44 protein-coding genes are annotated in these 49,489 nt (G+C 67.1%); 13 read left to right on the plus strand and 31 right to left on the minus strand.

Annotation, left to right across the window (positions count from 1 at the left end):
• The 8 genes from Q0996_RS18710 to Q0996_RS18745 all read right to left on the minus strand — a co-directional run.
• Positions 1-694, minus strand: a 694-nt coding sequence (locus tag Q0996_RS18710; protein ID WP_299623244.1) for an FAD:protein FMN transferase, incomplete at its 3' end; no start/stop codon positions are given.
• Positions 691-1,203 (minus strand): nitrous oxide reductase accessory protein NosL, encoded by a 513-nt coding sequence (locus Q0996_RS18715; RefSeq protein ID WP_299623247.1) that lies wholly within the window; start codon positions 1,201-1,203, stop codon positions 691-693. The genes Q0996_RS18710 and Q0996_RS18715, both read right to left, overlap by 4 nt.
• Positions 1,200-2,024, minus strand: a complete 825-nt coding sequence (locus Q0996_RS18720) for an ABC transporter permease (RefSeq protein WP_299623250.1) — start codon at positions 2,022-2,024, stop codon at positions 1,200-1,202. The genes Q0996_RS18715 and Q0996_RS18720 overlap by 4 nt, the downstream gene beginning before the upstream one ends.
• Complete coding sequence (locus Q0996_RS18725; RefSeq protein ID WP_299623253.1) at positions 2,021-2,938, minus strand: ABC transporter ATP-binding protein; 918 nt, start codon at positions 2,936-2,938, stop codon at positions 2,021-2,023. Before Q0996_RS18725 ends, Q0996_RS18720 begins: the two co-directional genes overlap by 4 nt.
• Entirely contained in the window at positions 2,928-4,193 is a 1,266-nt protein-coding gene (locus tag Q0996_RS18730; protein ID WP_299623256.1) for a nitrous oxide reductase family maturation protein NosD, read from the minus strand. Before Q0996_RS18730 ends, Q0996_RS18725 begins: the two co-directional genes overlap by 11 nt.
• 4 nt (positions 4,194-4,197) lie before the next feature.
• Positions 4,198-6,117 carry a TAT-dependent nitrous-oxide reductase gene (gene nosZ / locus Q0996_RS18735; RefSeq protein WP_299623259.1) on the minus strand — a complete coding sequence of 640 codons (1,920 nt, stop codon included), beginning with the start codon at positions 6,115-6,117 and terminating at the stop codon, positions 4,198-4,200.
• Entirely contained in the window at positions 6,110-8,290 is a 2,181-nt protein-coding gene (locus Q0996_RS18740) for a NosR/NirI family protein (protein WP_299623262.1), read from the minus strand. Before Q0996_RS18740 ends, nosZ begins: the two co-directional genes overlap by 8 nt.
• Before the next feature lie 91 nt (positions 8,291-8,381).
• On the minus strand, positions 8,382-10,451 hold the full coding sequence (locus tag Q0996_RS18745) for a NosR/NirI family protein (RefSeq protein ID WP_299623264.1): 2,070 nt from the start codon (positions 10,449-10,451) through the stop codon (positions 8,382-8,384).
• Positions 10,452-10,581: 130 nt separating this feature from the next.
• On the opposite strand from Q0996_RS18745, the gene Q0996_RS18750 reads away from it, so the two are divergent.
• From Q0996_RS18750 to Q0996_RS18795, 10 genes are all read left to right on the plus strand, one after another.
• Positions 10,582-12,336 carry a nitrite reductase gene (locus Q0996_RS18750; protein ID WP_299623267.1) on the plus strand — a complete coding sequence of 585 codons (1,755 nt, stop codon included), beginning with the start codon at positions 10,582-10,584 and terminating at the stop codon, positions 12,334-12,336.
• Positions 12,337-12,408: 72 nt separating this feature from the next.
• Positions 12,409-13,200, plus strand: coding sequence for a uroporphyrinogen-III C-methyltransferase (gene cobA, locus Q0996_RS18755; protein ID WP_299623270.1), 792 nt, complete (start codon positions 12,409-12,411; stop codon positions 13,198-13,200).
• Positions 13,193-13,519, plus strand: coding sequence for a cytochrome c (locus Q0996_RS18760; RefSeq protein WP_299623272.1), 327 nt, complete (start codon positions 13,193-13,195; stop codon positions 13,517-13,519). Before cobA ends, Q0996_RS18760 begins: the two co-directional genes overlap by 8 nt.
• On the plus strand, positions 13,516-14,682 hold the full coding sequence (locus tag Q0996_RS18765; RefSeq protein WP_299623274.1) for a cytochrome D1 domain-containing protein: 1,167 nt from the start codon (positions 13,516-13,518) through the stop codon (positions 14,680-14,682). The genes Q0996_RS18760 and Q0996_RS18765 overlap by 4 nt, the downstream gene beginning before the upstream one ends.
• Before the next feature lie 3 nt (positions 14,683-14,685).
• Positions 14,686-15,678: an AsnC family transcriptional regulator gene (locus Q0996_RS18770; RefSeq protein ID WP_299623277.1), complete on the plus strand. Its 993-nt coding sequence runs from the start codon at positions 14,686-14,688 to the stop codon at positions 15,676-15,678.
• A complete protein-coding gene (locus Q0996_RS18775) occupies positions 15,675-16,139 on the plus strand; it encodes an Lrp/AsnC family transcriptional regulator (RefSeq protein ID WP_299623279.1) in 465 nt (154 codons plus the stop codon). Before Q0996_RS18770 ends, Q0996_RS18775 begins: the two co-directional genes overlap by 4 nt.
• A complete protein-coding gene (locus Q0996_RS18780; RefSeq protein ID WP_299623282.1) occupies positions 16,136-16,615 on the plus strand; it encodes an AsnC family transcriptional regulator in 480 nt (159 codons plus the stop codon). The genes Q0996_RS18775 and Q0996_RS18780 overlap by 4 nt, the downstream gene beginning before the upstream one ends.
• 11 nt (positions 16,616-16,626) lie before the next feature.
• Entirely contained in the window at positions 16,627-17,835 is a 1,209-nt protein-coding gene (gene nirJ / locus Q0996_RS18785) for a heme d1 biosynthesis radical SAM protein NirJ (RefSeq protein WP_299623285.1), read from the plus strand.
• Entirely contained in the window at positions 17,810-19,387 is a 1,578-nt protein-coding gene (locus Q0996_RS18790; RefSeq protein WP_299623288.1) for a nitrite reductase, read from the plus strand. The genes nirJ and Q0996_RS18790 overlap by 26 nt, the downstream gene beginning before the upstream one ends.
• A 10-nt stretch (positions 19,388-19,397) precedes the next feature.
• Entirely contained in the window at positions 19,398-20,171 is a 774-nt protein-coding gene (locus tag Q0996_RS18795; protein WP_299623290.1) for a sirohydrochlorin chelatase, read from the plus strand.
• 30 nt (positions 20,172-20,201) lie between these two features.
• On the opposite strand, the gene Q0996_RS18800 is transcribed toward Q0996_RS18795, so the two are convergent.
• Genes Q0996_RS18800 through Q0996_RS18815 form a run of 4 tightly spaced genes read right to left on the minus strand, consistent with a single transcriptional unit; the run spans position 20,202 to position 23,757 of the window.
• Positions 20,202-21,461, minus strand: a complete 1,260-nt coding sequence (locus tag Q0996_RS18800) for a TRAP transporter large permease (RefSeq protein WP_299623292.1) — start codon at positions 21,459-21,461, stop codon at positions 20,202-20,204.
• A 13-nt stretch (positions 21,462-21,474) separates the two neighbouring features.
• Positions 21,475-22,008 carry a TRAP transporter small permease gene (locus Q0996_RS18805; RefSeq protein ID WP_299623295.1) on the minus strand — a complete coding sequence of 178 codons (534 nt, stop codon included), beginning with the start codon at positions 22,006-22,008 and terminating at the stop codon, positions 21,475-21,477.
• 15 nt (positions 22,009-22,023) lie between these two features.
• Positions 22,024-22,998 carry a TRAP transporter substrate-binding protein gene (locus tag Q0996_RS18810; protein WP_299623298.1) on the minus strand — a complete coding sequence of 325 codons (975 nt, stop codon included), beginning with the start codon at positions 22,996-22,998 and terminating at the stop codon, positions 22,024-22,026.
• Between the two features lie 27 nt (positions 22,999-23,025).
• The gene (locus Q0996_RS18815; protein ID WP_299623301.1) at positions 23,026-23,757 is read right to left on the minus strand and encodes a GntR family transcriptional regulator; all 732 of its coding nucleotides are present in this window, start codon (positions 23,755-23,757) and stop codon (positions 23,026-23,028) included.
• 73 nt (positions 23,758-23,830) lie between these two features.
• Here Q0996_RS18815 and Q0996_RS18820 point away from each other — a divergent pair, with 73 nt between their 5' ends.
• A complete protein-coding gene (locus Q0996_RS18820; RefSeq protein ID WP_299623302.1) occupies positions 23,831-24,649 on the plus strand; it encodes an amidohydrolase in 819 nt (272 codons plus the stop codon).
• A gap of 5 nt (positions 24,650-24,654) precedes the next feature.
• On the opposite strand, the gene Q0996_RS18825 is transcribed toward Q0996_RS18820, so the two are convergent.
• From Q0996_RS18825 to Q0996_RS18850, 6 genes are all read right to left on the minus strand, one after another.
• On the minus strand, positions 24,655-25,650 hold the full coding sequence (locus Q0996_RS18825; protein WP_299623305.1) for an ABC transporter ATP-binding protein: 996 nt from the start codon (positions 25,648-25,650) through the stop codon (positions 24,655-24,657).
• Complete coding sequence (locus Q0996_RS18830; RefSeq protein WP_299623307.1) at positions 25,643-26,626, minus strand: ABC transporter ATP-binding protein; 984 nt, start codon at positions 26,624-26,626, stop codon at positions 25,643-25,645. The genes Q0996_RS18825 and Q0996_RS18830 overlap by 8 nt, the downstream gene beginning before the upstream one ends.
• Positions 26,623-27,516, minus strand: coding sequence for an ABC transporter permease (locus tag Q0996_RS18835; protein ID WP_299623310.1), 894 nt, complete (start codon positions 27,514-27,516; stop codon positions 26,623-26,625). The genes Q0996_RS18830 and Q0996_RS18835 overlap by 4 nt, the downstream gene beginning before the upstream one ends.
• Entirely contained in the window at positions 27,513-28,484 is a 972-nt protein-coding gene (locus tag Q0996_RS18840; RefSeq protein ID WP_299623313.1) for an ABC transporter permease, read from the minus strand. The genes Q0996_RS18835 and Q0996_RS18840 overlap by 4 nt, the downstream gene beginning before the upstream one ends.
• 57 nt (positions 28,485-28,541) lie before the next feature.
• Positions 28,542-30,107: an ABC transporter substrate-binding protein gene (locus Q0996_RS18845; protein ID WP_299623316.1), complete on the minus strand. Its 1,566-nt coding sequence runs from the start codon at positions 30,105-30,107 to the stop codon at positions 28,542-28,544.
• A 225-nt stretch (positions 30,108-30,332) separates the two neighbouring features.
• Positions 30,333-31,721, minus strand: a complete 1,389-nt coding sequence (locus Q0996_RS18850; RefSeq protein WP_299623318.1) for an MmgE/PrpD family protein — start codon at positions 31,719-31,721, stop codon at positions 30,333-30,335.
• Positions 31,722-31,867: 146 nt separating this feature from the next.
• Between Q0996_RS18850 and Q0996_RS18855 the strand changes: the two genes are divergently transcribed.
• On the plus strand, positions 31,868-32,764 hold the full coding sequence (locus Q0996_RS18855; RefSeq protein ID WP_299623321.1) for a LysR family transcriptional regulator: 897 nt from the start codon (positions 31,868-31,870) through the stop codon (positions 32,762-32,764).
• A gap of 13 nt (positions 32,765-32,777) precedes the next feature.
• Here Q0996_RS18855 and Q0996_RS18860 read toward each other — a convergent pair whose 3' ends face one another.
• From Q0996_RS18860 to ppc, 9 genes are all read right to left on the minus strand, one after another.
• On the minus strand, positions 32,778-35,027 hold the full coding sequence (locus tag Q0996_RS18860) for a molybdopterin-dependent oxidoreductase (RefSeq protein ID WP_299623324.1): 2,250 nt from the start codon (positions 35,025-35,027) through the stop codon (positions 32,778-32,780).
• Between the two features lie 18 nt (positions 35,028-35,045).
• Entirely contained in the window at positions 35,046-35,252 is a 207-nt protein-coding gene (locus Q0996_RS18865) for a 4-oxalocrotonate tautomerase family protein (protein ID WP_299623326.1), read from the minus strand.
• A 10-nt stretch (positions 35,253-35,262) separates the two neighbouring features.
• A complete protein-coding gene (locus Q0996_RS18870; protein ID WP_299623329.1) occupies positions 35,263-36,027 on the minus strand; it encodes an SDR family NAD(P)-dependent oxidoreductase in 765 nt (254 codons plus the stop codon).
• 4 nt (positions 36,028-36,031) lie between these two features.
• Positions 36,032-36,973, minus strand: a complete 942-nt coding sequence (locus tag Q0996_RS18875; protein WP_299623330.1) for a dihydrodipicolinate synthase family protein — start codon at positions 36,971-36,973, stop codon at positions 36,032-36,034.
• 15 nt (positions 36,974-36,988) lie between these two features.
• Positions 36,989-38,278, minus strand: a complete 1,290-nt coding sequence (locus Q0996_RS18880) for a TRAP transporter large permease (protein ID WP_299623333.1) — start codon at positions 38,276-38,278, stop codon at positions 36,989-36,991.
• Positions 38,275-38,739: a TRAP transporter small permease gene (locus Q0996_RS18885; protein ID WP_299623336.1), complete on the minus strand. Its 465-nt coding sequence runs from the start codon at positions 38,737-38,739 to the stop codon at positions 38,275-38,277. The genes Q0996_RS18880 and Q0996_RS18885 overlap by 4 nt, the downstream gene beginning before the upstream one ends.
• Before the next feature lie 68 nt (positions 38,740-38,807).
• A complete protein-coding gene (locus tag Q0996_RS18890) occupies positions 38,808-39,797 on the minus strand; it encodes a TRAP transporter substrate-binding protein (protein WP_299623339.1) in 990 nt (329 codons plus the stop codon).
• Between the two features lie 123 nt (positions 39,798-39,920).
• On the minus strand, positions 39,921-40,826 hold the full coding sequence (locus Q0996_RS18895) for a LysR substrate-binding domain-containing protein (protein ID WP_299623341.1): 906 nt from the start codon (positions 40,824-40,826) through the stop codon (positions 39,921-39,923).
• A 42-nt stretch (positions 40,827-40,868) separates the two neighbouring features.
• Positions 40,869-43,646, minus strand: coding sequence for a phosphoenolpyruvate carboxylase (gene ppc, locus Q0996_RS18900; RefSeq protein ID WP_299623344.1), 2,778 nt, complete (start codon positions 43,644-43,646; stop codon positions 40,869-40,871).
• 346 nt (positions 43,647-43,992) lie between these two features.
• On the opposite strand from ppc, the gene Q0996_RS18905 reads away from it, so the two are divergent.
• A complete protein-coding gene (locus tag Q0996_RS18905) occupies positions 43,993-45,186 on the plus strand; it encodes an FAD-binding oxidoreductase (protein WP_299623347.1) in 1,194 nt (397 codons plus the stop codon).
• A 10-nt stretch (positions 45,187-45,196) separates the two neighbouring features.
• Here Q0996_RS18905 and Q0996_RS18910 read toward each other — a convergent pair whose 3' ends face one another.
• From Q0996_RS18910 to Q0996_RS18925, 4 genes are all read right to left on the minus strand, one after another.
• Positions 45,197-46,834 (minus strand): GMC family oxidoreductase, encoded by a 1,638-nt coding sequence (locus tag Q0996_RS18910; protein ID WP_299623349.1) that lies wholly within the window; start codon positions 46,832-46,834, stop codon positions 45,197-45,199.
• Positions 46,835-46,843: 9 nt separating this feature from the next.
• Positions 46,844-47,704 (minus strand): ABC transporter permease, encoded by an 861-nt coding sequence (locus tag Q0996_RS18915; RefSeq protein WP_299623351.1) that lies wholly within the window; start codon positions 47,702-47,704, stop codon positions 46,844-46,846.
• A gap of 12 nt (positions 47,705-47,716) precedes the next feature.
• Entirely contained in the window at positions 47,717-48,586 is an 870-nt protein-coding gene (locus Q0996_RS18920; RefSeq protein WP_299623353.1) for an ABC transporter permease, read from the minus strand.
• Positions 48,583-49,489, minus strand: a 907-nt coding sequence (locus tag Q0996_RS18925) for an ABC transporter ATP-binding protein (RefSeq protein WP_299623355.1), incomplete at its 5' end; no start/stop codon positions are given. The genes Q0996_RS18920 and Q0996_RS18925, both read right to left, overlap by 4 nt.

Here is a 49,489-nt window from a genome sequence, read left to right on the forward strand (position 1 = left end):
CCCGCACCACCTCGCCGTCCGGCAGCGCGATGCCGGCGCGCCAGGCCGTGCCGTCCGGGCGGCGGCCCAGGGCGGCGATCTCGCCCATGTCGATCAGCACATCGGTGAGGCCACGCGCGCGCAGGAGCGTCGCGACCCGGTCGGCAATATAGCCCTGGGCGATCCCGTTGAAGGTGAGGGCCATGCCCGGCCGGTCGAAGGAGAGGGACCGGGAGTCGTAACGAAGGTAGCGCCAGCCGCTGCGCCTTTGGGCTTCGGCAATCTCGTCACGGCGCGGCCGCAATCCCTCCGCGGCGCGGCGGGCATGGAGTTGCCAGAGCGGCTGGACCGTCGGATCGAAGGCGCCGCTCGTGGCGCGGTGAAGGACGCCCGACAGCGCGATGAGTTCAAGGAATTCGGGCGGCGGAGCCGCCAGTTTTCCGGACTCGTTCAGCCGACTGAGCGCCGAGTCGGTGCGGTGCAGGCTGAAGATGTTTTCCAGCCGGAAGATCTCCGCTTCGACGGCGGTGAAGACCTCCCGGGCAGCGGTGTCTTCCAGGCCGACCAGCGTCATGGAGGCATTGGCGCCCAGGGCGATGCCGCGCCAGCGCGCCACCGGGGGCTTGGCACTGGCCCCGTATGGCAGGGCCATGGCGGCGGCGGAGACGGTCAGGAAGCGGCGGCGAGTCAGGCGGTGTGTCAGGCGGCGGGTCATTGCAGGCGCCCCCCCGGCAGATCGATCTCGACGGCGCCCAGCACCGCCTCCATGGGGATCTCGTCGAGGGCCATGACGCTGCCGCCATGGCGCGCCGCGAAGGCTTCCGCGGCTGATGTGTCGCCGAAGGGGGCGACTTCCGGTGCGCCCATCCCGCCGACCACATCAGCACCGACGACGAAGGTGGCCGCAGCGGCATCGACCCAGTTGTCCGCCCCGGGCTCCTCCCAGCTCGGCGCCTCGGCCATGTCGCTGACATAGACGGCGGTGATCGGCGCCTCACGCTCCGGGCTGCGCAGGTAGGCCAGGGCATCGCGCACCTGGGCGAAGAAGATCGGCTCGGCAAAGCCCTCGAGGTGGATTTGGGCCTTGGGGCCGCCGTGGTCGGCGATCCACATCTGGCAGAAGTGGCTGAGGGCGGTGTCGCTGAGCGGGACCGGATCGGGGACGACCGCCACTTCGTCGTTGCAGGCGGCCAGCAGGAGCAAGGCAAGCAGAGCGCGTTTCATGGCTCGACCCTCCCAAAAGCAAAGCGGGCAAGGCCCAGGGCCAGCAGCGGCCAGAGAAGCAGCGCCGCCGGTGCCGCCCAGGCGGGCAGGGCGTTGGCTGCGCCGGTCATGCCGGTCGCCAGCGCCACCCCGTCCGCTGCGGCGACGTTCCACAGCCGAAAGGCATCGGCGGGATTGACCGTCAGCAGCCAGGGAAAGACGTTGCGGGTGAAGGTGCCGCCGTCGTCCAAGACCACGGCACCAAGGAGTCCCAGGTCGTAGAGCACGACGAAGACCAGCCACAGCCCGGCCGCAAGTCCGGCGGCTGCGGTGGCGCTGCCGGCGATGGCGGAGACGGCATAGCCGAGGGCGAGAAAGCTGGCGCCCAGCAGCACCGAGGTGCCGATCAGGCGGGCCAGCGCGATCAGGCTCTCGGTCCCGGCGCCCCCGGCCAGGGCGGCCGCGGCCCCGGCCGCGCCGAAGCCGATGGCGAAGGCAAAGGCGAGAATGGCCAATTGGGCGGCGAACTTGCCCAGCAGGAGCTCGCCGCGGGAGACCGGATAGGTCAGCAGCAGGGCGAGCCCGCCGCGCTCGGCCTCGCCGGCGATGGCATCGAAGGCCATCATCAGCGCCAGCAAGGGCGCGAGATAGACCGAGAGCGTGGTCATGGAGGCAACCGAGACGGTGAGCAGGTCGACGCCGAGGGCACCGGTCGGCGCCGCACCGGCGAAGGTGAGCGCGAGGGCAAAGAGGGTCATGATCACGGTCGCCATCAACACCCAGCGATTGCGGCGGGCGAGGGCGAACTCGGCGGTGGCCACGGCCAGAATGCGGGCGATCATCGGCGCTCCTCCCCGGATGTCTCGAGTCCGGAATAGTGGCGGTAGAGGTCCTCCAGGCTGGGCGGTGTCACCTCCACATCGGCGACCAGTCCGCCCAGGGCGGCGATCCGCGCCAGCCGGTCCATCTTTTCATCCGGCCGGCAGCGCAGTTCGATGGCGGTGCCGTTGACCCGTTCGCCACCGAGTTGGGCGTGGATTTCCGCCGCATCGTCGTGCTGGGCCGTGAGCCTGAGGCGGATCGGCAGTCCGGCGCGCGCCCGCAACTCCGCCAGTGTGCTGTCGGCGACGAGCCGGCCCTGGCGGAGGATGGCGATGCGGTCGGTCTGCGCCTCCACCTCGGTCAGCGCATGAGAGGCGATGACCACCGCCGTGCCGCGCGCGGCGATCTCGTCGATGATGGCGTAGAGTTCGTGGCGCGAGATCGGGTCGAGCCCACTGGTCGGTTCGTCGAGCAGAGCCACCTGCGGGCGCCCCAACAGCACCTGCGCCAGTCCCAGGCGCTGGCGCATGCCCTTTGACCAGGTGCCGATGCGCCGCCCGGCAGCTTCCGCCAGGCCGACACGCTCCAGCAGCGGGTCGACGGCGCGCGGCGACTCGCCGGCCAGCCGCGCGAAGAGCCTGAGCTGCTCGCGTCCGGTGAGCAGGCGGTGAAAGGATACGGCTTCGGGCAGATAGGCCGAGGCCTGCCGGGCCGCGGCGCTGCCCGGCGCGGCGCCGGCGACGACGATCTCTCCGGCGCTCAAGGCCGTCAGGCCGAGCACCAGCTTCATCAGGGTGGACTTGCCGGCACCGTTGTGGCCCAGCAAAGCCAGACGCTCGCCTGGCTTCACGACCAGGTTTATGCCGCTCAGGACTTCGGCGCGGCCATAGCGCTTGACCACACCGTCCAAGGAGAGGGCGGGGCTATCCGTCATGGCGGGCCTCCCAATCCGGAACCGGGATCTCCACCGGTTGCATCAGCGGGCGGCTGTCGACGATGCCGCCGGGCAGCAGGGCGGGGAAGGCCGACTGTGCCCAGCGCACGAGTTGCACCGCCGGCGCGCCGAGCAGCAGTTTTGCCGCCGGCTGCGTCCAGAGGATGTGGTCCATCTGGTCGTTGGGCCGATAGGGCGTGTCGGCGATCCCGTCACCGTCCACGTCGTAGGCGGCGAAATCGCTCCAGTGGTTGCCCCGCTCCTCGGCGGACCAGTCGAGCCAGCGCGAGCCGACGTACTTCACCTGGGTGCGGTTGCCCAGGAAGGCGTTGCCGGTGATGGCGTTGCGCTCCGAGCCGGCGGTGAAGTGGATGCCGATGTCACAGCCTTCGAAGCGGTTGCCCTCGACCCGATTCTTGTGGGCGTTGTAGAGGAAGAGACAGCGGTTCTCGCCACCGCGCACCAGGTTGCCCGAGACCTGGGAGCTGTTCGCGTAGTTCAGCATGATCCCGTGCTCGGCATCGCCGATGGAAACGTTGTCGGTCACCCGCACGCGCTTGGAGAACATCACCGCGAAACCGAGATCGTTGCCGATGGAGAGATTACCGGAGACTTCGCTGTCGTCGGCGTACATGTAATGGACCGCAAAGCGCAGTTCGCGGAAGCGGTTGTTGCGGAAGGTGTTCTTTCTAGAGGTGTTGACGAAGATGCCGTCCCGGCCCCAGCGGACGTCGTTGCCCTCCACCAGGGCGCCGGGCGCGTTCCAGACGTAGACGCCGTTGCCGCGCTGATTGACGCGGTGGTCGCGGCGGCCCTCGATAACGTTGGCCGAGACCCGGGCGTCGCGGGCGCCGTGGATATCGACGCCATAGAGGTTGCCGAGCAGTCTGTTGCCTTCGACCATCGCACGGGCGGCCTTGCGGCCGAGGGAGACGCCCGAATCGATGGTCTCGTGGGACGAGCCCGAGCCCACGATGGTCAGGTCGCGCAGGGTAACGTCCGGCGCCGCGACGGTGACGACGCTGCCCTGGCCGTTGCCCTCGATGGTCGCTTGGCCGCCGCCCTCCAGGGTCAGCGGCCGGTCGATGACGATGGGGCCCTGGTGAGTGCCGGGGGCGAGCAGCAGGCGGTCGCCCGCCGCTGCCCGTTCCAAAGCCCTTGTCAACGCCCCGGGCTCAGCCGGTACCTCCCACTGCGCCGCCATCGCCGGCAGCGGCGCGGTCAGGAGGATAAGGATGAGCCCGAGGCGCAGCATCTGGTCAGGCCCCCCGTGGCTCGACCAGCATGCGGCCGCGCATCTCCATGTGAAGCGCGTGACAGAACCACTGGCAGTAGTACCAGTGGACGCCGGGGCGCTCCGCGACGAAGGTGACCGAGGCCGTGGCCTGCGGCGCCACCTCTATGGAGATGCCGAAGTTCGACAGGCAGAAGCCGTGGGTCAGGTCGTCGATGTCGTCCAGGTTGGTGACATAGATCGTGACCTCGTCGCCCTGCTTCACCGTGAACTTCTCCAGGCTGAAGGTCGGCGCGACGGAGGTCATGTAGACCCGCACCTTGTTGCCGTCGCGGATCGGCTCCTCGGCGCCTTCCTCGAGATCGACGCCGTCGGCGGCCGCCTGACGCACCGCATCGGCGAAGATGGGATCGTCGCGCTTCCAGACGATGTCCGGGTTCACCTTGGAGCGGTGGACCAGGATGCTGTCATGGGGCTCGGCGAAGGTCGGCCCGTCGTGCACCACCTTCATCTCGTCGCTGGAGATGTCGATGAGCTGCTCGTTCTCCGGCTTCAGCGGCCCGACATTCAAGAAGCGGTCCTTGGAGAACTTGTTCATCGAAATCAGCCACTTGCCGTCCGCCTCCGCGGTTTCGCCCATGGAGGTGGAGTTGTGGCCCGGCTGATAGTGGACGTCGACCTTGGAGATGATCGGATCCACGTCGGACCCTCCATAGGCCTGGATCGCCTTTTCCATGTTCCACTTCACCACCTGGCTGTCGAGGAACAGGGTGGTGAAGCAGTTGCCCTGGCCGTCGAAGGCGGTGTGCAGCGGGCCGAGGCCCAACTGCGGTTCGGCGACGATGCAGGAGCGCGGGTCGGCGTCTTCTTCGAAGAGGGCATCCACCTTGGTCACGTCGATCACCGAGACGGTGGGCGAGAGCTTGCCGTTGATCACCACGTGGCGCTTGTCGGGCGCCGTGTTGCAGCCGTGCGGGCTGTTGGGGATGGGTACATAGCGGGTGTACTTGGAGCCCTTGCGCCCGTCGAGCACCGGCACGCCGTTCAGCATCTGGAAATCGCCGGCGGCGACCCCCTCCTCGATGCGCTTGATGTTGAAGATCACGGCGTGGTCGGTCTCGCTCGCCGTCATCTCCGCCAGGTTCACGCCCATCTCGGAGTTGTAGCTGGTGGCGAAGGCGTACTTGCCCTGGTAGTCGGCATCGCAGTTGTCGAGGTTGCCGCTGACGATCACCTGCCAGGCCACCGTCATCTCGTCGCCGTCGATGGCGCTGAAGATGTTCACATACTGATCCGGCTCGTCGAGGATCATGCCGTCGTTGACCAGCGGGGCCTCGTGCTCGCCGTTGGCGAAGACGTAGCCGGTGCGCGGGAACTTCTGGGGACGCAGCCCGTGGATGTCCTTGGCGTTGGGGATCTCGATGATCTTGTCGCACTTCATGACGTCGCAGCGCACCCGGGCGACGCGGGTGTTGGCCTTGTCGTTCATGAAGAGATAGCGCCCGTCGTAGGTCCCGTCGGTGAAGGACATATGCGGGTGGTGCAGATCGCCGTTCTCATAGGTGACCTTGCCCTGGGCCGCGAGATAGGTCTTGGTCTCCGGCAGCAGGCCCTCGGTCAGGATCTTGAGCGACTCGTTGGTCTGTCCCCAGCCCGTGGCCGAGCAGCGGTTGAAGACCGGCACGCGCATGAGCTCCCGCATGGAGGGGACGCCCAGGATGCGCATTTCGCCGGTCTGCCCCGATGACCAGAAGCCGTAGTACTCGTCCAGCTCGCCGGGCTCGAGGGCGAACTTGCCCTCGGCGGCGCGGGCCGGGCGGTTCGCGACCAGGGCGGTGCCGCCGGCGGTGGCGGAGGCGAGCACGGCGCCCCCGGCGGTCGCGCCGAGCAGGTCGCGGCGGGTAATGGCCCAGGGGTGGGCCCGGGGATTACTTTTCTCAGGCATGGGTCCTCTCCTTTGTTGAAGCAGGGGCGGCAAGCTTGCCATCGTGAAGTTTGGGGGCCGCCTTCATGCGTTCTGCAGCGACCTCAAGGCGTTTGACCTGGCGCGCCACCACCGGGCAGCGCTCCTTGGACTGATAGAGCATCTGGCAGTGCAGGCAGTTGACGCATTCGTTGGGATTGATCTCGCCGGTCGGGTGGATGGCCTGCACCGGGCATTCGTTGGCGCAAGTTTTGCACGGCCGCCCGCATTCGTGATAGCGCTTCAGCCAGTCGAACATGCGCATGCGCGCAGGGATCGCCAGGGCCGCGCCCAGCGGGCAGAGATAGCGGCAGTAGAAGCGTTCGACGAAGAGCCCGATCACCAGAAGGCCGACGGCGAAGGTGACGAAGGGCCACTCGCGGGCGAACTTCAGGATGATCGCGGTCTTGAAGGGCTCGACCTCGGCATAGGCTTCGGCCAGCGGGATGGAGGCCAGCGAGATGCCGAAGAGCCCGAGGAAGATCATGTATTTGACCGGCCAGAGGCGCTCGTGCAGGCCCCAGGGCAGCTCCCACTGTGGTACCCGAAAGGCCCGCGCAATGCGGTTGGTCAGTTCCTGCAAGGCGCCGAAGGGGCAGAGCCAGCCGCAGTAGGCGCCGCGGCCCCAGAACACCAACGCGGCGGCGACGGAGAACCAGAGAATGAAGACCAGCGGGTCCAGCAGGAAGGCATCCCAGGTGAAGCCGCCGCGCAGCGCCCCGGCCAGCGCCATCAGGTTGACTACCGAAAGCTGCGCGTTGGCGTACCAGCCGAGAAAGACCAGCGTCACCGTCAGGTAGCCCATGCGGAACCAGAAGAGCCCGCGTTCGCTGACCGTCGCCTGCCGCTGAAAGAAGAACATCCCGGTCAGCACGACCAGCATGACCGCGAGGCCGGCGATCTCGACTTGACGCTCGCGCCAGACCCGCTGCCAGAGCGCGGCCTTGGCGGCGGCCTCGTCGTCGGAGAAATCGACCGGCGGTGCGAGCGGCAGCAGGTAGCGCTCCGGCAGGCGGTAGCCCAGGTCGAAGGTGAGGTAGCTTCTGTCCACCGGACCGACGGCGCGCTGCGCCAACAGTTGCAGGCGCCAGGGCGCTGCCGGATCGAAGCCGGCGTCGGCGGGAATCTTGAAGAGATCGAGTTCGTCGAAGCTCGGCGCATCGGCCGCCGCGATCTCCCCCAGGCGGCGGTGTTGGCGGTCGAAGAAGCGCACCGAGCGGTCGCCCTGGATGAGCTGAATGCGGTCGAAGATGCCGCCGCGCACGTAGCCCGAGCCCTTGAAGGAGTAGCGCCCGCGCCCGGCCACCAGAATGGCCTGCTCGCCTTCCTCCAGCCAGGCGGTCAGGTTGCCGTACTCCGCCTCGCCCAGCAGGCTGAGACCGATGGAGGGCACGGAGACGAGGGCCGCCTTCATGTCGATGAAAGTTTCGCTGTCCGGTCCCTTCTCCGGCCGCGCCGCCGCGCGCTCGTCACCGGAAGCGGCGAAGGCCGCGTTGATCTGGCCGACGTCGAGGGTGAGGCTGCGCACCGAGCCGTCCCCGGCAAGGGTCACCCAGCTTTCTTCGGCAAGCAGACTGCTGTCGATCTGCCGTTGCGGCCCCCGGACCTCCGGCGCCAGGCCGCCAAGGCCGAGGCCGCGGGCTACCCTGAGCCCGGCGCGCACCACCGAATCGTCGATCACCATCACGGTGACGGTGGCGCCGGAGATGATGTCGAGGTCATGGGCCGAGCCGCCCGCCGCCGCCTCGGCCTTGAGATCGAGGCCGGCATAGCCTTCGGTGAGGCTGCGGACTTCGGACTCGGGAATGCCGATGAGCACGATGGGCTCCGAATGCTCGACCAACTGAACGCCGGTCAGAACTGCATCCGGCGAGATGGCCGCGACCACATGGATCGGCTTGCCGGAATAGCCCGTGGTGCCGACGAAGTCCGATGTCAGGAAGGCCCAGGCGACGGTCTCACCGTCTTTGACGACGGGCGCGACGGGGATGTCGTCGCGCAAAGCACCGAAACCGGTGGCGCCCGGCACCAGGGTTTCCGCCTTGAGGGTGGTGAGGAAAGAGGGCAGCAGTGCCTGACCGGCTGCGCTGGCCGAGTCCGCGACCAGACCGGCCAAAACGACCATGAAAGCGGTCAGGCACACACCAAGGCGCATGGGGGGCTTCCTCCATAACGGGATGCGCACTCTGCATGACCTGGCGGACCGGCTCCTTGACTTGCGTCAAGCTGCCGGGCTCGCCTGTGCCTCATGGGTGAGCGGAGACGTGCGACTTTCGCTGGCGGCGTTTGAGCACCGGGCAGGTGGCCTTGTCGTGGAGGATCATCTGACAGCGCAGGCAGAGCACGCATTCGTTGGGGTTGATTCGGCCGATGGGATCGATCGCGCCGACGGTGCATTGCTGCTCGCAGAGCCGGCATTCGCGCCCGCACTGCGGCCGGCGGCGCAACCAGTCGAAGAGCTTCAGCTTCGCCGGGATCGCCAGGGCGGCGCCGAGAGGGCAGAGATAGCGGCAGTAGAAGCGCTCGATGAAGAGCCCCGCGATCAGGATGGCCGCGACGAACAGCACGAAGGGCCAGGCGCGCAGGAAGTAGAGCGACATGGCGGTCTTGAAAGGCTCGGCTTCCGCCAGGATCAGGGCCAGTTCCATCGAATAGAAGGAGAGGCCGAGAATGGCGACGAAGAGGGTGTACTTGATCACCCAGAGCCGTTCCTGCACCACAAAGGGCACCGCGATCTGCGGAACCTTGAGGCGCTGGGCAATCTCGTTGGTCAGCTCCTGCAGGGCGCCGAAGGGACAGAGCCAGCCGCAGTAAACGCCGCGCCCCCAGAACAACAGACCGAGGGCGACGAAAGACCAGAGGATGAAAACCAGCGGCTCGATGAGAAAGGTCTCCCAGCGGAAGCCGCTCAGCAGCGCGTGGAGGAAGGCCACCACGTGGACGACGGAAAGCTGTCCGCCGGCGATCCAGCCGAGCCAGACCAGGGTGACGCTCAGAAAGGCGATGCGGCCCCAGCGCCAGAGCCGGCGGCGCCGCACGAAGGCCTGCTGACCGAACAGAATGCCGGCGAGGGCGGCCAGCATCAGGGCGACACCGGCGATCTCGGGCAGCTTGCCTTGCCAGGCGGAGACCCACAGCGGTTCTGTCTCCGGCAAAGCGGCGGGCGGCCGTTTGAACCGCTCCGGCAACACATAGGTCAGGGGGATGGTCATGGAGACTTCCCCCGCTGCGGTCGGTCGGTTCGCCGTCACCTCCACCGTGAAGGGCTGTGTGGGATCGAAGCCCTCGGTGGGCAGCCGGAACAGGCTCAGCTCCTTGAACGTGGGGGCATCCGCCGCCCGCAAGCGGTCGATGCGCGCATAGCCCTCGGCGCGAAGCACGAGGGTCTGCGAACCCTGGACCACCCGGATCCTGTCGAACACGCCGGAGCGGCGCCAGGCGGTGCCGCGGTGGGACTGCAGGCCTCGCGAGGCGACGAAGAGCGCAACCTCGCCCGGGCCCAGTGCAGCCATGGCCCGCGTGTAGTCCTGCGGACCCAGGAGGTTGCGGCCGATGGTCGGCGGATCGAGGAGCGCGGCCCACAGCTCGATGAACGCCGCCCCGCCCGCCGGCAGCGGCGGATTGGCCCCGGGAAGCGCGGCGCGCGCCTCGTCGAGGGTGACGGTCGTTCCCGCCAGTGCCCCCACTGATTCGAGCGCGGGCCACGAGAGGGTCTCGAAACTCTGCCGGTCGATGCCGGCGCCGACGCCGCCGAGCAGTCCGCGCTCCAGGACGACCCTGCGGGCCGTGCGCAGGATGGCATCGCGGATGACGCCGGTCGAGACGGTGGCGCGCGCGATGATGTCAGGCAACCTGGATTGCGGGTCGTCCTCATTGTTATGCAGCTTGATCAAGTCGACGCCGGCGAAGCCGTCGACGTAGCGGGCGATGTCGGCGGTGGAGATTCCGAGGGTCAGGATGGGTTCGTTGTGACGGACCAGTTCCGCCCCGGCGATCCGCCCGTCGCTGTCGATGGCGACCAGGATGTCGATGGGGCGCCCCGAATAGCCCAGGGAGCCGACGATCTCCCAGGTCGAGGCAATGAAGCCGAGCGATCCGCCGGGCGCGTTGACCGACCAACCCGCAGCGGGTGCTTCCTCCCGCCGCAACAGGAGCGGTTGATCGGCATCGAAGAGCCGCGCGGCGACGGCCGGGTCCGGTGCCGCGACCTCGGGACTGTCCGCCGGCAGCAGTCCTCCCGCCGCGAAGGCATCGCCCAAAGAGGGCGGCAGCATCCCGGCCAGAAGGATGAAGACGAGGGTTCGAAGATGCGGCATGGGAAGCCCAAGGTTCGCTGCGCGCAGCGTGAAGCCGACGGCACGCTACATCCTTAACGAAAGTCAAGGAGCACAAAGGCAGGGCCATGCATGCTCCTTCATGCCCCCCTCGTGCTACGGAGAGATTGGCATGGCCACCCTTCGCGAAATCCGAAAGCTCGCACTTCTCACCACTGTTGTCCTCCCGATCGCCTTTGCCGCAGACGGGATCCTGGCGCAGGAAAAGCCCAAGGGTCACGGCGACGATCCGGCGGCGTCCTACGAGCCCAGCATGACCACCCTCGGTCAGATCAACGTGGAGATCCCGGGCCGTAAGCCCGGCGATCCGGTGATCACGCCGCCGGAGTTCCAGACCGCCAGCAAGATGTACTTCGAGCGCTGCGCCGGCTGCCACGGCGTTCTGCGCAAGGGCGCCACCGGCAAGGCGCTGACCACCGACATCACCCGCGAGAACGGCTACGAGTATCTGCGCGACTTCATCACCTATGGCTCGCCGGCCGGCATGCCCAACTGGGGCACCTCCGGCGAGATGACCGAAGAGCAGGTCGACCTGATGGCGCGCTACCTGCTGATCGAGCCGCCGGCGCCGCCGGAGTTCGGCATGGCCGAGATGCGCGAGACCTGGAAAGTCCTGGTCCCGCCGGAGGCGCGGCCGACCCGGAAGATGAACGAGATCGACATCGACAATCTCTTTTCGGTGACGCTGCGCGACTCCGGACAGATCGCGCTTATCGACGGCAAGTCCTACGAAATCCATACGATCATCGAGACCGGCTATGCTGTACATATCTCGCGGATCTCCGCATCGGGACGTTACCTCTTCGTCATCGGCCGCGATGCCTTGATCAATATGATCGATCTCTGGATGGAAACCCCGGCGACCGTCGCGCAGATCAAGATCGGCGCGGAGGCGCGCTCGGTCGAGACCTCCAAGATGAAAGGCTGGGAGGACAGGTACGCCATCGCCGGCAGCTACTGGCCGCCGCAGTACGTCATCATGGACGGCGACACTCTGGAGCCCAAGAAGATCGTTTCCACCCGCGGGATGATCTACGACACCCAGGAGTACCATCCGGAACCCCGGGTCGCGGCCATCGTCTCCTCCCACTACCGGCCCGAGTTCATCGTCAACGTGAAGGAAACGGGCAAGATCCTGCTGGTTGACTACTCCGACATCAAGAACCTGAAGGTGACGGAGATCGAGGCCGAGCGCTTCCTGCATGACGGCGGTTTCGACTCCACCAAGCGCTACTTCCTGACGGCGGCCAACGCCCGCGGCAAGATCGCGGTGATCGACACCAAGGAAGGCTCGCTGACCGCCCTTCTGGAAAGCGAGGGCGAGACGCCGCACCCCGGGCGCGGCGCCAACCTGAACCACCCGGTCTACGGGCCGGTCTGGGCGACCTCGCATCTCGGCGACGAGACGGTCGCGTTGATCGGCACGGACCCGGAAGGCAATCCCGACCATGCCTGGAAGGTGGTGCAGCAGCTCTATGCGTTGGGCGGCGGATCGCTCTTCGTCAAGTCGCATCCGACCTCAAACCACCTCTATGTCGATACGCCCCTGAACCCGGAGGCTGAGATCTCCGCCTCCATCGCCGTCTTCAAGGTCGACGAACTGACCGCGGAGGAGCCCGAGTACGAGGTGCTGCCCATCGGTGAATGGGCCGGCGTCGCCGAAGGCCAGCCGCGCGTCGTTCAGGGCGAGTTCAACAAGGAAGGCACCGAGATCTGGTTCTCGGTCTGGAACGGCCGCGACCTCGAGTCGGCCATCGTCATCGTCGACGACCGGACGCTGAAGCTGAAGCACGTGATCAAGGATCCGCGCCTGATCACGCCCACCGGCAAATTCAACGTCTTCAACACGCGTCAGGACATCTACTGACCAGCGCGAACGCGAAGGGCGGCGGTCCATCCGCCGCCCTTCGACCGTCAAGCCGGCAGCCGGGAGGACGCTTTGAAAAAGCCAGGACAGGTCTTTCTGGTCGGTGCGGGTCCGGGCGATCCGGATCTTCTCACACTGAAGGCGGCGCGGGCCCTGGCCACGGCGGAGGCGGTGGTCTACGACCGGCTGGTCTCGCCTGAGGTCCTGGCGCTGACACCGCCGACGGCACGGCTGATCCCGGTCGGCAAGGCGCCCAAGAACCATCCGGTTCCTCAGGAACGGATCAACGAGATCCTGGTCGATCTGGCCCAGGGCGGCCTGACGGTGGTGCGTTTGAAGGGCGGCGATCCCCTGATCTTCGGCCGCGGCTCGGAGGAGCTTGCGGCCTTGAAGGCGGCCGGGGTCCCGGTCGAGGTGGTTCCGGGCATCACTGCGGCCCAGGGCGCCGCGGCGGTGACCGGCGTTCCGCTGACCCATCGCGGACTGGCCTCCGGCCTGCGCTATGTCACCGGCCACTGCCGCGACGACCGGCCCCTGGATCTCGATTGGCCTGGCCTGGCCGATCCCGACACGACCCTGGTGGTCTACATGGGCGCTGCCAACATTGCCGAGATCGCGGCGCGCCTGATCGCGCAGGGAATGCCGGCGTCGCTGCCGGTGCTGGCGGTGGCCAGCGCCACGACGCCACGGGAAAGGCGCCTTGTTTCCCAACTCGATGAGATTGCCGCGGACGCCGCCGAGGCGGGATTCGCCGGGCCGGTCCTCTTCGTGATCGGCCAGGTCGTTTCCCTCTACCGAAGCTGCCCGGCCGAGGTGCTGGCGATGCTCGCCGCCCGGCCCCTGCGGGACGCCGCCTATGCCTAGGCTCCCTGCGCTTTTCCCGCTCGCGGTCTTGCTGTTTGGAATGCCGCCGCTCGATGCCGCGGAGTTGGCGCCCGGGCGGGCCGCCGAGCTGGAACGCCTGGTGCTGCAGGACTGCGGTTCCTGCCACGGCCTGACGTTGAAGGGCGGGCTCGGCCCGGACATCCGCGCGCCGACCCTGGCGGGACGCTCCACCGAGGGACTGGCCGCGATTGTCCTTCACGGCGTCCCGGGCACGCCCATGCCACCCTGGCATCCGCTTTTGAGCGAGGCGGAGGCCCAGTGGATCGCCGAATACCTCTTGAATGGAGGGGCTCCATGACCCGTATCCTCGCCGCGGTCCTGCTGGCTCTGACCATCGGTTTCACCGTCTGGGTCAACAACGCCCTGGCCGAGACCCTGCGGGGCAGCGGCGACCTGGGCGTTGTGGTGGAACGCACCGCCGGGGCGATCCTGATCGTCGACCAGTCTGAACGCGCGGCCATCGGCCGGGTTACGGGCTTGGGCGATCTATCCCATGCCTCGGTCGTCTTTTCGCCGGATCAGCGCTACGCCTTCGTCTTCGGCCGCGACGGCGGGCTCAGCAAGGTCGACCTGCTGAAGCAGACGCTCGTCGGCCGGGTGCTTCAATCCGGCAACGCCATCGGCGGTGCGATCTCCGACGACGGCCGTCTGGTCGCCGTCTCCAACTACGAGCCAGGCGGCGTCCGGGTCTTCGACGCAGAAACCCTGGACATGGTCGCCGACATCCCCACGGGATCAAAGACCATTGGGCTGGTGGATGCTCCGGGTCGCCAATTCGTCTTCACGCTCTGGGACCATGGCGAGACCTGGATCGCGGACCTCTCGAAGGGCACGCCGGAAATCACAAAAATCGAAGGCATCGGCGAGAACCCCTATGACGCCCTGATCACCGCCGACGGGCGGCGCTACATCGCCGGGCTTTTCGGCGAGGACGGGCTGACGGCTCTCGACCTCTGGCAATCGCCGCCGGCGCCGCGCCGCATCCTCGCCGGCTATGGGCGCGGGGAGGCGCCCTTGCCGGTCTACAAGATGCCGCACCTCGAAGGCTGGGCGCTGGCGGGCGAGCGTTTCGTGCTGCCCGCCGTCGGCCGCCACGAAGTGCTCTGGGTCGATGCCCGTAGCCTGGAGGAAACCGGCCGCACCAAAACCCATGGGCAGCCGGTCTTTGCCGTAGCCCGTCCCGACGGCCGCCAGGTCTGGGTCAACTTCGCCCATCCCCTGAACGATACCGTCCAGGTGATCGACACCCCCTCTGGCGAAGTGATTCACAGCCTCAAGCCGGGACCCGCGGTGCTGCACATGGAGTTCACGCCGCGCGGGCACGAGGTCTGGGTTTCGGTCCGGGATGCGGGGCGGATCGACATCTACGACACCCGCAGCTTCGAGAAGCTCGGCGAGATCGCCGCCGAGACACCTTCGGGCATCTTTTTCACCGCCCGCGCCCACCGCACGGGGTTGTGAGCCATGAGCCCGATCCTCGACCCCACCGATCATGCGCTGCTGGACGGCTGGCAGCATGGCTTCCCGCTCGTCTCGCAACCCTTTGCCGAGATCGGGCGCCGTCTCGATCTTTCCGAAGCGCAGGTTCTGGAGCGCCTGCGCCGGCTCTCCGGCGCCGGGGCCATCAGCCGCATCGGCGCCACCTGCCGGCCCAACACCGCCGGCGCCAGCACGCTGGCCGCCGTCGCCGTGCCCGACTTCCAGATCGACGCGGTCGCGGCCGTCATCGGCGCCGAGCCCGGTGTGAACCACTCCTATCTGCGCGAGAACGACTGGAACCTCTGGTTCGTGGCCACCGGCCCCGACCGTTCTCATGTCGATGCGACCCTCGCCCGGCTTCGCGAGCAGACGGGCCTCGAGATTCTCGATCTGCCGCTGGTGCATGCCTTCAATGTCAATCTCGGCTTTGCGCTGGACGGATCGGGCCGCCTGCCGCCAGCGAAAGAAGCCGCCGACGCCAATGTCCTGACGGCGGACGACCGCCCGATCATGCAGGCGCTCTCCAGCGGACTGGCGCTGGTTCCACGCCCCTTTGCCGAACTCGGCTCAGCGCTCGGTCGACCGGAGTCCGAGATCATCGCGCGCATCGCCGTGCTCGCCGAAGCGGGGGTCCTCTCGCGCATCGGTGTGATCGTGCGCCATCGCGCTCTCGGCTGGCGCTCCAACGCCATGGTGGTCTGGGAGCTGCCGGAAGAGGAAATCGGTCGTATCGGACCGGCGCTGACCGCGGTGCGCGGCGTCACCCTCTGCTATCAACGCCGCCCGGTGCCCGGGGTCTGGCCCTACACGCTCTACTGCATGATCCACGCCCGCACCCGCGCCGAGGCCCTGGCGGTGTTGGGGCGTGCCTGCACCGAGCTGGGGCTGGCGGAGGTTCCCCACCAAGTGCTGTTCAGCATCCGCTGCTTCAAACAGACCGGGGCGCTGGTGTCAGCGCCCAGTGGAGCGGCTGCATGAAGGAGCCCTTGCACGATCTGGACGATACCGACCGGAGGATCATCAACGCCCTGCAGGAGGGGTTTCCGATCGCGCCGAGGCCCTATGCCGCAGCGGCAGCACGGCTCGGCCTGACCGAGGCCGATCTGATCGCGCGCCTCACGGCGTTGCGCGAAAGCGGCGCCATCACCCGCTTCGGACCGTTCTTCGATGCCGCCGCCATGGGCGGGGCCTTCTGTCTCTGCGCCATGGCTGTGCCGCCGGCGGAATTCGAGGCGACGGCGGCCAGGGTCAATGCCCGCCCGGAGGTCGCGCACAACTATGCCCGCGCGCATCGGCTCAACATGTGGTTCGTGCTGGCCACCGAAACGCCGGCGGGAATCGAGGCGATGGCCTGCGCTATCGAGGCGGAGACCGGATACCCGGTCCTGCGCCTGCCGAAACTCGAAGAGTTCTTCATCGGTTTCAGGGTGGTGGCATGACGATAGCGGAGGTCGACAGGCAGATCGTCGAAGCGACACAGGCGGGCCTGCCGCTGACGCCGGCCCCCTATGCCGAGGTCGCCGCGAAGCTCGGCCTCAAGGAAGCCGAGGTGATCGACCGCATGACGGCGCTGCAGGCCCGCGGCGTGATCCGCCGCATCGGTGTGGCGCCCAATCACTATGCCCTGGGCCTGGTGGCCAACGGCATGACGGTCTGGGACCTCGAGGATGGGCAGGCCCGCCGTCTCGGCGCTGCAGTCGGTGCCCTCGACTTCGTGTCCCACTGCTATCTGCGCCCGCGCGTGCTGCCGGACTGGCCCTATAACCTCTTCGCCATGGTCCATGGTCTCGACCGGGAAGAGGTCGAGGAGAAGCGAGGCGAGATCGCAAAGCTGCTCGGCAGCGCCTGCCGGGCCAGCGACATTCTTTACTCGACCCGGATCCTGAAGAAGACCGGGTTCAGGCTCGCCCGATAAGGAGAGCGCCGATGTTCCGTCTCTCGCATTACATGCGCCAGCTCGTCTCGCCGACGCCGCCGCGCCCGCGCCGCGGGCCGGTCAAACCGGTGGTGATCTGGAACCTGACACGCCGCTGCAATCTGCGTTGCCGGCACTGCTACTCGGTTTCCGCCGACCACGCGTTTCCGGGCGAGCTCACCCACGAGCAGGCGATGGCGGCCCTGGAGGATCTGGGGGCCTTCGGGATTCCCGCCTTGATCCTCTCGGGCGGGGAGCCATTGGCGCGGTCCGATCTTTTCGAGATTGCCGAGCGGGCCCGGGAGATGAAGCTCTATCTCGCGCTTTCCAGCAACGGCACGCGCATCGTCGGTGAGCAGGCCGACCGTGTGGCGGCCATCGGCTTCGACTATGTCGGCATCAGCCTCGATGGCATCGGTGCGACCAATGACTGGTTCCGCGGCAAGGAGGGCGCCTTCGATCAGGGGCTTGCCGGCGTCCGGGCCTGCAAGGCGCGCGGGGTCAAGGTGGGTCTGCGCTTCACCCTGACGGAGGACAATGCCCATCAGCTTCGCGACCTGCTGGCCCTCGCGGAAGCGGAGGGCGTGGACAAGTTCTACCTCTCCCACCTGGTCTATGCCGGGCGGGGCGACAAGCATCGCGGCGCCGATGCGGGCTGGCGGCGGTCGCGCCACGCCATGGATGTTCTGATCGACCGCGCCTGGATCGCGGCGGCCGAGGACCGGCCGCTGGAGATCGTCACCGGCAACAACGATGCCGATGCGGTCTACTTCCTGCGCTGGGCGGCAGAGAACTTCCCGGCCGAGCAGGTGGACCATCTGCGGGCGCATCTGGCGGCCTGGGGCGGCAATTCGTCGGGCCTCGGCGTTGCCAACATCGACCCGCAAGGCAGGGTCCATCCGGACACTTACTGGTCCGACTACACCGTGGGCAGCGTGAAGGAGAAGCCTTTCTCCGAACTCTGGACCGGCGACGATCCGATGCTGGCCCAGCTTCGCCGCCGGCCGCGGCCCTTGAAGGGCCGCTGCGGCGCCTGCGCCTTTCAGGACGTCTGTGGCGGCAACACCCGCATCCGGGCTCTGCAATTGACCGGCGACCCTTGGGCCGAGGACCCGGCCTGCTACATGGCCGATGAGGAGATCGGCGTCGAGAGCGCGGACCGTCTGACCGTCACGCCCTTCCTGGGAAAAAGCCATGATCCGGTTCATTGCTACTACTAGCGCGCTGCTCTTCGGGGCGTTTGCCGGGCTGGCTGCGGCAACGGTACAGGCGCAGTCTCTTCAGCCGGCCGAAGCGCTTTACCGCGCGCACTGCGCAGCCTGCCACGGCGCCAACCGCCTGGGCGGCACCGGTCCGGCCCTGATCCCCGAAACCCTGAAGCGCCTGCGCGGGCCCAAGCTGGCCAAGGTGATCGGCGAAGGCCGGGCGGCCACCCAGATGCCGGCCTTCGGCGCTGTGCTGACTGGCGAGGAGATGGCGGCGCTCATCGACCATGTGAAACAACCCCTGGCAAAGGTTCCGGACTGGGGCCCGGAGGAGATCGCGGCGAGCCTGCACCTTGAGCCGGACTATCGCCCGGCCGCTGCTCCGGTCTTCGACGCCGACCCGATGAACGTCTTCCTGGTGGTCGAGACCGGCGACCATCATGTCAGCGTGCTGGACGGGGACCGCTTCACGGTGATGGACCGCTTTGCGACTCCCTTTGCGGTGCACGGCGGCCCGAAGTTCACGCCGGACGGGCGTTTCGTCTTCATCATGTCGCGCGACGGCTGGGTGCAGAAGTACGACCTCTGGAGCCTTGCCGAGGTGGCGCGGGTCCGCGCCGGTCTCAACAGCCGCAACATCGCGATTTCCCGGGACGGCCTGCATCTCGCCGTCGCCAACTACCTGCCGCAGAGTCTGACCATCCTCTCCGCCGAAGACCTTTCGGTCGAGCGGGTGTTCCCGGTGGTTGCCAAGGACGGCACGCCCTCGCGGGTCTCCGCAGTCTATCAGGCGCCGCAGCGCGACAGTTTCATCCTCGCCCTCAAGGACGCGCCGGAGATCTGGGAGATCGCCACCGACCCCGAGGCCGAAGCGGTCTACGAAGGCTACGTTCACAGTTACGAAAAGGGTATGGTGGAGGCGATCGCTTCCTCTGAGGGCCTCTTCGCGCTGCGGCGCATCGAGGTCAGCGAGCCCATCGACGACTTCTTCTTCACCCCCGACTACCGCAACCTGATCGGTGCCTCGCGCGACGGCGCGCGGGGGGTTGTGGTCAACCTGACCGTCGGCCGTGAAATCGCCGAGCTGCCGCTGCCGGGCATGCCGCATCTCGGCTCCGGCATCTCCTGGGTCAGCGGCGGGCAGCGGGTGATGGCGACGCCGCACCTGAAAGAGGCGCGCCTGTCGGTCATCGATATCGAGCGCTGGCAGGTGGTGGAGACCATCGACACCCTTGGCCCGGGCTTCTTTCTGCGCAGCCACGAGAACGCCGCCCACGTCTGGGCCGACGTCTTCTTCGGCCCCAACCGCGATGCCGTCCACGTCATCGACAAGGAGAGCCTGGAGATCGTCAAGACGCTGCGCCCCGTGCCCGGCGCCACGGTGGCGCATGTCGAGTTCGACCGCAGCGGCCGCCATGCCCTGGTCAGCGTCTGGGAAGAGGAAGGGGCGGTCATCGTCTACGACGCGGCAAGCCTGGAAGAAGTAGCGCGCCTGCCCATGCGCAAGCCCTCGGGGAAATACAATGTCTGGAACAAGATCACTTTTTCCGAAGGCACCAGCCACTGAGCCCCGGATCGTGCCACGAAGCGCCCTGATCGTGGCCCACGGTTCGCCGTCGGAGCCCCGTGGGCCGGAAGCGGCGATCAGGGCGCTGGCGGCCCGGGTCGCCGACCGACTGCCTCGATGGACCGTGCGGGGCGCGACCCTTGCGGCGCCGGGTGCGGTGGAAGCGGCTTTGGACGGGGCGGACGATGACGTGCCCCTGATCTATCCCTTCTTCATGGCCGACGGCTGGTTCGTCCGCAAGACGCTGCCCGAACGGGTCCGCCGCATCCGGGGCGAGCGCTTCGAGATCGTCCGGCCCTTCGGGCTCGATCCGGCGCTGCGTCGGCTTTGCCTGGACTGTCTTCGCAGGGCCGCGACGCGCGAGGGGGTTGCGCCAAACAGGACTGCTGTGCTGCTGGCCGCTCACGGCTCCCCCTCGGATCCGAGGCCGCACCGGGCCGCCGAAGGCGTCGCCCAGGCAATAGCCGCGGCGGGCCTGTTCCGGGAGATCCGTCTCGGTTTCATCGATCAGGCTCCCTTGGTGGCAGAGGCGGCCAGGATCGATGCGCCGGCGCTCTGCCTTCCGCTCTTCGCCGGCCGCGCCGGGCATGTTGAGCGGGACCTGCCGCACGCGCTGGCCGATGCCGGCTTTCCGGGGGTCATGCTCGATCCCATCGGTGTGCAGCCGGAGGTCTCGGAGATCGTCGCCGCGGGCCTTGTGAGGCATCTCCAGGAAAGCTGGATGCCGCGCCCCGCTGCGGTGCCGCAGCAGCCGGTTTCGCATCCAAAGCCGCTTACTTTGTGATGAATTCTCGGCGGACCGTGGGCCCGCGGTCTACTTGAACCAGACTGCCGTCGCCGGGGTGAAGCTGACGATCATCAGGGTCACGAACATGGCCAGGATGAACCACTTGCAGTAGGGCATGACCTCTTCGATGCGCAGTCCTGTGGTCGAGCAGACCGTCAGCAGGACGGAGGCCACCGGCGGCGTCTGCTGGCCGATGCCGAGGTTCAGGCAGACGATCACGCCGAAATGGATCGGGTCGATGCCCATCTCCCGCGAGAGCGGGAGCAGCATCGGCACGACGACGATGATCGCGGCGGAGGCATGGAGGAACATGCCGAGCGCCAATAGGAAGAGGTTGATCAGCAGCATCCGCAGGATGAAGTCGTCGGTGATCTCGCCCAGCCCCGCGGCGATCTGCTGGGGAATCTGCTCGTTGGCCAGGAACTGTCCGAGCACGGCGGAGCCGGCGATGATCATCATCACCACGGAGGTCTGGCGGACGGTGGTCGAGGCGAGTTCGTAGACCCGTTTCAAACCGAGGTCCCGCTGCAGCGCCCAGCCGAAGACGAGGGCGGCGACCACGCCGACGGCGGCGGCCTCAGTCGGGGTCACCAGGCCGCCGATCAGCCCGCCGACCACCACCACGGGGATCAGCAGCGGGATGAGGGCGCGGCGAAAGCTGTGTCCGAGCCGTCCGGGCTCGAAGCCCTCATCGACGGGATGGTTCTCGCGCAGGGCGAAGATGTAGCTGGTGACCATGAAGGCGCCGCCCAGCAGGAGGCCGGGGACGATACCGGCGATGAAGAGGTCCTTGATGGAGGTGTTGGTGGTGACCCCGTAGAGGACCATGGGAATGGAGGGGGGAATGATGATGCCCAGGGTCGCGCTGGTCGCCGTGACCGCGGCGGCGAAGCTCCTGGGGTAGCCCTGCTTTTCCATCGAGGGCACGAAGACCTTGCTCATGACCGCGGCATCGGCGACGGCGGAGCCGGACATCTCCGCCATGAACATGGAGGTGACCACATTGACGTGGGAGAGGCCGCCGCGCAGCCAGCCGACGAGGGCGCGGGCGAGACCGATGATGCGGTCGGAGATGGAGGTGGCCCCCATCAGCTCGCCCATCATGATGAAGAGCGGGATCGCCAGCAGGATCACCCGGTTGACGCCGGAGAACATTTGGATCGGCGCCATGATCAAATCGATGCCGGAGAGCGCCATGGCGCTGGCGGCGGCGATCATCAGCGCAAAGCCGATGGGCATGCCAAGCGCGATCAGTCCGATCAGCAGAAGGAGGACGCCCCAGGCCACGCCTCAGTGCTCCTCACCCCTTGCGGGTGAGCGCGGCGCGGATCTGCGGCAGCAGCGCCAGGAACAGCAGGACCGCGGCCAGGGGCAGGATCAGCATGAACCAACCCTGGGCGATCTCCGCCGTTTCGATTTCCGTGCGCCCGGATACCCGGATCATTCTGACCGACTGCCAAAGCAGGACGAGGAGGAAACCGGTGATGAGCGCCGCGTTCAGCAGGGCCACGGCCTTACGCAGCGGCGCCGGCAGGGCTTCGGCCAGAAGATCGAAACTGATATGCCCGTTGCGGCGCATCGTCAGATAGGCGCCGAGGAAGGCGACCCAGACCAGCAGCAGGCCCGGCACCTCGTCGGCGGTGACGCTCACCGAACCGAAGGCTTCACGGACCGAGAGGTAGAAGGGCTGAAGCCAGGGGTAGTCGCCAGCCAGGGTCCTGAGCAGACCGAGGACGAGGTAGCGGTTGACGACGTTGATGCAGATCAGCAGGGAGGACAGGGCGAAGGCCAGAACCGCCATGCCCTCCACAAGCCGATCGAGGAGGCGCAGCATCGCCTGCGGCATCACCTACTGGGCGGTTGCGCGCACGAACTCCAGAAAGTCCTCTCCCTGGCTGGAGATATAGTCGTCATAGGAGGAGGCGGTCCTCTCCTTGAAGGCCGCGAAGTCCACCTGATTGATCTCCAGCTTACCCTTCATGTCCTCGAAGTATTTCGTCTCCAGGGCCGCGGAGGTGTTGTAGGCCTGATCGGTGATCTGGCGTCCCACGTCGACGAAGACCGCCTGCTGCTCAGCGGTCAGGCTGGAAAAGAAGGCGTTGGAGGCCAGCAGGAACGACGGCGTATAGACATGGCTGGTCAGCGACAGGTGGGAGGCCACCTCGAAGTGCTTCTGCTCATAGAAGCCGTAGGCCGCCGCCTCGGCGCCGTCCACCACGCCGCTCTGCAGCGCCGTGAAGGTCTCGCCCCAGGAAACTTTCTGCGGGGTCGCGCCCATCTTCTGGAACACGCCCTGACGGAATTTTCCGCCGGAGATGCGGATTTTCAGGCCGTCGAGGTCGGAGGGGGTGCGCACGGCGCGGGCCCCGTTGATCACGTGGCGGAAGCCGTTCTCATAAACGCCGATGACCTTGACGCCGCCGACCTCTTCGACACGGTCGCGGACCGCATTCTCGAGGCCGGCCTTCATCGCCCGCTGCACGTGGGCGCGGTCGGCAAAGAGCCACGGCAGGTCGAAAACGCCCAGCTTCTTGTCGAGCTTCATGACCCCCGAGGCGACGTTGATCATTTCGATCGAACCGGCCTGCACATTGGCGATCAGGTCCTTCTCCTTGCCGAGCTGGCCGCCGGGGAAGAAGGAGAAGGCGAACTGCCCGGGCAGGCGGCGCTCGATCTCCTCGGCGAAGAGCTTGGACTGGGCATGCAGGGGGGAGAATTCGGAGACATGGCTGGCGATTCTCACGTCCCGCGGTTCGGCCAGGGCGGTGGTGGCGGCAGCGAACGCACCCAGACAGCCCAGCGCCAACCTTGAAAGCTGCTTCATCTAAACCTCCCTTTCTCGATTCGGTTCTTAGCGAATTCTGGTGTGATAGTGGAACTGATCGGCCCGGCCCCAGGAGCGACGCCATTCCAGTGCGGTGTCGTCGAAGCCATGGGACAGCCGCTCTATGACGATCACCGGCGCGCCCGGGGCGATCCCCAAGAGCTCTGCGGTGGTCTGATCGGCGGCCTCCGCGGTCAGTTCCTCGTCGGCATAGGCGATCACCTGGTCGCAGCAGTCTTCGTAGAGCGGGTACAGCAGGGGGCCGAAGTCCTCGACCGGCAGCTCCAGCAGGGGCCGGAAGAGGGCCAGCGGCAGCCAGATCTCCTCGACCAGCACCGGGCTGTCGTCAAACAGGCGCAGGCGGCTCATGTGGATCGCAGGCGTGCCCGCCTCAAGCTGCAGTCCCTCGGCCGCTGCGTCGGGCAGGTGTGCGATCTCGCGGCCCAGGATGCGGCTCTGCGGGCCTGAACCCTCGCGGTTCAGGCCCCTGAAGCGGAAGAACCGCAGCAGCGCATGATCGAAACTCGGTTTGCGGACGTAGGTTCCCTTGCCGTGGAAGCGCTCCAGGACGCCCTCCGCGACAAGCTGGGCGACCGCCTGTCTGGCGGTCCCGGGCGCCAGTCCGTACTGCTCGGACAGCTCGTTTTCCGAAGGAACGCGGTCGCCCGGGCTGCGCGCGCCCTGGGAGATTTCCTGGCGCAGCACATCGGCCAGGCGCTGATAGCGGGGTAGTCTTTCGTCACCTTTGAGTTGGGGCATTGACCAACTCGCTTTCTTAGTCATAAGGTTTAACTATAGTTCTCTATAGAAGCAGTTGTGTCAAGGAAGTGGCATGTTTTTATCCGGTGCGAATGCGCTGATGGGTGGGATCGACGGACGATTTGACGGACATGCCCACGTTTTCAAACGATCGCTGCCCATGTATGTGCACCGCCGTTACACGCCGCACATCGACGCGCCACTGGCGCAGTATCTGGCGCATCTGGCGGAGTCCAACCTGCAGGGCGGCATCCTTTCCCAGCCCTCTTTTCTGGGCAGCGACAACTCCTTCCTGCTGACGTCCCTGGCCTACGCGCGGCATGTCGAGGACGTTACGCTGCGCGGCGTGGCGGTGCTCGATCCCGGCGCGACGCAGGAGACTCTCGCCCGCTTGACGGCGGCCGGCATCATCGGCCTCAGACTCAACCTGCTGGGTGACGCAGCCTTGCAACGCTTCGACCTCGCGCGGATCAAGCCGCTGCTGAAGCGGGTCAGCGATCTGGGTTGGCATGTCGAACTGTACTGTGAAGGCCGGCGTTTGGCCGACTTCTTGCCGCCGTTGCTCAGGCACTGCGAGCGCGTTGTCGTCGACCACTTCGGCCTGCCGGACCCACAGGACCCGCTTGCCTGCCCCGGGCAGGCCGCCATCCTGAAGGCGCCACGGGACCGCCTCTTCGTGAAAACCTCCGCCCCCTACCGCGTGTTTCGCGATCTCGATACGAGAGCCGCCGTGGAAAGCTGCGGGCCGATTTTCCGGCGCCTTCTGGACCGGCTGGGACCCGGGCATCTGCTCTGGGGCAGCGACTGGCCCGGAACCCAGTTCGAGGACCGCTACAGCTTTGCCACGACGGTCGAGTGGGAACGCGCCTGGCTCGGCTCAACCGTTCACTGAAAACGCTACGCCGGGTCTTCGCCGAGCAGGCGATAGCAGGTTGCCCAGTGCGCCGCGCCCTCGGGCAGCGGCGGCGGGACCGCGCCGCGGCACTTGGCGACAGCGTAGCGGCAGCGCGGGTGAAAGGCACAGCCGCCGGGCAGCGTGACAGGCGAGGGCGGTTCGCCGGGCAGCAGGGTAAGGTCGTCCAACGAGGCCTCCAGGGTCAGCCTGTTGCCGTTCAACGCCTGGGTATAGGGATGCAGACCCTCGCTGAAGACCTCCCGGGCGCGGCCGTACTCGACCACCCGGCCCAGATAGAGCACGGCAACGCGGTCGGCGATGCGGTTGACGACCGAAAGGTCGTGACTGATGAAGACGACCGCCAGACCCTCGCTCTTCCTCAGGTCCAGGATCAGGTTCAGGATCTGCGCCTGAATGGAAACGTCGAGGGAGGCGACGGACTCGTCGCAGACGATGAGTTTCGGATTGACGGCCAGGGCCCGGGCGATGTTGAGCCTTTGCCGCTGGCCGCCGGAGAACTGGTGCGGATAGCGCTCGGCAGCCTCGGCGTCGAGGCCGACCCGCGACAAGAGGGAGACCAGGAACTCCTTGGTGTCCCGGCGCTTGATCAGTCCGTGGGCGAGCGGCGCTTCGGCGAGCTGGCTGCCGACGGTGCGGCGCGGATTGAGCGTGGCCGTGGCATCCTGGAAGACCATCTGCACCGCAAGGTTCGCCGGCTCGCCCCGGTCCTGCACCGGCCTGTCCTCATAGAGGATCGTCCCCGCATCCGGCGCCTCCAGGCCGGTCATCAGGCGGCCGATGGTCGACTTGCCGCAGCCGGACTCGCCGACGAGGCCGAGGATCTCTCCGGGGTAGACCGACAGGTCGACGCCGTTGACCGCGCGCACCCTGTCCGGCGGCGCTTTCAGCTTGGTGGCCATCAGGGCGCGGTCGATCAGGTCGGGCTTTTGCTGGTAATGCCGGACCACGCCGCGCAGCGTGAGCAGGGGCCTATCCATCAGATGACCCGCTGCCCCGGGGATGCCAGCAGGTATAGCTGTGCGCTCCCGCGCTCTCGCCCGGAAGCGACAGGCAGGCCTCGCTGGCATGCGCGCAGCGCGGACGAAAGACGCAGCCCTCGGGCCGCTGCGCGATGGAGGGTGCGCTGCCGGCGATCTGCCAGAGCTTGCCGTTTTCCAGGGGCTCGTTCTCCGGCGAGCTCTTCAGCAGCCCATAGGTATAGGGGTGGCGGGGGTTCGTCAGCACTTCCCGGGTCGGCCCCTGTTCGACGATGCGCCCGGCGTACATCACCGCCACCCGGTCCGCCAGGCCGGCGATCACCGAAAGATCGTGAGTGATCCAGATCAGGGCCGCCCCCTTGGAGCGCACCAGGCGCCGCACTTCGATGAGGATCTGGGCCTGGACCGTGACATCCAGCGCAGTCGTCGGCTCGTCGGCGACGATCAGGTCCGGCTCGTGCAGCAGCGCGATGGCGATGGCGACGCGCTGACGCATACCGCCGGAGTACTCGTGGGGATAGGACGACAGGCGGCTTTGCGCCTGGCCGATCCCCACCATCTCCAGGGCTTCGGTGGCGAGCTGTCGGGCATGGTCCCTGGTCGTCTTGCGGTGCGCCAGAATGGCCTCGGTGATCTGGGTGCCGATGGTGAGGGTCGGGTTCAGGGTCATCATCGGGTCTTGCATGATCATGGCCAGGCGGCTGCCCCGCAGGGCGCGCAGGCGGCTTGGCGGCATCTTCGTCAGATCCTCGCCCTTGAAGAGGATTTCCCCGGCGGACACGACGCCCGGATCGTCCAGCGCGCCCATGATGGAAAAGCCGGTCAAGGTCTTGCCGGAACCCGATTCACCCACAAGCCCCAGGACCTCGCCGCGATTGACGTGGAAGGTCAGATCCTCGACGGCATGGAGCGCGCCGGCGGCATAGTCGAAGGTGATTGTGACGTCGTTGAGCTGCAGCAGCGGGGCTTCGGTCATTTCCTCAGCCTCGGATTCGACAGTTCGCGCAGACGGTCCGCCAGGAGGTTGATGGAGACGACGACGAAGAGCAGCGCGATCCCCGGGTAGAAGCTGATCCAGGTCTTGCCGGAGAGCAGGTAGTCGAAGCCGTTGGCGATGAGAAGCCCCAGGGAAGGCTCGGTCACCGGCAGGCCGAGCCCCAGGAACGACAGGGTGGCTTCCAGGGTGATGGCCGAGGCCAACTGCACGCCGGCGATCACCAGCAGCGGCGGGCAGACGTTGGGCAGCAGGTGCCAGAACAGCACCCGCCAGTGGGGCAACCGCAACAGACGGCAGGCCTGGATGTACTCCTTGGAGCGTTCGACCACCGCGGCGCCCCGGACGGTGCGGGCATAGAAGGCCCATTGGACCATGGCCAGGGCGAGGATCGTCTTGTCCAGCCCGCGCCCGAAGATCGCCAGCAGCACCAAGGCGATGAGGATCGTCGGAAAGCTCATCTGGATTTCCGCGATGCGCATGATCAGCGAGTCGACCGTGCCGCGGAAGTAGGCCGCGATCAGGCCCAGGGTCGTGCCGACCACGAAGGCCAGGGCGCCCGCCGAGAGGGCGACGGTGAAGCTGGCGCGCAGCCCGTAGATGACGGCGCTCACCATGTCCCGCCCCTGGGCGTCGGTTCCCAGGAGGTAGAACGCGCCGTCGCCGCCGCTGGAGAGTGGTGGCAGTTCCCCGTCGAAAAAACTGACCTGGGCGAGGTCGTAGGGGTCCTGCGGCGATACGACCGGTGCGAAGGCCGCAAGCAGCATCAACGCCAGGGTCGACGCGAGGCCGAAGACCGCCAGCTTGCTTTGGGAGAACTCGCCCCAGAACTGGACCAGCGGCCCGGCCTGGCGTGCCTCGGCGGCGCTCATCGGATGGTCCCGCGCGCCCGGGGGTCGAGCAGGGTATAGATCAGGTCGACGATCAGGTTGATGACCACGAAGAACAGAACGATCAGTGTCAGATAGGTGATGATGACGGGGCGGTCGAGGCGGTTGATGGAGTCGATGAGCAGCTTGCCCACGCCCGGATAGGCGAAGACGGTCTCGGTGACGATGGAGCCGGCGAGAAGGCTGCCGATCTCCAGGCCGAGAACCGTCACCACCGGGATCAGCACGTTCTTGAAGGCGTGGAGCATGACCACCCGGAACTCATGCAGGCCTTTCAGGCGGGCGAATTTCACGTACTCCATCAAGAGGATTTCCCGCATGCCCGAGGCGACCAGGCGAATGATCAGCGAGACGGTGGTCAGGGAGAGCATCAACGCCGGCATCAGCAGGTGCTTCCACCCGTCGGCGGAGAGGATCGCCCAATGCATGCCCAGCAACTCCACCGTATCGCCCCGTCCGATGGAAGGAAGCCAGCCCAGGCTGACCGAGAACACCATGATCAGCATCATGCCGAACCAGAAGGTCGGCAGACTGAACCCGATGATGGAGCCGGCCATGATGGACTGCGCCGCGGCGCTTTCGGGTTTCAGGCCGGCGGCGATGCCGAGCGGGATGCCGAGAAGGACCGAGATGAGGAAGGCCGCGAGCGTGAGTTCGATGGTCGCGGGCAGGCGCTCGGCAATGACGTCGACAACGGGCCTGCGCGATACGAAGGAGTTTCCGAAATCGCCGACGGCCATCCGCCCGAGGTAGTTGAGGTATTGCACGTGGATCGGATCGTCGAGGCCGAGGCGCTGGCGCGCCTCTTCGATCTCCAGCTCCGTCGCGTTCTCGTGGGCCAGCAGGGCGATGGGGTCGCCGATCTTGAAGACCCCGACAAAGCTGACAACGGTGAGGACAAGAACGACGCCGACCGCCTGCACCAACCGCCGAAAGACAACTTCAAGCATCCGCTACCTCGCAGAAAGGGGCCAACCCGGCGGCCGGTTCGGGTTGGCCCCCGGCGCCTAATTGGCGGGCTTGGCTCTCATCGCCAAGGTCATCAGGTCGACGGCTGGGGTATAGACGGTGCCATTCGACGTGCCCCAGGACGCCTTCTGAGCGTAGAGCGGAATGATGCCATAGTCGCCGATGGTAATGGACATGGCATCGTGCAGCAGCTTCTCCCGCTTGTCGGTATCCAGGGTCGTTTGCGCTTCCGCGATCATCCGGTCGACATCGGGGTTGGAATAGCGCCCACGGTTGGACGGGCCCTTGCCGTTCGGCTTGTCCCGGGTCACGGCGATCCCGTTCAGGGTATAGCCGGCATCGCTGGCGGTGCCCCAGCTATGCAGCATGTAGGCATACTCGAAAGCGTTGGTCTTCGGGATGTAGACCGAGTGGGGCATGGTCTCCAGCGAGGTCTTGACCCCGATCCGGGTCCAGGACTGCGCCAGGACCTGTGCCACCTGCGGCGCATAGGCGATGCGGTCCGTCGAGGCGTGGAAGGTGATCTCGAAGCCGTCGGGATAGCCCGCTTCCGCGATCAGCTTCTTCGCGCCCTCCGGGTCGTAGGTCTCCACCGGGATGTCGGTGTTGTATCCGAAGAAGCCGGGCGGCACGAGGTTCGACGACAGCACGCCGTCGCCGCCAAGCGCCCGTTCGATCAGCGCCTCACGCGGGATCGCCATGGAAAGCGCCTGGCGCACGCGCTTGTCCATCATCGGGTTCTTGGCGAGGGGATTGCCGTCGCCGTCGCGGGCATAGTTCTCCTGCACCGCATCGCGCTGGACATCCAGCGAGACGAAGACGACGCGGTTCGTCGGGCCCGAGTGGACACTCGTCGACGCGTTGTCGTTGAGGCGCGGCACGTCGTTGGAGGGCACGCGTTCGATCAGGTCGAGCTCGCCCGAAAGCAAGGCGGCGGTGCGTGCCGGGCCGCTTTCGACGATCCGGATCTCGACGGTCTCCCAAGGCTCCGCGCCGCCCCAGTAGGACTCGTTGCGCGCCAGCTTGTAGGACTCCGACGCGCGGCTGGAGACGAAGCGGTAGGGGCCCGTTCCGACCATGGCCTTGCCGGTGGTGTAGTCGGCCGTCGCCGCGCCCTTGCCGACCTCGTCGCTGACGATGGTGAACTCGGCCAGCTTGTTCGGCAGCACCGGCGAAGGCTTGTCGGTGACGAACCTCAGGGTGTGGCTGTCGACGACTTCGATCTCCTTGATCGGCTGCACCGAAGAGGCATAGGACGAGGGACTGTCGGGCACGTTCGGCAAGCGCTCGATGGTGAAGACCACATCGGCGGCATCGAAAGGCGAGCCGTCGTGGAATGTGACGCCCTCGCGCAGTTTGATCTCCCACACCGTGTCGGAGATCGCCTTCCACGAGGTGGCCAGGCCGGGCTGCAATCCGTTCTGGTTGATGATCAGGGGGTCGAAAACGTGCCGGATCAGGGCAGAGTTCGTTCCGGAGTTGTGGAAATGCGGATCGATGGATGTCGGCGCCTGGGCGAAGGCCATCTTTAGGTCCGCCGCGGATGCCGGTCCGCTGAGCGCCGCCGCGGCCGCGACGCCTGCAGTGATCAGGAAACGCCTCATCTTACCCTCCTCTGTTTTTCTTCGCTTCTCTCAGGTTCTGACTCGAAATGAATGGCTTGATTGCAATGGCTTGCGAACGTCGCCCCTAGACCACACCGTCACCCTCGGGCTTGTCCCGAGGGTCCATGGAAAGACCGAGATCCGGACTTCGATGGATTGCCGGAACAAGTCCGGCAATGACGGTTCGGGAGGCACGAGGGCAGAGAGCCTTTGGCGGACAAGATTTCATTTTTGATCGGGCTCTTGGGTTCTTTGCAGAAAGCTTCTGAAGTCCCGGACGTCCGGGACCTGGTCGAGGGCGAAGACCTTTTCGATCATCGCCCGGCAAGGATCCGCTCCGAGCACGGGGGCCATCAGGTCTTCCGCCTTGGCGGCGACCTCCGGCCTGTCGAGCGGATCCTCGTAAACCCCTTTGACGGCGTAGGTTCGGTGTGACAGCCGGCGCCCATCCAGCAGATGCACCTCGACGATGGCCTGGCGGATGGGTTTGGCCTTGCGCAGGATCTCGCTGGGCACCAGGGAGACCTTCTCCTTCATCGCCAGCACGGCTGGATCGCGCATACGCGCGGGATCGTGGCTGTCCTTGAAAGTGAAGCGGCCGTCGACCAGCATCAGCGCGACGCAGAAGGGACAGCTGATGTCCGACATGCCGCGGTCGACGACCACGTCGATGACGCCGGGCGGCATGTGGACCCGCACCTCTTCGACCTGATCGCCGGTCACGCCCTCGTTCTTCATCAGCCATTCCAGGGAATCGAGCACCGCCTGGATCGGCGAGCCCACGCACCATTTCTTGATGTTGGTCAGGGTGATTTCGAAACGGGTCCCGAGGCCGTCGATCAGCACGTCCCGGTCGGGCTGGCTGGAAAAGGCGTCCATGAAGTTCCCGCGCCCGTTCAGCACGTCGTCCAGGCCGGTGAAACCGGCGGCCACCATGGTGGCGGCGGAGACGCCGTTGCGCGCCGGCATGCCGCCGAAGTGGAAGGCCTTTTCGATGTGGTCCGCATCGCGCATCCAGGTGGCGATGCCGGAGGTCTGCTGGGCGACGTTGGAGAAGAGATAGGGCAGGCGGTCTCGTGGAATGTCCAGCAAGAGGCCCGCGGCGGCCGCCGCCCCCCAGGCGCCGCCGATGGAGTAGGGCCCGTGGCCGCGGTCGTAGATCTCCCGCGGGCCGAGGGCGAGGTTCACCCGGGCATAGAGGTCGTAGCCCAGCACCACGGCGCGCAGGAAGTCGGCCCCCGAGGCCCCGACCTGCTCGGCTGCCGCCAGGGCCGCCGGCACCACCACGCAGCCGGGATGGCCGATGGCTGCGGGGTGGCTGTCGTCGGTCTCGTCGGCGTGGGCGATCATGCCGTTGGCCAGAGCGGCGTTGACGGTCGAGGTCAGAAAATCCGTTCCCGCGATGCTGGCGGTGGGGACCCCGCCCTGCGCGCGGCAATAGGCGATGGCGATCCGGCCCACCGGCAGGTCAACGCCGGTCACCATGGCCGCGAAAGTGTCGAGGACGTGGTGCTTCGCCTTTTCCGCAACCGCCTCCGGCAGGTCTGCCTGCCGGGCGTGGGCGACATAGTCGCAGAGACTGGTGATGTGATGAGAGGTGCTTGCCTTCAGCAAATCCGATGCTTCCCGCTGCTGTCTGCCTGCCTGTTCGTCTGGCCTTCGGTTGACAACAGCCTAGCGGCACGCAGAATGGCCGGGCCAATTCAATCGAGGAATAGAGTTATTCTGGCGCTTCGGAGGGCCGGCCCGGTGTTTGTACCGTGGATCTGAAATGGCTCGACGATCTGGTTGCGCTGTCGGAAACCGGGGGTTTTGCCCGGGCGGCGCGGCGGCGCATGGTGACCCAGCCGGCCTTTTCCAAACGCATCCGCGCGCTCGAGGACTGGGTGGGCGTGAAGCTGGTGAGCCGGGATTCCCACCCCGTCACCTTGACGGAAGCCGGCGAACAGTTCCTGGTCTCCGCCAGGCGGATCAACGAGGCCGTGCTTGCCGCCAAGTCCGAGGCCCAGGCCGCGGCGGGCCAGCAATCCGATCTGGTGATCTTCACCGCCGCCACCACGCTCTCCCAGCGTTTCTTTCCCAAGTGGATCACGGAGGTGAAGGCGCGGCATCCCGAACTGCGCGCCCGCATGCAGTATTACGGGCACTTCAACGCGCATTTCGAGGCCTTGATCAACCGCGAGGTCGATTTCTTCATCAGCTACCACGACGGCTCGGCGGGCCCTTACATCGACAGCACCGGGTTGATCTGGAAGCGGATCGGCACCTCCGCGCTGCTCCCGGTATCGAGCCCCCTGGAGGACGGGACGGCGGCCTTCGCGCTGGCGGACCCGCCCGGCGGGCCGGTCCCCCACCTCGCCCGCACCGAAGGCTCCTATCTGGGGGCGGTGCTGGTCTCCCACATCCAGCACTGGGGTCTTTCGTTGGACGATGTCTTCGAACTGACCAGCACGGTGGCCATCCGCAACATGGTTCTGGAAGGCCATGGTCTGGCCTGGCTGTCCAGCGAGAGCATCGAGACGGAGATCGAGGCCGGCACGCTGGTCCCCGCCCATGCCGACAAGTGGCGCGTGCCCCTGGAGATCCGGCTCTATCGCCTCGACCGCCGCATCAGCGGCCCCGCCGAAAGCCTCTGGGATCAGGTCGAGAGCGTTTGAGACGGCCTCGCGGTCACTCCGGGTCCGGATAGGGGCGGACGCGGACGAGACAGGTCATGGCGGTGCAGGCCTGGCCCAGGGCCGAGGTGGCGACGTCGCGGGTGACGGCGTTGGGGTTTCCCGAGAGATCGAGCCGGTTGTCTGCTGCGTCGGGTTCGAACCAGGTGCCGGTGGCCATGGCGGCGACGCCGCGCCGGCAGAGGTCCGAGACCTTCACCCGGGCGCGGCAGGCGCCGCGCGCGTTCTCCACCAGTGCGAGGCTGCCGTCGCCGAGGTTCCGGGCCCTGGCGTCGGCCGGGTTGAGCCAGAGATCTTCGGGCTCGCCGGCACCGCCGGCGGCGGTCTGCCCGAGTTGGCTGTGCAGCCGGAAGGCGGGCTGCCGGCTCAGGAGGTGCAGCTCTTCCGCCTCCGCAGTGCCGAGCCATTCGTCCGGAGCCACCCAGGCGGGATGGCCGGGCAGGCCCGCATAGCCGAAGGACTGCACCCGCTCCGAGACGATCTCGATGCGCCCCGAGGGGGTCTTGAGCGGCGCCTGCTCCGGCGCCGCGCGGAAGTCCTCCAGATAGACCTCCGGCCGCTCGGGTGGCGGGACCTGCCAGACCCCCTCCTGCCAGAAGGTCTCGAAGTCCGGCGCCGCCAGGCCCTGTGCGTGGGCGGCGGTCTCGGTCTTGCGCCAAAGCCGGCGCAGCCAGCCGGCCTCATCCAGGCCCTCAGTGAATTCTTTCGCGCAGCCCAGCCGCTCGGCCAGCTCCGCGAAGATCGCGACGTCGTCGCGGGCACCGGCCAGCGGGGCGATGAGCTGCGGCATGGCAAAGACGTGCGGATCGCGGGAGGAGCCGCCGATGTCGTTGCGCTCGGCCGTCGTGGTGGCGGGCAGCACGATGTCGGCGCGCTTGGCCGTGGCCGTCCACCAGGGCTCGTGCACGATGACGGTCTCGGGCCGTGCCCAGGCGCTCTGCAGGCGAAACAGGTCCTGGGCGTGGTGAAAGGGGTTCCCGCCCGCCCAGTAGATCAGCCGGGTGTCCGGATAGGTCACGCGGTGGCCGTTGAAATCGATGGTCGCGCCGGGCCGTTCCAGCATGTCGGCGATACGGGCCACGGGCACGGCCGAATCCGAAGGGTTGGGCAGCGACTCCATTGAGGGAACCAGGCCGCGCCGCGCGCCTTCTCCGACGGCGTTCAGGGAGCCGTAGCCGAAGGTGAAACCGCCGCCGGGCTGACCGATCTGGCCGAGCATGGCGGCCAGGGCGATCAGCGCCCAGTAGGACTGCTCGCCATGTTGGGCGCGCTGCAGCGACCAGGTTGCCGTCACCATGACACGGCCCGTCATCATGCGCGCCGCCAGGTCTTCGATCTGCCCCGCCGGCACGTCGCAGAGCGCCGCGGCCCAGGCTGCGGTCTTGGCAACGCCGTCCGTTTCGCCGCGCAGGTAGGCGAAGAAGCGCTCATGGCCGACGCAGTAGCGCTCCAGGAAATCGCGGTCGGCCCGCCCGCGGCGCAGAAGCTCGTGGCACAAGGCCAGCATCAGGGCGGTATCGCTGTTGGGGCGCAGCGCGATCCAGTCGGCCTCGAGGGTCTCCGGCTTATCATCGGCCATGGGGCTGATCACGACGAAGGCGGTGCCGCGGGCCTGCGCCCGTTCGACATGCCGGTCCATGTGGTGGAAGCCGGCGCCGCCGGAGGTGACCCGCCAGTTCTTCGGATTGAGGCCGCCGAAGGCGACCAGCAGGTCCGTGTGTTCGACGATGGAGTCCCAGCTCGTCGCGGCGCTGGCCACCGCATCGTGGTCGCCCAAGACATGGGGCAGCACCGCGTGGGCGGCGCCCCAGCTATAGTTGCCGACCTGATTGGTGAAGCCGCCGGATGCGGCGAGAAAGCGGCGGAGCTGGCCGCGCGCGTGATGGTAGCGCCCGGCGCTCGACCAGCCATAGGAGCCGCCGAAGACCGCATCATGGCCATGGCGCGCGCGCACCCGGGTGAGTTCGTCGGCCACCAGCGCCAGGGCATCATCCCAGGCGATGGGGACCATCTCCTCCCGGCCGCGGCCCCGGCCGTTGGCGCCCTCGCGGTCGCGCAGATAGCTGGCGCGGACATAGGGCTGGTCGATGCGGGTCTTGGAATAGACCAGGTCCGGCCAGGCGGCGATCATGCGGGCGCTGGCGCCGCTGTCCGGCAAGGGCTGCGCGTCGGTCAGGCGGCCATCCTCGATGCTGGCCTCGAAGGCGCCCCAATGGCAGACGCTGGTCCGGGTGGTAGCCGACATGGTCCCTGCGCAGCCTCGCTAGGTTTCGCCGCGCTGGCGTTTGCGCTCGGCAACGGTGATGCCGCCCACAGTCCATTCTTCCGGCGCAATATCCTCGAAGACGACATAGACGTGCTCGGCGTGGGCATTGCAGCAGCGGGCGATGGTCTCCGTGATCTCGCGGGCCGCCTCCTGCTTCTGTTCGGCCGTGCGGCCGGTGGCCAGGGTCACGCGCACGATGGGCATCGGGCTCTCCTTATCCGAGGCTGAGGCCGCCATCCACATGGAGGGTCTGGCCGGTGATGTGAGCGGCATCGTCGCTCAGCAGAAATTCTATGGCCGCGGCGATGTCGTCCGGCTCGGCGATGCGCCCGGAAGGGGTAAGCGCCGCGGCGGCGCGCCAGGCCTCCTCCGACATGGCCGAATGCCCCGTGGCTTCCTTGCGGGTGAAGCCGGGCGCGACGCAGTTGACGGTGACGCCTCTGCCCGCGACCTCGGCCGCGAAGGTCCGGGCCAGGCCTTCAATCGCCCCTTTCGCCGCGGCGGTGACGGGAAAGATCCGTCCTCCGGGCGCGCGGTGGACGACGAAGGAGCTGACCGCGACCACCCGCCCCCGGGGGGAGGCCTCCAGTTGGCCGCGTGCCGCGGTGATGAGGTCGAAGAAGGCCCCGGCCATGGTCTCCAGGGAGCGGTCGAAAGCCGCCCGGTCCGCGTCGCCGACGGGCGTCGGCTGGGCGAAGCCGGCATTGGACACCACCTGGTCTAGGCGGCCGAAGCGGGCGATGGCCTGATCCACCAGCGCGGCGGCGCCTCCCTCGGCCAGGTCGGCGAAGGCGGCCTCGGCTTCCGCGCCGGCGGTGCGCAGCTCTTCGACCAGGGCTTGCAGCGCGGGGCGCTTGGCGCCGTCGCTGCCGCCGCGGGCATGAGCCAGGATGGCAAGGCCCGGTCCCGCCAGGCGCCGGCAGGTGGCCGCGCCGATACCGCTGGAGGCGCCGGTGACGAGAACGACCCGCTCGGACATCGATCTATTCCGCCGCCGCGGCCCGGGCGCCCAGCTTGTAGCCGTAGGCCCGGTCCAGCTCCAGCTTCGCCGCGATATCCAGGCCCGCCTGGAGCGCCGCGCCGTCGAGCGCCGTCAGCGGTTTGCGCAGCGGCCCGGCCGGCAGGCCGACGGCCCGCATCAGGCTCTTGATGGCCACCGGATTGATCGCCGAATAGGCGAAATGCAGCATGTCCAGGTTGCGCAGCCAGGCCTCCCGGCAGGCGAAGGCGTCCTCGCCGCTTTCCCATTTCTTCGAGATGACCGCCATCTCGCGCGGGATGACGTTGCCGGTCATGTTGGCGGTGCCGTCGCCGCCCAGCGCCATCATCGGCACCACGAGCCCCAGGTTCGGCGAGCAGCAGCACATGATCGCCATGTCGGGTTTGGCCGCGCAGACCTGCGCCACCTGGCCCACGCGGGTGGTGGACTCCTTCAGCACCACCATGTTGGGGTGCTCGGCGAGGCGCAACAGGTCGTTCCAATGCAGGTCGGTCTTCACCCGCGGCGGGTTGTTGTAGAAGCCCACCGGCAGGTCGACGGCGTCGCAGACCTCCAGCGCGTAGTCGGTGATGTCGGCGTTGGAGGCGCAGATATAGGCGGGCGCGGCGATGATCGCGCCGTCCGCCCCCTCGGCCTTGGCATAGCGCACGTTGTCGACCGTCATGGCGGTGTTCTGGCCGGTGCAGCCGTAATAGAACAGCATGCGGCCGGTCTTCATCTTCGCCGTCTCGGAGATCACCTTGCGCCGCTCTTCGGCGGAGAGCATGGAGACCTCCCCGGTCGAGCCCATGATGAGCACGGCCTCGGTCCCGTTCTCCTCGTGAAACTGCAGCAGCGTGCGAAAGCCCTCGAAATCGATGGAGCCGTCGTCGTTCATGGGCGTCACCAGAGCGACGAAGGAACCTTTGGGTTTGATGTGCGCCATCTTCTTCTCCGCGGATCAAAAGAGGTTGGGTGAGACAAGTTTCGGAAAGGCCAGCACCAGATCGGGCAGCCATAGGGACAGAACTGCAACAGAGACTGTAAGGCCGACGATCGGCAGGACAGCCAGTATGGCCCGGCCCAGGGGAACGTCGCCGATCTGCGCGGCGATCAGCAGGCAGATGCCGTAAGGCGGCGTGATCAGCCCGACCGAGAGCACGATGGTGGCCAGCACCCCCATGTGCACGGGGTGCATGCCGGCGAGATCGCCCAGCGCCTGGATGATCGGCAGGAAGATCAGCACGGCGGAAATCGGGTTGAGCACGGTTCCCACCAGCAGCAGGAAGCCGACCAGCAGCAGCATGATGCCGAAGGGGTTCTCGGTCTGCTGGGTGATGAACGCGACGACGATCTGCGCGGCACCCAGGTAGGCCATCAGCCAGCCGAAGATGCCCGCGCCCGCCACCGTGAACAGCGGCACCGAGAACTCCACGGTCGCGTTGGCCAGGTGGCGCGGCATGTCGCGGAAGGGGATGTCGCGGTAGACGATCAGCGACAGGACCAGCGCCCAGATGACGGCGCTGATCGCCGCCTCGGTGGGGGTGAAGAACCCGCTGATGACGCCGCCCAGCACGACGACGGGAATCAGCAGCGGCGCGACGCCGCGCCCCAGCGCGCGGCCCAGCGGCATCAGGCCCGGAAAAGGGCTGGAGGGGAACCCCCGCCGCACCGCCATGACGTAGGTGTAAGCCATCATGAAGAGCCCGATCACGATCCCCGGAACGACGCCGCCGAGGAACAGCGCGCCGATGGAGACGTTGCCGAAGGCACCGTAGACGATGAGGATGATCGAAGGCGGGATGATGACGCCCAGGGTGGAGGAGGCCGCGGTCAGGGCGACGGAAAAGGCCGGATCGTAGCCAGCCTTCTTCATGGCCGGGATCAGGATCGAGCCGACGCTGGCGGTGTCGGCTGCCGCGGAGCCGGAAAGGCTGGCGAAGACCATGGAGACGAAGACGTTCACATGGCCGAGGCCGCCGCGCACATGCCCGACCGTCGCATTGGCCACCGCGAGCAGGCGGTCGGTGATGGAGCCGGCGTTCAGGATGCGCCCCAGGAACATGAAGAAGGGCACGGCGAGCAGCGGGAAGCTGTCGATGTTGGAGTACATCTGGTTGGCGACCGAGGCCAGCGGCAGGTCTTCCAGCAGCATCACGAAGATCGAGGAGAGGATTAGCGCGAAGCCGATGTTGACCCGGAAGGCGATCAGAACGAAGAAGCCGGCGATCAGAACGACGAGCGGGTTCATTCCGGCGTTCGCCGCTTGAGCAGCGTCTCGAGCAGAAAGAGGGCCATCAGGGCGCCGCCCAGCGGGATGGGCAGAAAGAACCAGACCTCGGAGATTCCGATGGAGGGCGACACCCGCCGCGTCGCCATCTCGGCCAGGGTCGCGCCGTAGCGGATCAGAACGGCGATCACGACGATGGCGGCCAGGGTCGACAGCACGGACTGGATGCGGCGGCCCAACACGGCCCCTTCCGGCAGCAGGTCGACGACATAGTGGCCGCCGCGCCGGAAGGCGACGGCCGCGCCGATGAAGATGCACCAGGAGAACAGCAACTGGGCGATGTCCAGGGTCCAGATTAGCGGCGTCTGCAGCAGGTTGCGCGCCGCGACCTGGGCGAAGACCGTGGCGATCATGGCGGCAAAGGCGAGCGCCAGAAAGGCGACCAGCACCGCCTCGATCCGGTCGTTGATACGGACGAGCATCCGAAATCCGGGCCCTTTGGTTGCCGCGGGCCGCCCGTGCGTGCGGGCCCGCGGCGGTCCTCTCTAGACTACTGTCCCGTCACCGCTTTCATCGGCGCGACGAGGTTCAGTTCCTCGGCCAGCGAGGCCTGCAGCGGCGCCAGCGCCGCCTGGAACTCGCCGACGTCCGGCCTGGTTACGGTGACGCCGTTCTCGGCCTGCAGCTTCTTCACCAGTTCGCCCTCGTACTGCCGGGCCTTTTCGATGCCGAGAGCCGAGGCTTCCGCGGCAACCTCCATCACCACCGTCTGCAGGTCGGCCGGCAGCTTGTCCCAGGCGCGCCCGCTCATGGAGATGTGATTGACCTGGATCGTGTGCGCGGTGAGAGCCAGATAGGGCGCCACCTCGTAAAGCTTCGAGCCGGCGTATCCGGGGATCGAGCTTTCCAGGGCCTCGGCGACACCGGTCTGCACGCCGGCATAGAGCTCGCCCCAGGCGATGGTGACCGGCAGGGTGCCCAGCGCCTCCCAGGTCTTGGAGATCATCGGCGAGGGCGGCGTGCGCATCTTGTAGCCCTTGATGTCGGCCAGGGCGTTCACCGGCCCCTGGGAGTTGGACAGGTTGCGCGTGCCCGATCCGCCGAGCGCCAGCAGCTTCATGTTGAGCTGGCGGTCGTCATAAACCTCCCGGAAGTAGGACTCCGCCGCGGTCCCGGGGCCGACCTTCGCCATCAGGTCGTCGAAATCGCTGAACAGGTAGGGCATGGAGAAAATCTGGTACTCCGGCACCTGCTTGGCGGCGTTGTTGGTGGAGCTGATCATCAGGTCGATGGTGCCGAGCCCCATTTCGCCGATCACCGCCGGGTCTTTGCCGAGTTGTCCCGCATCGAAGACCTGGACCTCGATAGCGCCGTTGCTGCGCTCCGCCAGTTCGGCCTTCATGAAGGCGGCCATGTCGTTGTAGGGATGCGGCGACTTGACCAGGGTGTGAAGCCGCATTTTGTAGTCGGCGGCCTGGGCCGCTGGAACCGCGACCGCCAGGGCCACGAAGGCGGAAAGAAGCCACTTTGCGAGTGCCATAAGAACCCTCCCCATGATGTGCCGTTTCCCGCCGCTGGACGGCGGGCCTAAGGACCTCGCTTCAGCTTCGCGCCCCGCGACATAGAATCAAATACAAAATCCCGCTAACGGCATAATCAAATGTTATGAGGTTGTGGTGACGGCCGGATGTTCCACCATATGGGCCATTGCCGCCTCCGCAAACAGCTCGGCGAGGCGGGACACCGGAACGCCGGCGGGCCGCATCAGGCGGATGTCGAAGGGCGTTTCCGGCTGGAACCGCGCCACCGCGATCCTGTCGGGACCGAAGAACTCCGCCGTCAGCGGGTCGACGATGGCGATTCCGACCCCTTCGGCCGCCAGGGCGCAGGCGGCGTAGGAGGGCTGGGACTCGACCTTGATGTCGCGGCGGATATCGGCGGCCAGGAAACTCTGGGCCACATGCTGGGAGGCCAGGGTGTGGTGCGACAGGGCGACCAGCGGCTCCTCGGCCAGGTCGCTCACCGCGATCTCGGCGCGTCCGGCCAGCCGGTGGGCGCGCGGAATGGCGCAGACGCAGGCCAGGCGGTAGGTCGCCAGCACCTCGATGTCCGGCCGGGTTTCGGGAAGCTGGGCCAGACCGAGGTCGAACTGCCCGGCGGCCAGCAGGTCGATGATCCGCGGTGAGGTATGGACGTCCATGGTCACCTTGACCGAGGCCCTGGCCCCGGTGAAGGCGCTCACGATACGCGGCGCGACGGCGAAGGAGACTGCCGGCATGGTCGCCAGGCGGACATGGCCGCGCCGCAGGTCGCGGATTTCCCGGGCCGCCGCCTCCACCCGGTCGAGGCCGATGAAAAAGCGATCGGCCTCGTCCTTGAGGTTCACCGCTTCGGGCGTCGGATGGGCGCGTCCGCCGCTGCGCACGAAGAGCGGAAATCCGATGTCGGCCTCCAGGTCGGCGATCAAGCGGCTGACGGCGGGCTGGGAGACCCGTAGCATCTCCGCCGCGCGGGTGATGCTGCCGTAGGTCATGACCGCACGGAAAACCTCGATCTGACGCTGGTTCACCGCTCCGTCCTTCCGCGGGCTGACCGACTCAGCATTGGCCCCCTATCCGCTGTTGCGCAGGCCGGCGGAGATGCCGTTGATCGAGAGCTGAACGCCGCGCAGCACCTTCGGGTTCTCGGATTTCGCCCGGTACTCCCTGAGTAGGTTGACTTGCAGGTGGTTGAGCGGGTCGAGGTAGGGGAAGCGGTTGGAGATCGAGCGTGACAGCAGGGGGTTGCCGGCGAGCAGCCGCTCGTTCTCCATGATCGCCAGCAGGGCCTCCACCGAGTCCTCGTGCTCCTTGCGGATGCGCTGGAAGATGGTCCGTCTGAGGTCCTCGTCCTCGACCAGTTCGGCATAGCGCGAGGCGATGGCGATGCTGGTCTTCGAAAGCACCATGTCCATGTTCGACATCTGGGCGCGAAAGAACGGCCAGTCGCGGTACATCTCCCGCAGCAGCGCCAGGCCGTCCCCGGGGTTCTCCTGCAGCCAGGCTTGAACGGCGCTGCCGAAGCCGTACCAGCCCGGGAGCATCAGGCGGCACTGCGACCAACTGAAGACCCAGGGGATGGCGCGCAGGTCTTCGATCCTGCCCAGCGCTTTGCGCGAGGCGGGGCGCGAGCCGATGTTCAGGGTCGCGATTTCGTTGATCACCGTCGAGGCCCAGAAGTACTCGTCGAAGCGCGGCGTCTCGTAGACCAGCGCGCGATAGGCCTGGAAGGCCTTGGCCGAGAGCGCCTCCATGACATCCAGGTAGGACGGCGGAACATCGTTGTGTTCCGGGCGCAGCAGGGAGGTTTCCAGACAGGCCGAGACGATGATCTCCAGATTGCGCCGGCCGAGGTCCGGGTTGGTGTACTTGCTGGAGATGATCTCGCCCTGCTCGGTCACGCGGATGTGCCCGTCCACCGCGCCGGGCGGCTGGGCGAGGATGGCATCGAAGCTGGGCCCCCCGCCGCGCCCGACGGTGCCGCCGCGGCCATGGAACAGGCGCAGGCGCAGGCCGTGCTTGCGGAACAGCTCGATGAGGCCGATCTCGGCCTTGTACAGCTCCCACCCCGAGGTGACGTAGCCGCCGTCCTTGTTGCTGTCGGAATAGCCCAGCATGACCTCCTGGACTCCGCCGAGACTGTCGACCAGCCGGCGGTAGGCCGGGATGGCCAGCAGGCGGTCCATGATGCCGATGCAGTTGCGCAGGTCTGAGATGGTCTCGAACAGCGGCACGATGTTCACCGCGCTGTGGCCGTCCGGCGACACCAGGCCCACCTCCTTCAGCAGGACCGTCAGCTCCAGCAGGTCGGAAACGCTCTGGGTGTTGGAGATGATGGCGGTGGGAATGGCCCTCGGGCCAAAGCGCCGGTGGCCCTCGGCGGCGGCGCGCAGGATCGAGAGCTCCTTTTCGGTTTCCTCGGAGTAGGACCAGAAGGCCCGGATCAGCGGGCGCTTGGTGGTCAGCTCAGCGGTCAGGAGGTCGATGCGGTCGTCCTCGGCCATGGCGGCATAGTCCGTGCCCGGCGCGACGGCCTCCAGCAGTTCCGCCAGGGTATTGGCGTGAACCGCCGAGTTCTGGCGCATGTCGAGGCTCGCCAGATGGAACCCGAAGCAGTCCACCGCCCGGCGCAGGTGGCGGAGCCGGCCTCTGGTCAGTGGCTGCGAGCGGTTGGCCGCCAGGGAGTCGTGGATCACGTCGAGATCGGCGAGCAGCGCCCCGGCGTCCCGGTAGGGGGGAAGCGTATCGGAGGGAAGGTCGACTTCGGACTCGTCCTGCAGCAGCGCATGGGTGAGCGCCAGCCTTGCGCGAATGTTGGCGACGGCCCGGCGATAGGGTTCGACGCGCCGGTGGGGAGAGATGTCCGGCGACTGATCGGCCAGGGCCGTCAGCGCCTCGGACACCGCCACCATGCGCACTGAAAGCGACAGCTCCAATTCGAGCTGGTCCAGCTCCTCGAGGTAAAACCGCAGGGCTCTGTCGCTTTGCATCTGCAGTGTTTGGTTCATGCCATCAGCGGTCACGAAGGGATTGCCGTCGCGGTCGCCGCCGATCCAACTGCCGATGCGCAGGAAGGAGGCCACATGAACCGGCGCCCCCGTGGGGTCCATGGCGGAAATCCGGTCTTCCAGGCGGGCGTAGAGCCGCGGCAACTCCCGCAGGAAGGTATAGTCGTAGTAGGTGAGGCCGTTCTCGACCTCGTCCTCCACCTGAAGCTTCGTCTGGCGCAGCAGGTTGGTCTGCCAGAGCGCCAGGATGGCCTCGCCCAGCCGGGCGTCGATGTCCGCTTCCTCTTCCGGAGTCCAGGCCTCCCGTTCGCGGTGGTTTATGAGCTCGGCGATGGCCATCTCCCAGCGCATCGTGCTCTTGCGGCGGACCTCGGTGGGATGCGCCGTCAGCACCGGGCTCACCAGGGCGTCGTCGAAGAAGGCCTGCAGGTCGGCCGCGCTCAGCCCGACCTCTGCCGCATGCTGAAGGGCCAGGGCCAGTGTTCCCGGCCGCGGCGGGGAGCCGGCGATGTCGTGCGCCCGCGTGCGGCGGATGTGGTGCTGGTCCTCGGCAAGGTTGGCGAGGTGGGAGAAATAACTGAAGGCGCGGATGACCTGGACTTCCTGCTCGGGGTTGAGGCTCGCCAGGATCTCCTCCAGGTCGTGCTTGGCCTGCAGCTCGTCGTCGCGGTGAAAGCGGATCGAGGTCTGGCGGATCTTCTCGACGACATCGAAGATCGCCTGTCCTTCCTGCTCGCGCACCGTGTCGCCGAGCAGGCGGCCGAGCAGCCGGATGTCCTCGCGCAGAGGTGTGTCCTTGTCCGCGGTGACGGCGGCATCCAGCGGAGTCTGTTCGGCAGTCACGACCACAGTGCCCCAATGTTCGTCTCGATCTCTCTTGCTTACACTGCAAGCGGGAGCGGATCACCCTCAAAGAGCCGCCACGGCGCCCAAAGACTGTGCTGAGCGGATATGCTTGCGCTTTCCGGTGGCGGTCCCGGGTGGTCTGCCGGTTAGTTGGGAATGGCCCTTAATCGCACCGTTCGACCCGGAGAGACTGGATCTCCTGCCGGCGCCATTAGACTGAAACCGAGGTCCGTGACCTGCTGTGACCGACGTCTTTACCTCTGACTGCAAGCTGACTCCTTATTGGTGGGAGCACAGCCCAAGGCCTCAGTTGCCCGAGGGCCCGCTTCCCGCGAGCGTGGATGTGGCCGTTGTGGGGTCGGGCTACACCGGCCTCGGCGCCGCGCTTGCTGTTGCGCGCGCCGGGCGCTCCACCCTCGTCCTCGACGCCGGGGACGCCGGTTGGGGCTGCAGCACCCGCAACGGCGGCCAGATCAGCACCTCCATAAAGCCGGGTTACGAGATGCTCGCCCGCCGCCACGGCGAGGAAGCGGCCTTCGCGATCGTCCGCGAAGGCCAGAACGCCCTGGCCTGGATCGGCGAGTTCGTCGCGGCGGAGGGCATCGACTGCGATTTCAAGGTCCCCGGCCGCTTTCACGCGGCGCACTCTTCGCGCCACTACGAGCGGCTCGCGCGAGCCATCGCCGAGCAGCCGAAGGGGTTGGAAGTACCGGCGCAGGCGGTGCCGCGCAGCGAACAGCGGCGCGAGCTTGGGACCGACGCCTATCACGGCGGTGTCGTCTTCGAGGCGCATGCCTGCCTCGACCCCGGCCGCTTTCACCAGGGTCTGCTCGAGCGGGTTCTCGGCGCCGGGGCGGCGGTCGTGCCGCACTGCGCGGTTACGGGGATCGAAAGGGACGGCGATGGCCATGTCCTGACAACCGGGCGCGGGACGCTGCGCGCCCGCGAGGTTGTCGTCGCGACCAACGGCTACACCGGGACGGTCTCACCCTGGCAGCGCCGCCGTGTCGTCCCCATCGGCAGCTACATGATCGCGACCGAGCCGCTGGCCAAAGACGTGATGGACGGGGTGATGCCCAGCGACCGCATCGTCAGCGACACGCGCCGGGTGGTCTACTACTACCGGCCATCGCCGGACCGGAGCCGCATTCTCTTCGGCGGCCGGGTCACCAGCGGCGAAACCGACCCTCTGCGCAGCGGCGCCCTGCTGCGCCGGGACCTGGTGCGGCTCTTCCCGGAGCTCGCGACGACGCGGGTCAGTCACTCCTGGATGGGTTTCGTCGCCTATACCTTCGACACCCTCGCGCATCTCGGCCGTCACGAGGGCGTCTACTATGCCATGGGCTATTGTGGCTCCGGCGTTTCCATGGCCGCCTATCTCGGAACCAGGGTGGGGCAGAAGCTGCTGGGCCTGGCCGAGGGGCGCACGGCGCTGGACGACGTGGCGTTCCAGACCCGCCCGCTCTACAGCGGCCGGCCTTGGTTCCTGGCGGCGCCGGTCGCCTTCTACCGCTGCTGCGATGCGCTGGGTCTTTGATCAGGAGCGGCTAGGACCAAGAGTTCCTCTGCAGGATCAGGTCGCTGGCCTTCTCGCCCACCATGATCGACGGCGCGTTGATGTTGCCGGAGGTGAGGGACGGGAAGATCGAGGCATCGGCGATGCGCAGGGCCTCGGCGCCATGGACCCGCAGGGTTGGATCGACGACGCAGGACGCGCCGTCGGCCCCCATGCGGCAGGTGCCGGCAGGGTGGAACACGGTGTTGCCTTGCTGGCGGGCGTAGGCAAGCAGGCTGGCCTCGTCGTCGCCCGTCGGATGGGGAAGCGCCGCTTCCGCGATGATGCGCCGCATCGCCGGCGTCTCGGCAAGGTTCCGCAGGAAGCGAAGGCCCTCGACCACCTCCTGCCGGTCATGATCGGTATCGAGGTAGTTGGGCTGGATCTCCGGCGCCGCATCGCGGTCGGAGGATCTGAGCCTCAGGATGCCGTGGCTGGTCGGCCGGCAGGGCGAGACGCTGATGTGGAAGGCGGCGTAGGGGTCCGGGTTCATCAGCGGGCGTGTGCCCGGCGGCGCCTTCAGATAGCTGAGCGGCGAGAAGTAGAGCTGCAGGTTCGGGCGGTCGAGATCGGGCCGGCTGCGGATGAAGCCGCCGGCGTGGTTGAGGCTGAGCGCCAGCGGTCCGCGCCGGGCGGCCAGGTACTTCATGCCTGCCCAGAGCTTGCCCCACCAGGGATAAAGCTCGTCGTTCAGGGTCGGGACCTTGCTCCGGTAGATCAGCCCGACGTCGAAGTGATCCTGCAGATGGTGGCCGACGGCGGGGCTGTCCAGGACCGGCTCGATCCCCAGGGCTTTCAGCTCTTCGGCCGGTCCGACGCCAGAAAGCAGCAGAAGCTTCGGCGTATTGATGGCGCCGGCCGAGAGGATGACCTCCGCCGATGCGCGCGCGGTCTCGTGGCGGCCCTTGCTCAGGTATTCGATGCCGACGGCGCGGCGTCCCTCGAAGAGGATGCGCTGCGCCTCAGCCCCGGTTTCGATGCGCAGGTTGGCGCGCCGGCGCGCCGGCCAGAGATAGGCCCTGGCGGCGGACATGCGCATCCCGTTCTTGACCGTGATGTGGTAGGTGCCGGCGCCTTCCTGGCGGGCACCGTTGAAGTCTGCGTTGCGGGACAACCCTGCCTCTTCGCAGGCGCTGAGGAAGTCCTCGCAGGTCGGGTGCAGGTCCTTCGCGGGCGCCATGACATGTAGCGGGCCGGCGCCGCCGTGATGATCGCTTTCGCCCCAGGCGTGACTCTCCATGCGTTTGAAGAGCGGCAGGACATCCTGCCAGCCCCAGCCGGGATTGCCGGCGGCTTGCCAGTCCTCATAGTCCTCGGCCTGGCCGCGGACGAAGACCATGGCGTTGATGGAGCTGGAGCCGCCGAGCACCTTGCCCCGGGGCCAGTAGCTCGTCCGGCCGTCGAGGCCGGGCACCGCCGCGGTCTCGTACATCCAGTTGACCCGCGGATCGTAGAACGTCCGGCCGTAGCCGATGGGGACCTGGACCCAGAAGCGGCGGTCGTCGGGTCCGGCTTCCAGCAGCAGGACCCTGTGCCGGCCGCTCTCGCTCAGGCGCGCGGCCAGCGCGCAGCCCGCCGAGCCGGCGCCGACGATGATGTAGTCGTAGCTCTCCGTTCCCGGGCCGGTCATCGCTGCAGGCTATCCGGCCGACTTGTCCCGCTGGACCACGATCGAGAGCAGGGCCAGCAGCCCCGAGCCCACCATCAGGAAGAAGGACACGGCATTCAGCACCGGGGTCGAGCCGACCTTCGCCATGCGGTCGAACATGGTGATGGTGAGCGGCGCCTCCGAGCCGACCAGGAAGAGGGTCGTGTTGAAGTTCTCGAAGGAGACGAGGAAAGCGACGATGCCGCCGGCGATCATGGCCGGGCGCAGGAAGGGCAGGGTGATGGTCATCAGCACGCGCGCCCGGCTGGCGCCCAGGTTGAGGGCCGCCTCCTCCATGGCCGCGTCGAACTTCTTCAGCCGGGCGATGATCACCAGGGAGGTGATGGTGGTGATGAAGGAGAACTGCCCCAGGACCACCAGCAGGATGCCCGGGCGCAGGAACTCCAAGTCCATGTCGTAGCGGTCCTCCAGGCCGTTGGCGACGGAGCTGGCGAGCACCAGGATGGAGATGCCGAGGATGACCCCCGGAATGACCAGAGGGACGATCATTACGATGTAGAAGAAGTTCTTGGCCGGAAACTCGCGGCGCACGAAGAGAAAGGCGTTGCAGGTGCCGGCGAAGACCGAGAGGACCGCGACCGCCGAAGCGATAATGAAGGAATAGTAGAGGCCGCGCAGCAGGCGCCGGTCGTGGAACATGCCCAGCTTCGGCTCGGTGTCGTTGAAGAACCAGTCCAGAGTGAAGCCCTGCCAGGGCAGCGCCGGGAAGAGGGAGTCGTTGAAGGCGAAGGTTCCGGCGGAAACCAGGGGCGCGGCTAGAAAGATGAAAAAGGCCAGCACATAGGCGCGGTAGCCCAGCAAAAAGGCCCAGTTGTTGCCGGTGTTGCCCATGGCGCCGCTCCCTCAGCTTCGCGCGATGGTGCCGGCCAGGGTCTGGCGCGAGAGCTTCAGGCCGAGCCAGACGACCAGGGAGGTGAAGGCAAGCAGCAGGAAGCCGAAGGCGGCGCCGGACTCCCAGTTGTAGCGGGTGATGAACTGTTCGTAGATGGTCTCGGTGAACCAGCTCGAATTCTTGCCGCCCAGCAGAATGGGGGTGAGATAGCTGCCGGCAGTCAGCATGAAAACGATGATGCAGCCGGAGACGATGCCCGGCATGGCGTAGGGAACGATGATCCGGCGCAGCACCGTCCAGCCGTTGCCCCCGAGATTGTAGCCGGCCTCGATCATCGCATCGTCCATGCCGTCGAGGGTCGAGACCAACGGCACGATCATGAAAAGAATGACCGTGTAGACGAGTCCGATGACCACCGTCACGTCGTTGTAGAGCAGCTCGACCGGCCCATTGAGAAGCCCGATGGCCTGCAGGGCCGAGGAAATCACGCCGGTTTCCCGCAGCAGCAGAATCCAGCCGAAGGCGCGGATGAGGTCGCTGACCCAGAGCGGCACGAGGCAGAGCAGGAAGAGCGCGCCGCGGGTGCGCCAGCCGGCGACCTTGGCGATGTAATAGGCGATGGGAAAGCCGGCCAGCAGGGCCAGGGCGGTGACCAGCAGCGACATGGAGCCGGTGCGCAGCAGGGTGTTCCAGTAGATCGGTTCGTGCAGGAACTCGATGAAGTTGCCGAAACCGAACTCATAGACCCGGGGCGCCACCTTCTCCCGCAGCGCCAGCACGCCCATGCCGATGTGCGGCAGCACGATCAGCAGCAGGATCCAGAGTGCAAAGGGCATGAACAGCAGGATCAGCGACAGCCGCTTGATGTCGCTTTGGGTCATTGCGGGGCCGCCTGGGCCGCAAAGCAGAGGGCCTGGTCCGGCGACCAGGTCAGCACCACCGTCTCCCCGGGTTGCACGTCCTCGCTGCCGCCGGTGAGGGTGACGTCCGCCTCGATCAACTCGCCGCTGCCGGTGCGGACCAGCACCCGGCTGTTGGCGCCGTTGAAGAGCAGGCTGTCCACGACCCCTTCGAGGTGGTTGTGGTTCGCCGGCGGCGTCGTGCCGCTGTGCTCGGTGCGGATGAATTCCGGGCGGACGAAGACCTCCACCGGATCGCCGCCTTGCGGGTTCTGCCCGCTGCCCGGCGTGCAAACCAGGCCGAGGCCGGCGGCGGTCTCGACCCGGATGCCGCCGTTGGCGGCCTCCAGCACCCGGCCCTGCCAGCGGTTGGCGTCGCCGACGAAACCGGCCACGAAGGCGCTGGCCGGCCGGTGGTAGAGTTGCTGGGGCGAGCCGATCTGCTCGAACTTGCCGAGATTCATCACCGCCACGTTGTCGGACATCACCAAGGCTTCCGACTGGTCGTGGGTGATGTAGACGAAGGTGGTGTTGAACTGGTGCTGGAGAAGTTTCAACTCGATCTTCATCGCCTCGCGGAGTTTCAGGTCCAGGGCGCCCAGCGGCTCGTCCAGCAGCAGCACGTCGGGGTCGAGCACCATGCAGCGGGCGATGGCGATGCGCTGCTTCTGGCCGCCGGAGAGCTGGTGGATTTCACGCTCCCCTACGTCCGGCAGGGCGATGCGCTCCAGCACGCGCTTGACCTTCTGCTCGATCTCGGCCTTGCCGGCGCCGTTGCAGCGCAGACCGTAGGCGATGTTCTCGTAGACGTTCATCATCGGGAACAGCGCGAGATGCTGGAAGACCATCTTCACGTTGCGCTTGTTCGGCGGCGTGTTGAGGACC

Source organism: Pelagibius sp. (genome assembly GCF_028289705.1).
Taxonomy (GTDB): domain Bacteria; phylum Pseudomonadota; class Alphaproteobacteria; order Kiloniellales; family Kiloniellaceae; genus Pelagibius.

Bases quoted from the DNA above. Each gene is read 5' to 3' on its own strand.
- Q0996_RS18720 (WP_299623250.1), bottom strand. From the start codon at position 2,024: ATGATCGCCCGCATTCTGGCCGTGGCCACCGCCGAGTTCGCCCTCGCC.
- Q0996_RS18760 (WP_299623272.1), top strand. From the start codon at position 13,193: ATGCCTAGGCTCCCTGCGCTTTTCCCGCTCGCGGTCTTGCTGTTTGGA.
- Q0996_RS18870 (WP_299623329.1), bottom strand. From the start codon at position 36,027: ATGTCCGAGCGGGTCGTTCTCGTCACCGGCGCCTCCAGCGGTATCGGC.
- nosZ (WP_299623259.1), bottom strand. From the start codon at position 6,117: ATGCCTGAGAAAAGTAATCCCCGGGCCCACCCCTGGGCCATTACCCGC.
- Q0996_RS18775 (WP_299623279.1), top strand. From the start codon at position 15,675: ATGAAGGAGCCCTTGCACGATCTGGACGATACCGACCGGAGGATCATC.
- Q0996_RS18725 (WP_299623253.1), bottom strand. From the start codon at position 2,938: ATGACGGATAGCCCCGCCCTCTCCTTGGACGGTGTGGTCAAGCGCTAT.
- Q0996_RS18840 (WP_299623313.1), bottom strand. From the start codon at position 28,484: ATGCTTGAAGTTGTCTTTCGGCGGTTGGTGCAGGCGGTCGGCGTCGTT.
- Q0996_RS18845 (WP_299623316.1), bottom strand. From the start codon at position 30,107: ATGAGGCGTTTCCTGATCACTGCAGGCGTCGCGGCCGCGGCGGCGCTC.
- Q0996_RS18780 (WP_299623282.1), top strand. From the start codon at position 16,136: ATGACGATAGCGGAGGTCGACAGGCAGATCGTCGAAGCGACACAGGCG.
- Q0996_RS18880 (WP_299623333.1), bottom strand. From the start codon at position 38,278: ATGAACCCGCTCGTCGTTCTGATCGCCGGCTTCTTCGTTCTGATCGCC.
- Q0996_RS18860 (WP_299623324.1), bottom strand. From the start codon at position 35,027: ATGTCGGCTACCACCCGGACCAGCGTCTGCCATTGGGGCGCCTTCGAG.
- Q0996_RS18835 (WP_299623310.1), bottom strand. From the start codon at position 27,516: ATGAGCGCCGCCGAGGCACGCCAGGCCGGGCCGCTGGTCCAGTTCTGG.
- Q0996_RS18815 (WP_299623301.1), bottom strand. From the start codon at position 23,757: ATGCCCCAACTCAAAGGTGACGAAAGACTACCCCGCTATCAGCGCCTG.
- Q0996_RS18750 (WP_299623267.1), top strand. From the start codon at position 10,582: ATGGCCACCCTTCGCGAAATCCGAAAGCTCGCACTTCTCACCACTGTT.
- nirJ (WP_299623285.1), top strand. From the start codon at position 16,627: ATGTTCCGTCTCTCGCATTACATGCGCCAGCTCGTCTCGCCGACGCCG.
- Q0996_RS18920 (WP_299623353.1), bottom strand. From the start codon at position 48,586: ATGACCCAAAGCGACATCAAGCGGCTGTCGCTGATCCTGCTGTTCATG.
- Q0996_RS18890 (WP_299623339.1), bottom strand. From the start codon at position 39,797: ATGGCACTCGCAAAGTGGCTTCTTTCCGCCTTCGTGGCCCTGGCGGTC.
- Q0996_RS18745 (WP_299623264.1), bottom strand. From the start codon at position 10,451: ATGCCGCATCTTCGAACCCTCGTCTTCATCCTTCTGGCCGGGATGCTG.
- Q0996_RS18810 (WP_299623298.1), bottom strand. From the start codon at position 22,998: ATGAAGCAGCTTTCAAGGTTGGCGCTGGGCTGTCTGGGTGCGTTCGCT.
- Q0996_RS18820 (WP_299623302.1), top strand. From the start codon at position 23,831: ATGTTTTTATCCGGTGCGAATGCGCTGATGGGTGGGATCGACGGACGA.
- Q0996_RS18770 (WP_299623277.1), top strand. From the start codon at position 14,686: ATGAGCCCGATCCTCGACCCCACCGATCATGCGCTGCTGGACGGCTGG.
- Q0996_RS18740 (WP_299623262.1), bottom strand. From the start codon at position 8,290: ATGCGCCTTGGTGTGTGCCTGACCGCTTTCATGGTCGTTTTGGCCGGT.
- Q0996_RS18830 (WP_299623307.1), bottom strand. From the start codon at position 26,626: ATGACCGAAGCCCCGCTGCTGCAGCTCAACGACGTCACAATCACCTTC.
- Q0996_RS18730 (WP_299623256.1), bottom strand. From the start codon at position 4,193: ATGCTGCGCCTCGGGCTCATCCTTATCCTCCTGACCGCGCCGCTGCCG.
- Q0996_RS18765 (WP_299623274.1), top strand. From the start codon at position 13,516: ATGACCCGTATCCTCGCCGCGGTCCTGCTGGCTCTGACCATCGGTTTC.
- Q0996_RS18865 (WP_299623326.1), bottom strand. From the start codon at position 35,252: ATGCCCATCGTGCGCGTGACCCTGGCCACCGGCCGCACGGCCGAACAG.
- Q0996_RS18885 (WP_299623336.1), bottom strand. From the start codon at position 38,739: ATGCTCGTCCGTATCAACGACCGGATCGAGGCGGTGCTGGTCGCCTTT.
- Q0996_RS18875 (WP_299623330.1), bottom strand. From the start codon at position 36,973: ATGGCGCACATCAAACCCAAAGGTTCCTTCGTCGCTCTGGTGACGCCC.
- Q0996_RS18915 (WP_299623351.1), bottom strand. From the start codon at position 47,704: ATGGGCAACACCGGCAACAACTGGGCCTTTTTGCTGGGCTACCGCGCC.
- Q0996_RS18715 (WP_299623247.1), bottom strand. From the start codon at position 1,203: ATGAAACGCGCTCTGCTTGCCTTGCTCCTGCTGGCCGCCTGCAACGAC.
- Q0996_RS18790 (WP_299623288.1), top strand. From the start codon at position 17,810: ATGATCCGGTTCATTGCTACTACTAGCGCGCTGCTCTTCGGGGCGTTT.
- Q0996_RS18825 (WP_299623305.1), bottom strand. From the start codon at position 25,650: ATGGATAGGCCCCTGCTCACGCTGCGCGGCGTGGTCCGGCATTACCAG.
- Q0996_RS18910 (WP_299623349.1), bottom strand. From the start codon at position 46,834: ATGACCGGCCCGGGAACGGAGAGCTACGACTACATCATCGTCGGCGCC.
- Q0996_RS18805 (WP_299623295.1), bottom strand. From the start codon at position 22,008: ATGCTGCGCCTCCTCGATCGGCTTGTGGAGGGCATGGCGGTTCTGGCC.